General features: G+C 60.5%; 43 protein-coding genes and 2 pseudogenes (1 of these 45 running past the window's edge). 32 read left to right on the top strand and 13 right to left on the bottom strand.

Annotation, left to right across the window (positions count from 1 at the left end):
* The 3 genes from waaF to ACW9HW_RS03460 form a co-directional block, all read right to left on the bottom strand.
* On the bottom strand, window positions 1–811 hold the 5' portion of the coding sequence (gene waaF, locus ACW9HW_RS03470) for a lipopolysaccharide heptosyltransferase II (RefSeq protein ID WP_095192187.1). Its footprint begins 224 nt before the window's first position; 811 of the gene's 1,035 nt are visible here — the first part of the coding sequence; its start codon is at window positions 809–811; the stop codon falls past the left edge of the window.
* Window positions 812–941: 130 nt separating this feature from the next.
* A complete protein-coding gene (glnE, locus tag ACW9HW_RS03465) occupies window positions 942–3,881 on the bottom strand; it encodes a bifunctional [glutamate--ammonia ligase]-adenylyl-L-tyrosine phosphorylase/[glutamate--ammonia-ligase] adenylyltransferase (protein WP_457398378.1) in 2,940 nt (979 codons plus the stop codon).
* Window positions 3,878–4,192 carry a hypothetical protein gene (locus tag ACW9HW_RS03460; protein ID WP_457398376.1) on the bottom strand — a complete coding sequence of 105 codons (315 nt, stop codon included), beginning with the start codon at window positions 4,190–4,192 and terminating at the stop codon, window positions 3,878–3,880. The genes glnE and ACW9HW_RS03460 overlap by 4 nt, the downstream gene beginning before the upstream one ends.
* A 72-nt stretch (window positions 4,193–4,264) precedes the next feature.
* On the opposite strand from ACW9HW_RS03460, the gene aceE reads away from it, so the two are divergent.
* From aceE to msrA, 5 genes are all read left to right on the top strand, one after another.
* A complete protein-coding gene (gene aceE / locus ACW9HW_RS03455; protein WP_095192189.1) occupies window positions 4,265–6,910 on the top strand; it encodes a pyruvate dehydrogenase (acetyl-transferring), homodimeric type in 2,646 nt (881 codons plus the stop codon).
* A gap of 11 nt (window positions 6,911–6,921) precedes the next feature.
* Window positions 6,922–8,553 carry a dihydrolipoyllysine-residue acetyltransferase gene (aceF, locus tag ACW9HW_RS03450; protein ID WP_457398373.1) on the top strand — a complete coding sequence of 544 codons (1,632 nt, stop codon included), beginning with the start codon at window positions 6,922–6,924 and terminating at the stop codon, window positions 8,551–8,553.
* A 276-nt stretch (window positions 8,554–8,829) separates the two neighbouring features.
* A complete protein-coding gene (locus tag ACW9HW_RS03445) occupies window positions 8,830–10,224 on the top strand; it encodes an alkaline phosphatase D family protein (RefSeq protein WP_457398371.1) in 1,395 nt (464 codons plus the stop codon).
* A gap of 263 nt (window positions 10,225–10,487) precedes the next feature.
* Entirely contained in the window at window positions 10,488–13,181 is a 2,694-nt protein-coding gene (locus ACW9HW_RS03440) for a putative bifunctional diguanylate cyclase/phosphodiesterase (RefSeq protein ID WP_457398369.1), read from the top strand.
* A 143-nt stretch (window positions 13,182–13,324) separates the two neighbouring features.
* On the top strand, window positions 13,325–13,972 hold the full coding sequence (msrA, locus tag ACW9HW_RS03435) for a peptide-methionine (S)-S-oxide reductase MsrA (protein ID WP_095192193.1): 648 nt from the start codon (window positions 13,325–13,327) through the stop codon (window positions 13,970–13,972).
* A 111-nt stretch (window positions 13,973–14,083) separates the two neighbouring features.
* On the opposite strand, the gene ACW9HW_RS03430 is transcribed toward msrA, so the two are convergent.
* From ACW9HW_RS03430 to putP, 4 genes are all read right to left on the bottom strand, one after another.
* Window positions 14,084–14,923: a 23S rRNA (adenine(2030)-N(6))-methyltransferase RlmJ gene (locus ACW9HW_RS03430; protein WP_457398366.1), complete on the bottom strand. Its 840-nt coding sequence runs from the start codon at window positions 14,921–14,923 to the stop codon at window positions 14,084–14,086.
* Window positions 14,924–15,024: 101 nt separating this feature from the next.
* Window positions 15,025–15,762: a DUF4123 domain-containing protein gene (locus tag ACW9HW_RS03425; protein ID WP_095192195.1), complete on the bottom strand. Its 738-nt coding sequence runs from the start codon at window positions 15,760–15,762 to the stop codon at window positions 15,025–15,027.
* Complete coding sequence (locus ACW9HW_RS03420; protein ID WP_457398362.1) at window positions 15,752–17,644, bottom strand: type VI secretion system Vgr family protein; 1,893 nt, start codon at window positions 17,642–17,644, stop codon at window positions 15,752–15,754. Before ACW9HW_RS03420 ends, ACW9HW_RS03425 begins: the two co-directional genes overlap by 11 nt.
* Window positions 17,645–18,000: 356 nt before the next feature.
* Window positions 18,001–19,485: a sodium/proline symporter PutP gene (gene putP, locus ACW9HW_RS03415; protein WP_457398359.1), complete on the bottom strand. Its 1,485-nt coding sequence runs from the start codon at window positions 19,483–19,485 to the stop codon at window positions 18,001–18,003.
* A 462-nt stretch (window positions 19,486–19,947) separates the two neighbouring features.
* Between putP and putA the strand changes: the two genes are divergently transcribed.
* Together putA and ACW9HW_RS03405 are read left to right on the top strand one after the other, a co-directional pair.
* Window positions 19,948–23,901, top strand: a complete 3,954-nt coding sequence (gene putA, locus ACW9HW_RS03410; protein ID WP_457398357.1) for a trifunctional transcriptional regulator/proline dehydrogenase/L-glutamate gamma-semialdehyde dehydrogenase — start codon at window positions 19,948–19,950, stop codon at window positions 23,899–23,901.
* Window positions 23,902–24,709: 808 nt separating this feature from the next.
* A complete protein-coding gene (locus ACW9HW_RS03405) occupies window positions 24,710–26,512 on the top strand; it encodes an acyl-CoA dehydrogenase (RefSeq protein WP_457398355.1) in 1,803 nt (600 codons plus the stop codon).
* Window positions 26,513–26,652: 140 nt separating this feature from the next.
* On the opposite strand, the gene ACW9HW_RS03400 is transcribed toward ACW9HW_RS03405, so the two are convergent.
* The 4 genes and pseudogenes from ACW9HW_RS03400 to ACW9HW_RS03385 all read right to left on the bottom strand — a co-directional run bounded on the left by ACW9HW_RS03400 (window position 26,653) and on the right by ACW9HW_RS03385 (window position 29,226).
* The gene (locus ACW9HW_RS03400; RefSeq protein ID WP_457398438.1) at window positions 26,653–27,384 is read right to left on the bottom strand and encodes a methyl-accepting chemotaxis protein; all 732 of its coding nucleotides are present in this window, start codon (window positions 27,382–27,384) and stop codon (window positions 26,653–26,655) included.
* 132 nt (window positions 27,385–27,516) lie between these two features.
* Window positions 27,517–28,542: pseudogene (locus ACW9HW_RS03395) on the bottom strand (HAMP domain-containing protein); the annotation flags it as partial.
* A gap of 145 nt (window positions 28,543–28,687) precedes the next feature.
* Window positions 28,688–28,987: a cell division protein ZapA gene (locus ACW9HW_RS03390; protein ID WP_095192202.1), complete on the bottom strand. Its 300-nt coding sequence runs from the start codon at window positions 28,985–28,987 to the stop codon at window positions 28,688–28,690.
* A complete protein-coding gene (locus ACW9HW_RS03385; RefSeq protein ID WP_207261053.1) occupies window positions 28,984–29,226 on the bottom strand; it encodes a hypothetical protein in 243 nt (80 codons plus the stop codon). The genes ACW9HW_RS03390 and ACW9HW_RS03385 overlap by 4 nt, the downstream gene beginning before the upstream one ends.
* Before the next feature lie 301 nt (window positions 29,227–29,527).
* Here ACW9HW_RS03385 and ACW9HW_RS03380 point away from each other — a divergent pair.
* From ACW9HW_RS03380 to trxC, 6 genes and pseudogenes are all read left to right on the top strand, one after another.
* A pseudogene (locus tag ACW9HW_RS03380) lies at window positions 29,528–30,364 on the top strand (MCP four helix bundle domain-containing protein); the annotation flags it as partial.
* Window positions 30,347–31,219, top strand: a complete 873-nt coding sequence (locus ACW9HW_RS03375) for a methyl-accepting chemotaxis protein (RefSeq protein WP_372242162.1) — start codon at window positions 30,347–30,349, stop codon at window positions 31,217–31,219. The pseudogene ACW9HW_RS03380 and the gene ACW9HW_RS03375, both read left to right, overlap by 18 nt.
* 239 nt (window positions 31,220–31,458) lie before the next feature.
* Complete coding sequence (locus ACW9HW_RS03370) at window positions 31,459–33,201, top strand: potassium/proton antiporter (RefSeq protein WP_095192205.1); 1,743 nt, start codon at window positions 31,459–31,461, stop codon at window positions 33,199–33,201.
* A gap of 34 nt (window positions 33,202–33,235) precedes the next feature.
* Window positions 33,236–36,586, top strand: a complete 3,351-nt coding sequence (gene mscK, locus ACW9HW_RS03365; protein ID WP_457398350.1) for a mechanosensitive channel MscK — start codon at window positions 33,236–33,238, stop codon at window positions 36,584–36,586.
* A gap of 48 nt (window positions 36,587–36,634) precedes the next feature.
* Window positions 36,635–38,098, top strand: a complete 1,464-nt coding sequence (gene selO, locus ACW9HW_RS03360; RefSeq protein WP_457398348.1) for a protein adenylyltransferase SelO — start codon at window positions 36,635–36,637, stop codon at window positions 38,096–38,098.
* 73 nt (window positions 38,099–38,171) lie between these two features.
* Complete coding sequence (trxC, locus tag ACW9HW_RS03355) at window positions 38,172–38,606, top strand: thioredoxin TrxC (RefSeq protein WP_457398345.1); 435 nt, start codon at window positions 38,172–38,174, stop codon at window positions 38,604–38,606.
* A 141-nt stretch (window positions 38,607–38,747) separates the two neighbouring features.
* Here trxC and ACW9HW_RS03350 read toward each other — a convergent pair whose 3' ends face one another.
* Window positions 38,748–39,518, bottom strand: coding sequence for a ParA family protein (locus ACW9HW_RS03350; protein ID WP_095192209.1), 771 nt, complete (start codon window positions 39,516–39,518; stop codon window positions 38,748–38,750).
* A gap of 356 nt (window positions 39,519–39,874) precedes the next feature.
* Between ACW9HW_RS03350 and ACW9HW_RS03345 the strand changes: the two genes are divergently transcribed.
* The 19 genes from ACW9HW_RS03345 to ACW9HW_RS03255 all read left to right on the top strand — a co-directional run bounded on the left by ACW9HW_RS03345 (window position 39,875) and on the right by ACW9HW_RS03255 (window position 57,474).
* Entirely contained in the window at window positions 39,875–40,600 is a 726-nt protein-coding gene (locus ACW9HW_RS03345; RefSeq protein ID WP_095192210.1) for a beta-ketoacyl synthase chain length factor, read from the top strand.
* On the top strand, window positions 40,576–41,385 hold the full coding sequence (locus ACW9HW_RS03340) for a lysophospholipid acyltransferase family protein (RefSeq protein WP_457398340.1): 810 nt from the start codon (window positions 40,576–40,578) through the stop codon (window positions 41,383–41,385). Before ACW9HW_RS03345 ends, ACW9HW_RS03340 begins: the two co-directional genes overlap by 25 nt.
* Complete coding sequence (locus ACW9HW_RS03335) at window positions 41,366–41,626, top strand: phosphopantetheine-binding protein (protein WP_095192212.1); 261 nt, start codon at window positions 41,366–41,368, stop codon at window positions 41,624–41,626. The genes ACW9HW_RS03340 and ACW9HW_RS03335 overlap by 20 nt, the downstream gene beginning before the upstream one ends.
* A 9-nt stretch (window positions 41,627–41,635) precedes the next feature.
* Entirely contained in the window at window positions 41,636–41,890 is a 255-nt protein-coding gene (locus tag ACW9HW_RS03330; RefSeq protein WP_007992314.1) for an acyl carrier protein, read from the top strand.
* Entirely contained in the window at window positions 41,887–42,432 is a 546-nt protein-coding gene (locus tag ACW9HW_RS03325; protein WP_095192213.1) for a COG4648 family protein, read from the top strand. The genes ACW9HW_RS03330 and ACW9HW_RS03325 overlap by 4 nt, the downstream gene beginning before the upstream one ends.
* Window positions 42,429–44,108 carry an AMP-binding protein gene (locus ACW9HW_RS03320; protein ID WP_457398335.1) on the top strand — a complete coding sequence of 560 codons (1,680 nt, stop codon included), beginning with the start codon at window positions 42,429–42,431 and terminating at the stop codon, window positions 44,106–44,108. Before ACW9HW_RS03325 ends, ACW9HW_RS03320 begins: the two co-directional genes overlap by 4 nt.
* Before the next feature lie 131 nt (window positions 44,109–44,239).
* Complete coding sequence (locus tag ACW9HW_RS03315; protein WP_457398332.1) at window positions 44,240–44,974, top strand: glycosyltransferase family 2 protein; 735 nt, start codon at window positions 44,240–44,242, stop codon at window positions 44,972–44,974.
* Window positions 44,971–45,912, top strand: a complete 942-nt coding sequence (locus ACW9HW_RS03310) for an LpxL/LpxP family acyltransferase (protein WP_457398330.1) — start codon at window positions 44,971–44,973, stop codon at window positions 45,910–45,912. Before ACW9HW_RS03315 ends, ACW9HW_RS03310 begins: the two co-directional genes overlap by 4 nt.
* Window positions 45,893–47,437 (top strand): HAL/PAL/TAL family ammonia-lyase, encoded by a 1,545-nt coding sequence (locus ACW9HW_RS03305; protein WP_207261029.1) that lies wholly within the window; start codon window positions 45,893–45,895, stop codon window positions 47,435–47,437. Before ACW9HW_RS03310 ends, ACW9HW_RS03305 begins: the two co-directional genes overlap by 20 nt.
* Window positions 47,430–47,855, top strand: coding sequence for an acyl-CoA thioesterase (locus ACW9HW_RS03300; RefSeq protein WP_457398328.1), 426 nt, complete (start codon window positions 47,430–47,432; stop codon window positions 47,853–47,855). Before ACW9HW_RS03305 ends, ACW9HW_RS03300 begins: the two co-directional genes overlap by 8 nt.
* Window positions 47,852–48,550, top strand: a complete 699-nt coding sequence (locus ACW9HW_RS03295; RefSeq protein ID WP_457398325.1) for an outer membrane lipoprotein carrier protein LolA — start codon at window positions 47,852–47,854, stop codon at window positions 48,548–48,550. The genes ACW9HW_RS03300 and ACW9HW_RS03295 overlap by 4 nt, the downstream gene beginning before the upstream one ends.
* Entirely contained in the window at window positions 48,534–50,873 is a 2,340-nt protein-coding gene (locus ACW9HW_RS03290) for an MMPL family transporter (RefSeq protein ID WP_457398324.1), read from the top strand. The genes ACW9HW_RS03295 and ACW9HW_RS03290 overlap by 17 nt, the downstream gene beginning before the upstream one ends.
* Window positions 50,870–52,030 carry a sodium:proton antiporter gene (locus ACW9HW_RS03285; protein ID WP_457398321.1) on the top strand — a complete coding sequence of 387 codons (1,161 nt, stop codon included), beginning with the start codon at window positions 50,870–50,872 and terminating at the stop codon, window positions 52,028–52,030. The genes ACW9HW_RS03290 and ACW9HW_RS03285 overlap by 4 nt, the downstream gene beginning before the upstream one ends.
* Window positions 52,017–53,264, top strand: a complete 1,248-nt coding sequence (locus ACW9HW_RS03280; protein ID WP_457398319.1) for an NAD(P)/FAD-dependent oxidoreductase — start codon at window positions 52,017–52,019, stop codon at window positions 53,262–53,264. The genes ACW9HW_RS03285 and ACW9HW_RS03280 overlap by 14 nt, the downstream gene beginning before the upstream one ends.
* Window positions 53,265–53,377: 113 nt before the next feature.
* A complete protein-coding gene (locus ACW9HW_RS03275) occupies window positions 53,378–53,860 on the top strand; it encodes a hypothetical protein (RefSeq protein WP_095192473.1) in 483 nt (160 codons plus the stop codon).
* Window positions 53,857–55,053: a beta-ketoacyl-[acyl-carrier-protein] synthase family protein gene (locus ACW9HW_RS03270; RefSeq protein WP_457398316.1), complete on the top strand. Its 1,197-nt coding sequence runs from the start codon at window positions 53,857–53,859 to the stop codon at window positions 55,051–55,053. The genes ACW9HW_RS03275 and ACW9HW_RS03270 overlap by 4 nt, the downstream gene beginning before the upstream one ends.
* On the top strand, window positions 55,050–55,523 hold the full coding sequence (locus ACW9HW_RS03265; protein ID WP_095192224.1) for a hotdog family protein: 474 nt from the start codon (window positions 55,050–55,052) through the stop codon (window positions 55,521–55,523). Before ACW9HW_RS03270 ends, ACW9HW_RS03265 begins: the two co-directional genes overlap by 4 nt.
* Window positions 55,520–56,248 carry a 3-oxoacyl-ACP reductase FabG gene (fabG, locus tag ACW9HW_RS03260; RefSeq protein WP_095192225.1) on the top strand — a complete coding sequence of 243 codons (729 nt, stop codon included), beginning with the start codon at window positions 55,520–55,522 and terminating at the stop codon, window positions 56,246–56,248. The genes ACW9HW_RS03265 and fabG overlap by 4 nt, the downstream gene beginning before the upstream one ends.
* Window positions 56,248–57,474, top strand: coding sequence for a beta-ketoacyl-ACP synthase (locus tag ACW9HW_RS03255; RefSeq protein ID WP_457398313.1), 1,227 nt, complete (start codon window positions 56,248–56,250; stop codon window positions 57,472–57,474). The genes fabG and ACW9HW_RS03255 overlap by 1 nt, the downstream gene beginning before the upstream one ends.
* Here the strand turns inward: ACW9HW_RS03255 and ACW9HW_RS03250 are convergent.
* On the bottom strand, window positions 57,458–57,671 hold a 214-nt coding region (locus tag ACW9HW_RS03250; protein ID WP_457398311.1), incomplete at its 5' end, for a hypothetical protein. The two genes, ACW9HW_RS03255 and ACW9HW_RS03250, sit on opposite strands and share 17 nt — an antisense overlap.

The raw sequence follows: 57,671 nt of genomic DNA, 5'->3' as shown, positions 1-57,671 counted from the left end.
CGGCGACATGCATCAGGCCGGAGTCGTTGGAAACGACCGAGTCGGCGCACGACATCAAATCGATCGCCTCGGCCAGCGAGGTGCCGCCACTGAGGTTCACCGATTCTTCACGCAAGCCGGGAATCAGCCGCGAACGGATGTCTTCGCCCACCGCGTGATCGTTTTTCGAACCGAACAGCCAGACCTGCCAACCCTCGCGAATCTTCGCTTCGGCAACCTTGGCGTAGTGCTCGGACGGCCAGCGCTTGGACTCACCGAACTCTGCACCCGGGCACAGCGCCAGCACCGGACGATCCAGCACCAGACCGAACTTGGCCAGTGCCGCTTCGCGGGTCACCGGGTCGATCCGCAGACTGGGTCGCGGATAGGGTTTGGGCAGTTCAAGGCCGGGCTCGTAAGCCAGCGCCATGAAGCGTTCGATCATCAGCGGGTAACGCTCTTTGTCCAGCGTGCGCACGTCGTTGAGCAGGCCGTAACGGAATTCGCCACGCCAACCGGTGCGCTTGGGGATACCGGCAAAAAACGGTACCAGTGCCGACTTCAGGGAATTGGGCAACAGGATCGCCTGGCTGTACTGGCCGGCCAGGGATTTGCCGATGCGCCGACGCGTCGCCAGTTCCAGTGCACCGTGGCCGAGCGGGAAGCTCAAGGCCTGGCGTACTTCGGGCATGCGCTCAAGTATCGGCCGGCTCCATTCGGGGGCCAGCACGTCGATTTCGCACTGCGGGTGGCGCTGTTTAAGACACTGAAACAGTGTCTGCGCCATCACCATGTCACCGACCCAACTGGGCCCAACGATCAGAATTTTCATGTGGCTTCCAAAAACGAACCGGGGAGGCATACGCCTCCCCGCCTCGATGATTCTACAAAAACTGCAGATCTTCTGTGGGAGCGAGCAGGCTCGCTCCCACATTGGGTACTCGGTGTTTCAAACATCCTGTTCAGCTTAGCCCCAGCTCACGCCAGATCCGCATGACCTGTCGCCGTTCATCCGCGAACTGGTCGCCGGTTATCACCCCGGGATCCTTCTGCAAGGCCTGCCGGTGGGCGGCGGAGCGATAGGCCTTATAGGCTTCACGCAACAGGCTGGCATCTTCGGCGGGCATCAGCCCTTCGTGTTCCAGCTCTTCCAGAATGCGGATATTGTCGGTCCAGCGCAGCAATGGCGGGTGAGTTTCCGACCACGCCAGGGCCGCGTATTGCACCATAAATTCGATATCGACGATACCTCCGGCATCCTGCTTGAGATCAAACGGTGCCGTGGCCTCGAAGGCATTTGCCCCGGTACCGGCAGCAGTGCTCTTGCTGCCCAGGTTATCGCGCATCTTGGCGCGCATCTCGCTCACTTCCTGGCGCAAGGTCGGCAGATCCCGCGTCTTGCCCAGAATCGCTGCGCGGACCTGCTCGAATGCCCGGCCGACATCCTCGCTACCCACCAACACCCGCGCCCGCACCAACGCCTGGTGCTCCCAGGTCCAGGCCTCGCCCTCCTGATAACGGGCAAACGCCCCCAGCGAACTCACCAGCAACCCCGATGCGCCGGATGGCCGCAAGCGCATGTCCACTTCATACAGCTGACCGGAGTTGGTCTGAGCCGTGAGCAAGTGGATGATTCGCTGCCCAAGCCGGGTGAAAAATTGCGCGCCATCGATAGACTTCGGCCCGTCGGTTTCCGCCTGCGGGTCGCCATCGTGGATGAATACCAGGTCCAGATCCGAACCATGCCCCAGCTCCAGGCCACCGACTTTCCCATAACCGACAATGATGAAGCCGGGATCGCACAGGGTGCCATCGGTGCGCAACGGCGTACCGTACTTGGCCACGGTCTGGCGCCAGGCCAGGGCCAGCACCTGCTCAAGAATCGCTTCGGCGAGCCAGGTCAGGTAATCACTGACTTTCATCAATGGCAGGCTACCGGCGATTTCCGAGGCGGCCACCCGCAAGCGGTGCGCCAGTTTGAAATGGCGCAAGGCTTCCATTTGCTGCTCAAGGTCATCCTCGGGAATCCGCGTCAGGCGCTCGCGCAACTCGGCGGCCAGTTCCGGCGCCAGGGGCGGCTTGAACAACCGACCTTCATTGAGCAGTTCGTCGAGCAGCAACGGGAATCGCGTGATCTGCTCGGCGATCCACGGGCTCGCGGCACACAAGGTCAGCAAGCGTCGAAGCGCGCCGGGGTTTTCGGTCAGCAGCACCAGATAAGCGGAGCGACGCGCCACCGCCTCCACCAGGGGTAATACCCGCTCCAGCACCAGATCCGGGTTGGCGTGCTCCACGGCCTGGGCGAGCAAACGCGGAATAAAGGCATCGAGGCGCTCGCGCCCCAGTCGTTGCATGGCCCGCAGTTGCGGACTACTGCGCAGACTGGCCAAGGCTTTCAAGGCTTTGGGGGCATCAGCGAAACCACCCTCCTGCAACTGCCGGCAGGCCGCTTCTTCATCCTGGGCTTCTTCCCACAATGGCAGCCACTCACCGCCCACCACGACTTCGCTTTCGGCGCCCTGCTCCTCATCCGGATCAGCGATCACCTGGCCGAAGTGCCAGGCCACACGACCGCGCCAGTACATAAGCTGCTTGTGGAAAGCCGTCCAATCGGCGAAGCCCAGCATAAAGGCAATGCGCGCCTGATCCTGAGCGCCATCGGGAAGCATCTGGGTCTGACGGTCGGCAATCGCCTGGATCGCGTGTTCGGTGTAGCGCAGGAATTCGTAACCTTCGCGTAATTCATTGATCACTGCTGGCGGCAGGTAGCCCTGGCCTTCCAGTGTGTTCAGCACTTTCAATAGAGGACGTTGTTGCAGGCTCAGGTCACGGCCACCATGGATCAGCTGGAACGCCTGGGCAATAAACTCGACTTCGCGAATGCCGCCAGAGCCAAGCTTGATGTTGTCGGCCATGCCTTTACGCCGGACTTCCTGCTGGATCAGTTGCTTCATGGTGCGCAGGGCTTCGATGGCCGAGAAGTCCAGATAACGCCGGTAAACGAACGGGCGCAGCATCTCTTGCAATTGCGCGCCGGCTACTTGATCGCCGGCCACCACCCGCGACTTGATCATCGCGTAGCGTTCCCAGTCGCGGCCCTGGTCTTGATAGTACTGCTCCAGTGCATTGAAACTCAGGACCAGCGCACCCGACGAACCGTAGGGTCGCAGGCGCATGTCGACACGGAACACAAAGCCGTCGACGGTCATCGGATCCAGTGCCTTGATCAGGCGCTGGCCGAGACGGATGAAAAATTCCTGGTTGTCCAGCGAGCGCTTTACGCCAACGGTTTCGCCGCCCTCGGGGTAGGCGAAAATCAGATCGATGTCCGACGACAGATTGAGTTCCACCGCGCCAAGCTTACCCATGCCGAGGATAACCATCTGCTGCGGTTCGCCGCTGCGTCGACCGGTCGGAACACCAAACTGCTGACAATGTCGCACATACAGCCATTGATAAGCCTGATCGATGCTGGCATCAGCCATGTCAGAGAGATCGCGGCAGGTCTGGACCAGATCGGCCTGGCGGGTCAGGTCACGCCAGATGATCCGCACCTGGTGACGCGCGCGCTGGCGACGCAGCGCCCGGCCGAGCTGGTCGTCGGCTTCAGCGACGCTCACTGCCGCAGCGATCTGCGCGCACAACTCGCCGGGAGCGTAGTGACGGTCCAGTTCGCCGGACTGCACCAGCTCAAGAAGCATCAGTGGGTCACGCACGCTTTGTTCGGTCACGAAGTCGCTGGCAGCCGTCACGCGGGCAAATTGCTCCCAACGCTCAGGCGTCCATTCGGATAAGCCATGGTCGTTATCCAAAGCCGCAACGGCGGCGCGCAACGACTGCTGCGCGCGGGTGACAAACGGCAGCAGAATGGCTGGCAGTTCGACAAGCGAAGGAAGGCTCATGGTCTATCCTTGATCGGCGTGTAGAGGGCTGTATGTAGTGATTTAACGAAACGCACTACCTGATCGACTGTCGAACAAAGGTTAGAAATAGCTGAAATCTCTTTTTTTTTGGCAGCCAGCATCAAGCTCTCACCTTTTTTGGTTAGCAAAATTCCAACCTTAACGATTATTCTCACAACGTAGTCGGAGGCCACAAGCCGCTCTTCTGTAGTTTTACTACTCGTATATACATTCGGATAGCTGAAATGCCGGATGATTTGTAGTAAAACTACACGCCGCCGGAACAACCTATCGGCAATCCAAGAATTCATAACGTCTGCCCACAAGGCCAGTCGCTAACTCAGGCAACCGATTCTGGTAGCCTTTCCGCCCTGGAGCAAGCCATGCAAGACCTCGATCCCGTCGAAACCCAGGAATGGCTGGACGCCCTGGAATCGGTTCTCGACAAAGAAGGCGAAGACCGTGCTCACTATCTGATGACCCGTATGGGCGAACTCGCGACCCGCAGCGGCTCGCAGTTGCCTTACGCCATCACCACGCCTTACCGCAACACCATCCCGGTGACCCACGAAGCACGCATGCCTGGCGACCTGTTCATGGAACGCCGCATTCGCTCGCTGGTACGCTGGAACGCGATGGCCATGGTAATGCGTACGAACCTGAAAGATTCTGACCTGGGTGGTCACATCTCCAGCTTCGCTTCCAGTGCGACCCTGTATGACATCGGCTTCAACTACTTCTTCCAGGCCCCGACCGACGAACACGGCGGCGACCTGATCTACTTCCAGGGCCACACCTCGCCAGGCGTCTACGCCCGTGCGTTCATGGAAGGCCGCATCACCGAAGACCAGATGAACAACTTCCGCCAGGAAGTCGACGGAACAGGTCTGTCGTCCTACCCGCACCCTTGGCTGATGCCTGACTTCTGGCAGTTCCCGACCGTATCCATGGGTCTGGGTCCGATCCAGGCGATCTACCAGGCGCGCTTCATGAAGTACCTGGAAGCCCGCGGCTTCATCCAGCCTGGCAAACAGAAAGTCTGGTGCTTCCTGGGCGACGGCGAGTGCGACGAGCCGGAATCCCTGGGCGCCATCTCGCTGGCTGGCCGCGAGAAGCTCGACAACCTGATCTTCGTCATCAACTGCAACCTGCAGCGCCTCGACGGCCCGGTTCGCGGCAACGGCAAAATCATCCAGGAACTCGAAGGCGTGTTCCGCGGTGCTCAGTGGAACGTGACCAAAGTCATCTGGGGCCGTTTCTGGGACCCACTGCTGGCCAAGGACGTCGACGGCATCCTGCAACGCCGCATGGACGAAGTCATCGACGGCGAGTACCAGAACTACAAAGCCAAAGACGGCGCGTTCGTACGTGAACACTTCTTCAACACGCCAGAACTCAAGGCGATGGTTGCAGACCTGTCCGACGACGAGATCTGGAAACTCAACCGTGGCGGCCACGACCCGTACAAGGTCTACGCGGCATACCACGAAGCGGTCAACCACAAAGAACAGCCTACCGTCATCCTGGCCAAGACCATCAAGGGTTATGGCACCGGTGCCGGCGAAGCGAAAAACACCGCGCACAACACCAAGAAGGTCGATGTCGAGAGCCTGAAGTTGTTCCGCGACCGCTTCGACATTCCGGTAAAAGACGAAGAACTGGAAAACCTGCCATTCTTCAAACCGGAACCGAACAGCGCCGAAGCCCGCTACCTGAGCGAACGCCGCACGGCACTGGGCGGTTTCGTGCCTCAGCGTCGCGCGCAGAGCTTCAACGTTCCGACGCCACCACTGGAAACCCTCAAGGCTATCCTGGACGGCACCGGCGACCGTGAAATTTCCACCACCATGGCCTTCGTGCGGATCCTCGCGCAACTGGTCAAGGACAAGGAAATCGGTCCGCGCATCGTCCCGATCATCCCGGACGAAGCCCGTACCTTCGGTATGGAAGGCATGTTCCGTCAGTTGGGCATCTACTCGTCCGTCGGCCAGCTCTACGAGCCAGTCGATAAAGACCAGGTGATGTTCTACAAAGAGGACAAGAAGGGCCAGATCCTCGAAGAAGGCATCAACGAAGCGGGCGCCATGAGCTCCTTCATCGCTGCCGGCACGTCGTACTCCAGCCACAACCAGCCAATGCTGCCGTTCTACATCTTCTACTCGATGTTCGGCTTCCAGCGTATCGGCGACCTGGCCTGGGCCGCTGGCGACAGCCGTACCCGTGGCTTCCTGATTGGCGGCACCGCCGGCCGTACCACCCTGAACGGTGAAGGCCTGCAGCACGAAGACGGTCACAGCCACATCCTGGCTGCCACCATCCCGAACTGCCGCACCTTTGATCCAACCTACGGCTACGAGCTGGCGGTGATCATTCAGGACGGCATGAAGAAAATGACCGAAGAGCAGCAGGACGTTTTCTACTACATCACCGTGATGAACGAGTCCTACCAGCAACCAGCCATGCCGGCCGGTGTCGAGGAAGGCATCATCAAGGGCATGTACCTGCTCGAAGAAGACAACCGCGAAGCAGCGCACCACGTGCAGCTGATGGGCTCCGGCACCATCCTGCGTGAAGTCCGCGAAGCGGCGAAGATCCTGCGCGAACAGTTCAACGTCGGCGCCGACGTGTGGAGCGTTACCAGCTTCAACGAACTGCGTCGCGACGGCCTGGCCGTAGAACGCACCAACCGCCTGCACCCGGGCCAGAAGCCTAAGCTGAGCTACGTTGAAGAGTGCCTGAACGGCCGTCAAGGTCCAGTCATTGCTTCGACCGACTACATGAAACTGTACGCCGAGCAGATCCGTCAGTGGGTACCGTCCAAGGAATTCAAAGTCCTGGGCACCGACGGTTATGGTCGCAGCGACAGCCGCAAGAAACTGCGTCATTTCTTCGAAGTCGACCGTCATTTCGTGGTGTTGGCAGCCCTGGAAGCACTGGCTGACCGTGGCGATATCGAACCTAAAGTGGTGTCTGAAGCCATCGCCAAGTTCGGTATCAACCCGGAAAAACGCAACCCACTGGACTGCTGAGGAGAGATTCTGTGAGCGAACTCATTCGCGTACCTGACATCGGCAGCGGTGAAGGTGAAGTAATTGAACTGTTTGTGAAGGTCGGCGACCGTATCGAAGCCGACCAGAGCATCCTGACGCTGGAATCGGACAAGGCGAGCATGGAAGTGCCTGCGCCGAAGGCCGGTATCATCAAGAGCCTGAAAGTGAAGCTGGGCGACCGCCTGAAAGAAGGCGACGAACTGCTCGAGCTGGAAGTCGAAGGTGCCGCTGCTGCCCCTGCGGCTGCCGCCGCGCCTGCTGCGAAAGCCGAAGAGAAACCGGCCGCTGCTGCTCCTGTGTCAGCAGCTCCGACCGCTCCTGCGGCTGCGCCAGCAGCCGCTTCGGTTCAGCAAGTGCACGTGCCGGACATCGGTTCGTCGGGCAAGGCCCAGATCATCGAGATCCAGGTCAAGGTCGGCGATTCCGTCGAGGCTGATCAATCGTTGATCACCCTGGAATCCGACAAGGCCAGCATGGAAATCCCATCGCCTGCCGCTGGCGTGGTGGAAAGCGTTTCCATCAAGCTGGATGACGAAGTCGGTACCGGCGACCTGATTCTGAAGTTGAAAGTCAAAGGCGCGGCCCCGGCTGCTGCCCCGGCACCTGCGGCGGCTGCACCGAGCGCTCCTGCGCCTGCCGCCGCGCCGGCTGCTGCATCGGCTCCAGCTGCTGCTCCTGTTGCCGCCCCGGCCAAGCCTGGCGCCAAGGTTCACGCAGGTCCTGCGGTGCGCCAACTGGCCCGTGAGTTTGGCGTCGAGCTGAGCGCTGTCGGCGCCAGCGGCCCGCACGGTCGCATCCTGAAGGAAGACGTGCAGGTTTACGTCAAGGCCATGATGCAGAAGGCCAAGGAAGCGCCGGCCGCTGCCGCCGGCGCAACCGGTGGCGCGGGCATCCCGCCGATCCCGGTCGTGGACTTCAGCCGCTTCGGTGAAATCGAAGAAGTGCCAATGACCCGCCTGATGCAGGTCGGTGCCGCCAACCTGCACCGCAGCTGGCTGAACGTGCCGCACGTGACGCAATTCGACTCGGCGGATATTACCGAGCTGGAAGCGTTCCGTAACGCCCAGAAAGCCGTTGCAGAGAAGGCCGGCGTCAAGCTAACCATCCTGCCGCTGCTGCTCAAGTCCTGCGCGCACTTGCTCAAGGAACTGCCGGACTTCAACAGTTCGCTGGCACCGAGCGGCAAGGCGATCATCCGCAAGAAATACGTGAACATCGGCTTCGCCGTCGACACCCCGGATGGCCTGCTGGTACCGGTCATCAAGAACGTCGACCAGAAGAGCCTGCTGCAACTGGCCGCCGAGGCCGCTTCCCTGGCTGAAAAAGCCCGGACCAAGAAGCTCTCGTCGGACGAAATGCAAGGCGCCTGCTTCACCATTTCCAGCCTCGGCCACATTGGCGGCACCGGCTTCACGCCGATCGTCAACGCGCCGGAAGTGGCGATCCTCGGTGTTTCCAAGGCAACCATCCAGCCTGTCTGGGACGGCAAAGCCTTCCAGCCGAAACTGATGCTGCCTCTGTCGTTGTCCTATGATCACCGTGTGATCAACGGTGCCGCTGCCGCTCGCTTCACCAAGCGTCTGAGCGACCTGCTGGCGGACATCCGCACCATCCTGCTGTAACCCCGACAGGCCCTCCTTCACCGGAGGGCCTGCCGCGTTTCAAGTTTTCCGAGCGCCACGCTCGTACCTCAACCCCGCCAAGTTGGCGGGGCTTTTTTTTGCTTGATGTTTTTATCTGGCAGAGAGCCTTCCTACATTTGTGGCTGATATCGCCCACAACTCAAGTCCATTTCGGCTCGATATTTTTTCGCATTCAATAACTAGCCTTGTTTACAACTGCGCAAAACAGTCGAAAACCCGGCAACTTGAATCATAAACAATCGAATGGACTCGACCATGTTAAAACCAACTGTAGGCCCTATTATTGGCCACACTACAATGAATCAAGCCCGAATATTTTTACGCGGCGAAAGACAGAAAGGCGCTTTGGTATTTGCCGGTATCCGTTATCGACGGATAGGTGATGAGCGCTGGAATCAAGGATTTTTTACGCAACTGACGGCTTCACGCGACATGGCCGACGTAATAGTTCTCCATGATCTTTATGCCGATACCGAATACGAGTATCAGGCCGGATGGCTCAGCCCCATGAACCCGGTGCACACCGTGGAAACCATTCAGGAACTGCCACTGCAATGGCCTCGGGACGTCTATCGCTTTCGCACGCAGTCGAACCAGATCACAACGCCACGGGCCTATGTCGTCGGATCATGTCGCTACTTGAGCATGACGGCCGGCGTGCCATGGGCACCGCATCTGGGTGACCGGATCTTCGCATCCATTTCAAACCTGGCAAAACATGGCTCACCGCCCATCAGCGCCATGTTGATGACAGGCGACCAGGTTTATATCGATGATTTGAACTTCATTGCACCGGATCGTGAATACCACGAAATACTTGCCAAATACCGCATCGCCTTTTCTCAGCCACACATTACAAAGTTGATGTCCGGCACGCCGACTTACATGATCCTCGACGACCACGAAATCGAAGACAACTGGCCAGCCAATAAAGCCAGAGGCGATGAACAGTTATACAAAAACGCCATGGGTGCCTATGAGTTATTTCAAGCCAGTCACAGTCCGGCCCATAAGTTGAATACTGAAGGGCAATTAAACTGGCAGTTCAAACACTATTGGTATCAGTTTACCCATGGCGATATCGAGTGGTTTGTCACCGATAGCCGTACCCGACGCAATCTCGCGGCTAACGACCGGCGCATTTTTGATATCGAACAGGAACAGGCTCTGTGCGACTGGCTGATCCACAGCCCGGCCCGAGTCAAATTCGTGGTCACCAGCGTCATGTTCTACCCAGACCGCAAACGCCCTGCCGGTGACGCCTGGGAGGCTTTCCCCGAACAACGATTACGATTGTTGGAGACCATTCGCCTCCACAAGATCAAGAACGTCATCTTCGTTTCGGGCGATGTCCACGGCTCCTTGACCAGCCGCCTGAGCCACAGCGAGGACCCGGACTTCGAAATTCATGCCATCGTTTCGTCTCCGCTGTGCAACAGCAAACTGCTGCCCTTTGCCAAAGACTCAACCTTTATCCTCGATCAGCCGCTGGCCCGAACCGCCGCAGGCGATTATCGACATGAACTCACCAGCAAGGTCATCAGCCAGGACAACTTTGCACATTTGATTGTCGACGCCGAACAGATTCATGTGCGTTATCACGATCGCAATGGCAACCTGTTGCAATCGACCGATATCCCGTTGCGCTAAGAAAACTAAAGATCGAAGCCTTCCGCCCCCCTGCAGGATGTACGTCGTTTGTATGAGCTGCGCAAGGCTGCGATTTTTACGGAAATAGCATTACTTTTGACCTTAATTGAAGAAATCTTCGCTCCTGCCGACATATTCTTATAGCACTTGGCCTTCATGTCTCTTGTCAGTCGGTGTCGCAATGATGCAACCTTGCCGCAGGCAACAGTAAAGAGGGCGAGAGCCCGGCGCGTTCAGCAAATACGAAGCGAGTTTCCCTCCCTATGAAGAGCCAACCCGATGCCGCCAGCCGTATGGTGGCCGAGGTAGTGACGCAGTTGCCTGTGCCCTCGCGGCTGGGCATGCTGCGTTTCGAACGGCTGAATGAACCTAGCTGGGCGCTGCTGTTTCTCGATCCCAATTGCGAACGACAATTCGGCTTGCCGGCCGTAGAGCTGTGCGCCCTGGTCGGCTCGCCCTACGCCAGCCTGATGGAGCCGGAAGCGCGCTATCAGCTGCATGACGCGATCCAGCAACAGCTGACAGAAGCCACGCATTACCTGATCCGCTACACCCTGCACACCGCCACAGGTTCGCTGAACTTGCTGGAGCTGGGCGAAGCCTATAAACAACACAATCGACACCTGTTGCGCGGTTACCTGCTGGTCATCGACGGTCTCTTCGAAGATGACCCGTTGCTGCCGGCGCTGGACCTGGAAACCCAGAACTCCCGGCTGCAAATCGCCCTGGAGCTCAACCAGCGCGCACAACAGGAACAACTGCAGCATCTGGACCGGGTACGCGCCCAGCAGGACCTGATCCTGTTGTTGACCCGCCAGCGCTACAGCAGCAACAACTCCCTGCAAGAGGCCGCCGAACTGATCACCCGCAGTGCCTGCGAGATCTACGAAATCGACTGCGCCAGCCTGTGGAACCTGGAAGGCTCGATGCTGGTGCCGATTTCGGCCTACTACCGCGCCGACCAGCAATACCTGTTGCCGCTGCCAATCGACGTCAGCGACTTTCCCGACTACCTCGACGCCCTGCACACTGGCCGCGCCATCGACGCCCATAACGCCATGCGCGACCCGCGCACCCGGGAAATGGCCGAGAGCCTGCGCCCGCGTGATGTCAACGCAATGCTCGACGCCAGTGTCCGCGTCGACGGCCAGGTGGTTGGCGTGCTGTGCCTGGAGCAAACCGGCGCTACCCGCGCCTGGCAGTCGGATGAAATCGCCTTCGCCGGCGAGCTGGCGGACCAGTTCGCGCAGGTCATCAGCAACCATAACCGGCGCACCGCCACCAGCGCCCTGCACCTGTTCCAGCGAGCGGTCGAGCAAAGCGCCAACGCCTTCCTGCTGGTCAATTGCGATGGCGTAGTGGAATACGTCAACCCGAGCTTCACCGCGATCACCCAATACAGCACCGAAGAAGTCCACGGCCAGCGCCTGGCGGAACTGCCGGCACTGGAAAACCTCAGCGAGCTGCTGTTCGACGCGCCGTCAGCGCTGGCCAAAAGCAACAGTTGGCAGGGCGAATTCAAGAGCCGCCGCAAAAACCTCGAACCCTACTGGGGCCAGTTGTCGATCTCCAAGGTCTACGGCGATAACCGCGAACTGACTCACTACATCGGCATCTACGAAGACATCACCCAGACCAAGCTCGCCCAGCAACGCATCGAGCGCCTGGCCTACACCGACAACCTGACCAACCTCGGCAACCGCCCGGCATTCATCCGCAATCTCGATGAACGCTTCGCCCGAGACAGCGATACCCCGATCAGCCTGTTGCTGGTGGACATCGACAACTTCAAGCGCATCAACGACAGCCTCGGCCACCAGACCGGCGACAAGCTGCTGATCAGCCTGGCCCGGCGACTGCGTAACAGCCTCAGCCCGAGCGGCAGCCTGGCACGTTTCGCCAGTAACGAATTTGCGGTGCTGCTGGACAATGCCGACCTCCACACCGGACAACTGGTCGCCAACCAGTTGCTGACGACCCTCGACAAGCCGATGTTCGTCGACAACCAGTTGATCAGCGTCACCGGCTCCGTAGGCCTGGCTTGCGCGCCGCTGCACGGGCGCGATCCGCAAACCCTGATGCGTAACGCCGGGCTGGCGCTGCACAAGGCCAAGGCCAACGGCAAGCATCAGGTGCAGGTTTTCACCGAAGCACTGAACGCCGAAGCCAGCTACAAGTTGTTCGTCGAAAACAACCTGCGGCGCGCCCTGACCCAGAACGAGCTGGACGTGTTCTATCAACCCAAGCTCTGCCTGCGCAGCGGTCGCTTGCTGGGCATGGAAGCGTTGCTGCGCTGGGATCACCCGGAAAAAGGCATGATCCGGCCGGACCAGTTCATCAGCGTCGCGGAAGAAACCGGCCTGATCATTCCGATCGGCAAATGGATCGCCCGCCAGGCCTGCCGCAAGAGCAAAGAGCTGACCGCCGCCGGGCTGGGCAATCTTCAGGTGGCGATCAACCTGTCTCCCAAACAGTTTTCCGACCCGGACCTGGTGGCGTCCATCGCCAACATCCTCAAGGAAGAAGCGTTGCCGGCGAACCTGCTGGAGCTTGAGCTGACAGAAGGCCTTCTGCTGGAAGCCACCGAAGACACCCACTTGCAGCTCGACCAGCTCAAGCGCCTGGGCCTGACCCTGGCCATGGACGACTTCGGCACCGGTTACTCGTCGCTCAGCTACTTGAAAAAATTCCCCATCGACATCATTAAGATCGATCGAAGCTTCATTCACGAAATCCCGGACAACCAGGACGACATGGAAATCACCTCCGCGGTGATCGCCATGGCCCACAACCTGAAACTCAAGGTCGTGGCTGAGGGCATCGAAACCGCCGAGCAGTTGGCCTTCCTGCGTCGCCACCGCTGCGATGTCGGCCAGGGCTACCTGTTCGACCGACCGATCCCGGGCGCCGAGCTGATCGAGAAGCTCAAACGCTACCCGCGCGGCCCGATCGCCTGATCTGTAAACTTGTAGGAGCGAGCTTGCTCGCGATGTACGTAAACGATAACGCGCGCTGCCTGGTGCGGCGCGCTGCCCTGAAGTCCATCGCGAGCAAGCTCGCTCCTACAGATCTGACTAATTACCCTGACTGAGGACTGATAATGGTTCTGCGCTCGGAAATTCTGGTGAACAAAAACGTGCTTCCTACAAAAGAACAAGCTCTGCCTGGCCGCGAAACCCCGATCAAGGTTCCGGACGAACACTTCGTCAACGGCAACCCGCTGCTGGGTCCGTTCCCGGGCAATGTGGAATTCGCCATTTTTGGCCTGGGTTGTTTCTGGGGCGCAGAGCGTCGCTTCTGGCAGCGTGAAGGCGTGTTCAGTACGTCCGTCGGCTACGCCGGCGGCTACACGCCGAACCCGACCTATGAAGAAGTCTGCTCGGGCCTGACCGGTCACAGCGAAGTGGTGCTGGTGGTGTACGAACCGGAGAAAGTCAGCTACGAAGAGCTGCTGAAGATGTTCTGGGAACTGCACAACCCGACCCAGGGCATGCGCCAGGGCAACGACATCGGCACCCAGTACCGCTCAGTGATCTACGCCACCAAACCGGAACAACTGGAAGCGGCGAAGAAGAGCGCGCAAGTGTTCCAGGCCGAACTGACCAAGGCCGGCCAAGGGATCATCACCACCGAAATCGACGAAGCCCCGACGTTCTACTATGCCGAGGCGTATCACCAGCAGTACCTGGCCAAGAATCCGGAAGGTTACTGCGGCATTGGCGGCACTGGCGTGACCTGCCCGATCTGACCAGTAACCTGTAGGAGCGAGCTCGCTCGCGAAAAACCCGAGGACGCCGCAGGGCATCCGGTTTTACGCGTAATCGTTCACGACCATCGCGAGCGGGCTCGCTCCTACAGATCAACTCTCGGCGATCAACCAATCCATCTGCCACCCACCCTGGGTCTGCCCAAGCTTCTTGGACAACCACGGCAACAACTCACGCAATTCTTCCTCCAGCCCCCACGGTGGATTGGCAATCGCCAGACCCGAACCGTTCAGGCTGTTGGGCGTGTCCAGCGGATGTACCAGCAACTCCACGCGCAACAGCTTCGGCGCACCGGTGCCGGCCAGGTCCTGATAGAACCGGCGCAATGCGCGCTGATCCTTCACCGGGTACCAGATCGCCGCCACGGTTTGCCGCATCCGGCCAATCGCCTCTTTCAACGACGCCGCGCAGCGCTGCATTTCGTCGAGCTTTTCGAACGGCGGGTCGATCAACATCACCGCACGCTTCTCCGGCACCGGCAGCAAGGCCCGCGCAACATGCCAGCCTTCACCCAGGTGCACCTTCACCCGGCGATCACCGGCCATGTTGTCCTTGAGCAACACGCCGTCTTCCGGGTGTTTCTCGTTGAGCAACACGCGGTCCTGCGGGCGGGTCAGGCGTCGCGCCAACTCCGGCGAACCCGGGTAATAGCGCAACTGGCCATCCGGGTTCATCTCGTGCAGCACCTGCATGTAATCAGCGGTCAGGATCGGTAGATCCGGCTGATCCCACAAACGTGCCATGCCTTCCAGGTACTCGCCGGTACGGCTGGCCTGATCGCCCTGAAGGTCATACAGGCCAATGCCGGCGTGCGTATCGAGATAGGCAAACGGCTGTTCCTTGCGCGACATCAGGGCGATGAGGCGGGTCAAGGTCAGGTGTTTGAACACGTCGGCATGATTGCCGGCATGGAAGGCGTGACGATAATTCATGGCTGCTCCTGCGAAGGCCGGGAAGTTTACCTTCTACCGGCCTGCAAGTCAGGGGCTCGCGGCCGAGCGGCTCGACAAAGAAACCTGAAGGAACAAAGCCATCAGCTCAGCTCCTCCATCAAATACACCAACAACTCTTCTTTCGGCACGGATGGCAAATCAGGCTCCTGGAGAAAATTTGTAACCTTGCTGCGCAATACGCTTTCAGGAAACGCCTCAAAAACACCAGGTTGCTCCTCACTCAACCACTGCAAAAGGTTATTGATCTGCGCTGTGGCATCCTCTTCACCCAGTTGTTGCAACAGTGATTCAGGCACTTCCCACCACGGAAAAGCTACTGATGCCCCCTGCCCGCTTCCGCCGATTTCGACGGCCTGGCCATTGATCAAACACCGCTCGATCCCCGGCAGCAGTTGCGCGCCATTGACCTCGGCATTCTGAAGCATTGGCAGCACATAGCGCCCATCCCAGAAGCGGAAAAACACCGCGCTGCCATTGGGCAGTAAAACCTGCGTGAGACTGCGCAGGTGTTCGACCATTATTTTCTGACTCGCCGAGGAAACCGCCAACCAGCCCCAGTCACGTGACGCCGTGGTCGCCACCCACTGCAGAAACTCACTGTTCGCAGCGACGGTTGCGACAAAGGGCATCACCGCTTCCCACTCGGCGTAAGCGGTTTCGGCCCAGATCGGACTCGGTATCTTTTCGGGGGACGCGCGCCGCCAGGCTTCGAACGGTTCGGCGGAACTGGCGTTGCTGAAGATGGCGAACAGTTGCTCCGACGGTTGCAGCGGCTGAAGCTCGAGCCACGTATGAGGCGACAAAAATTCAGGCAACACAGACACCCTCCCTGCACTGTCCGCATATTTCACAAAAAGGTGCGGCTTTTTTCAGGTTACGCATCTGTGCCGAGCCCAAAGCGGCACTTTGAATCTTTTCGCCCATTTCTCCCGGAGCAGGTGCCGGTACCCCACCGAGCAGAATGGGCACGCTGCTGAAAATCCCGGCAGGGCCAATATTTATCCAGTGCCCGCCTGCCTGAATCGTCGCGTGAGCACCACTGGCGAGCACAACCTGACTACCGGCATTGATGCGAATCTGCCCGCTTGCATTGACGGTTTGGCTACCGACGTGGATATGCTGGCCACCTGTGACGTGCAGGTATTCGTTTTGCCCGACATGAACATGCATGTCGTGCAGCACCTGCTGGCGCCAGTTTCGTTGGGCACGCAATGAAATTTCCTCGGCCCCCTTGCGATCCTCTATGCGCAGTTCGTTGTAGCCGCCGCCATCGGGACTGCTACGGGTGCGAAAAATGCTGCGGGTCTTGTCAGCTGGCAAGTCCAGCGGCACAGGCGTCGAGGCGTTTGGCAGGCACCCCATCACCAACGGTTTGTCAGTATCACCATCGACGAAACCCACCAGCACTTCCATGCCGACACGCGGCGTCAGCACGCTGCCATAGCCATCGTGCGCCCAAGCACTGGCCACACGCAGCCAGCAACTGGAATGCTCATACAACTTACCGCGGCGATCCCACATCATCCTGACCTTGACCCGACCGAACGCGTCGCAATGAATTTCACTGTTCTTCGGCCCAGTGACCACCGCCGATTGATACCCGGCAACATGGGGCTTCTCGATCAACGGCGGACGAAAAAAAACATCCCACGGCGTCGCCAGAAACGTATTGCGATAGCCCTGGAAATCATCCGCATCGTCATTGCCCGCCGATTCTTCGAGCACTTGCGGTTGTCGACCGTGGTGATCGACTTCCGTCAGCAGCCACAAATCATTCCAGGCCTGTCGCGGATGCTCATCAAGCTGAAGAAAATGTCCGCTGGTCAGCGCGGTCTGGTCACTGCCGCCTTGCGCCTGACGGTAATCCGCACGATGACGCTCCAGGGCTCGTCCCGACAGATGATTACCGACTTCGCGGTCATTGAATTGTCCCGGAAAAGCATAATCCTCCAGCACCGGCAGCTGCTTGCTGTCACGATGGCTTTCCAGCTCGATCCGGGGTTGATGGAAGTCGTAATCACGGCGGACCACCGCAGTCGGGCGCGTTTCCAGGCGTACATTGAAGTGATTGATCACCGGGATCGGTGCCGTCATGCCACTGCCCGGCAGGTACAGGGCAGGCTCGGGCAGATGCGGGAAAACGGTCTGGTCATCGCCGAACACCAACAGATGGCCATCGACGCTGTGCTGGAAGTGGTAGTGAATACCGACCTCGGCACACAGTCGCTGTATAAACGCCAGGTCACTTTCTGCGTATTGCACGCAGTATTCGCACTTAGGGTAAACGGTACCGAGCTGAAACTTGAAGGTGTCGCTGAAGATGCCATGCATCTTGAGAATTCGCTTTATGATCGCCGGCACGCTTAGGCGCTGGAAAACCCGCTGATTGATGCGCTGGCTCAGGTAAGCCAGTCGCGGCACCAGACTGATCTGATAACGCGTCAGTCGCGCGCCGGAATCACCCTGGCCAACGCGAAAAATCTGACCATGAACACCTCCGCCCCGCACATCGAAACTCAGAAAGGCCTGACGGTGCAGCAAGCTTTCAAGCTCGATGTCCGGTCGCTCGCTGACCAGCTCCAGATCAAATCGGTATGGCTGGCTGATAGCCTCCTTGCCTGTGAACTCAAGCACCTTGAGCTCACTGGGGACACCGTCGAGGGTCAGCATGAAGCGAGGTTGATTGGCAGAAGCGAACATCCGGCGTGTCTCTGCGGAGGGGAGGCTCGCGATTCTGCATGAGTGACAGTAGGGATGAACGAGGGGCGGGAAAAACAGAAATGCCCTACTTCACTTGTAGTTTTGGCTTTCAGAAAACGACTCTTCTGGCTACAGACAACGCCGCAAAAAAATACAACTCCCCCTGTGGGAGCGAGCCTGCTCGTGAAAGCGATTTGACCGTCGCATTGATGTTGAATGCGCGGCCGCCTTCGCGAGCAGGCTCGCTCCCACAGGGGAATAAATTATTGTCGAAAAATGCACAAAAAAACGGCCCGCCTCCAAAGGAAGCGGGCCGTTCTCATTCAAGCATTGGCTCAGCGCATGCGCTCAACCCATTACTTGTTCAGGCGGAAATCATTCTCGGCCGCGGCAAAGCGTTGAAGCATGCCGGCGGTCGGTGCGCCCATTTTGCTGACGATGTAGATCGCCAGGCTGGCGAAGATGAAACCAGGGATGATTTCGTACAGGCCCAGCAGTTCGAAGTGTTTCCAGACGATCACAGTGATTGCGCCGACCAGGATACCGGCCAGTGCGCCATTGCGGGTCATGTCTTTCCAGATCACCGAGATCAGCACGACCGGACCGAATGCGGCACCGAAACCGGCCCAGGCGTAGCTGACCAGACCCAGCACGCGGTTTTCCGGGTTGGCGGCCATCGCGATGGCGATCAGGGCAACCAGCAGCACCATGGCGCGGCCGACCCAGACCAGTTCCAGTTGGGAAGCCGATTTGCGCAGGAAGGTTTTGTAGAAGTCTTCGGTCAGAGCGCTCGAGCACACCAGCAACTGGCAGCTCAGGGTGCTCATGACGGCAGCCAGAATGGCCGACAGCAACACACCGGCAACCCATGGATTGAAGAGGATTTTCGCCAGCTCGATGAACACACGTTCGTGGTTCTCGCTCACTGGCATGGCCACGGCCGGGTTGGCCGAGAAGTAAGCGATGCCGAAGAAACCGACCGCCACGGTGCCACCCAGGCACAGGATCATCCAGGTCATGGAGATGCGACGGGCATTGGCGATCGATTTCACCGAATCCGCCGCCATGAAGCGCGCCAGGATGTGCGGCTGGCCGAAGTAGCCCAGACCCCAGCCCATCAGCGAGATGATGCCGATGAAGGTGGTGTTTTTCAGCATGTCGAAGTTGGCCGGATCCTGCGCTTCGATGGCCAGGAACGCGGTATCGACGCCGCCGGTCGCCAGCATCACGATGATCGGCGTGAGGATCAGGGCGAAAATCATCAGGGTGGCTTGTACGGTGTCCGTCCAGCTCACCGCCAGGAAACCGCCAACGAAGGTGTAGGCAATGGTCGCCGCGGCACCGGCCCACAGCGCCGTCTCGTAGGACATGCCGAAGGTGCTTTCGAACAGACGGGCACCGGCCACGATGCCGGAGGCGCAGTAGATGGTGAAGAACACCAGGATCACTACGGCGGAGATGATCCGCAGCACACCGCTCTTGTCTTCGAAACGGCTGGAGAAGTAGTCCGGCAGCGTCAGGGCATCGCCGTTGTGCTCGGTCTGCACGCGCAGACGGCCGGCAACGAACAACCAGTTCAGGTACGCACCGACGATCAGGCCGATGGCGATCCAGCTTTCGGAAAGACCGGACATGTAGATGGCGCCCGGCAGGCCCATCAACAACCAGCCGCTCATGTCGGAAGCACCGGCGGACAGTGCGGTGACGACGCTGCCCAGGCTGCGACCGCCCAGAATGTAGTCGGAAAGGTTGTTGGTGGAGCGATAGGCCATGAAGCCGATCAGCACCATTGCAGCGATATAGATCACGAACGTGATCAGGGTTGGATTCGTTACGCTCATTAAGTGACGCCCTGGCTTTGTTTTTATGTAGCGGCGGCTGGTGAACCGCTCGCAAACGATGACGTTTGACAGACGATTCGGGATCCCGCGCATTTATGACTGATGTTTCCCCAGGAAAGCCATCAGCCGGTACACCTGCCTTCTCGACGGGTTGCACCTTGGGGCGCGAATGCTATTCAACAAAGCAAATGAGGTGCAACCCATTTTTCGGGAATTAGTTGCACCTAGTCGGATTTATAACAAAAGCCGTTGTTTTTGCTCCCTTTTGGCGCAGTCCTGAAGCTTTTCTAGAAGTAAAAGCACCAAGCAGGAGCGGCACGTTCGTACCAGAATTTAATTCCTGACGAGGCGCCGATTTTTCCGACAAAAAAAGGGTTGCACCCGGTTGCACCTCTCTCGGCACGCGGCTAATCTTGCCGCCAGCTGATGCCACGCAGTCGTGGCAAACATGAGGATAAAAACATGGCTACCACCACCCTTGGGGTCAAACTTGACGACCCGACCCGCGAACGCCTCAAGGCGGCCGCGACCTCGATTGATCGCACGCCGCACTGGCTGATCAAGCAGGCAATTTTCAATTACCTGGAAAAACTCGAGGGTGGTGCAACCCTGACCGAGCTGAACGGTTTGACCACCAGGGACGCTGACGACGCGGGCGAAGTCCATGTCGATCACGCACATCAGTGCTTCCTTGAATTCGCCGAAAGCATCCTGCCGCAATCGGTGCTGCGCGCATCGATCACCGCCGCTTACCGTCGCCCGGAACCGGAAGTGGTGCCGATGCTGATCGAGCAGGCGCGCCTGCCGGCACCGATGGCCGAAGCCACCAACAAACTCGCCGCCTCGATTGCCGAAAAACTGCGCAATCAGAAGAGTGCCGGCGGTCGCGCAGGCATTGTTCAGGGGCTGCTGCAGGAGTTTTCCCTGTCGTCCCAGGAAGGCGTGGCGCTGATGTGCCTGGCCGAAGCGCTGTTGCGCATCCCGGACAAAGGTACCCGCGACGCACTGATTCGCGACAAGATCAGCACCGGTAACTGGCAGCCACACCTGGGCAACAGCCCGTCGCTGTTCGTCAACGCCGCCACCTGGGGTCTGCTGCTGACTGGCAAGCTGGTCTCCACCCACAACGAAGCCGGCCTGACTTCTTCCCTGAGCCGCATCATCGGTAAGAGCGGCGAACCGATGATCCGCAAGGGCGTCGACATGGCCATGCGCCTGATGGGCGAGCAGTTCGTCACCGGCGAAACCATTGCCGAAGCCCTGGCCAACGCCAGCAAGTTCGAAGCCAAGGGCTTCCGCTATTCCTACGACATGCTCGGTGAAGCCGCACTGACCGAACATGACGCGCAGAAGTACCTGGCCTCGTACGAGCAAGCCATCCACTCGATCGGCAAAGCCTCCCACGGTCGCGGGATTTATGAAGGCCCGGGCATCTCCATCAAGCTGTCGGCACTGCACCCGCGTTACAGCCGCGCGCAGTACGAGCGCGTGATGGACGAGCTGTACCCACGCCTGCTGTCGCTGACCTTGCTGGCCAAGCAGTACGACATCGGCCTGAACATCGACGCCGAAGAAGCCGACCGTCTTGAGCTGTCGCTGGACCTGCTTGAGCGCCTGTGCTTCGAGCCCCAACTGACCGGCTGGAATGGCATCGGTTTTGTGATCCAGGCTTACCAGAAGCGTTGCCCGTACGTGATCGACTACGTGATCGACCTGGCTCGTCGCAGCCGTCATCGCCTGATGATCCGCCTGGTGAAAGGCGCCTACTGGGACAGCGAAATCAAGCGCGCCCAGGTCGAAGGCCTGGAAGGTTATCCGGTCTACACCCGCAAGGTGTACACCGACGTTTCCTACATCGCTTGCGCACGCAAGCTGCTGTCGGTGCCGGAAGTCATCTACCCGCAGTTTGCCACGCACAACGCCCACACCCTGTCGGCTATCTATCACATCGCCGGTCAGAACTATTACCCGGGCCAGTACGAGTTCCAGTGCCTGCACGGCATGGGCGAACCCCTGTACGAACAGGTCGTAGGCAAAGTCTCCGAAGGCAAGCTGAACCGTCCGTGCCGCGTGTACGCACCAGTTGGCACCCACGAAACCCTGCTGGCGTACCTGGTGCGCCGCCTGCTGGAAAACGGCGCGAACACTTCGTTCGTCAACCGTATCGCCGACCAGTCGATCTCGATCCAGGAACTGGTCGCCGATCCGGTGGCGAGCATCGAGCAAATGGCGACGCTGGAAGGCGGTTTCGGCCTGCCGCACCCACGCATCCCGTTGCCGCGTGATCTGTACGGTTCCGAGCGCGCCAACTCCAGCGGCATCGACATGGCCAACGAACATCGTCTGGCCTCGCTCTCCTGTGCCTTGTTGGCCACCGCACACAATCACTGGAAAGCCGCGCCGATGCTCGGTTGCGCTTCCAGCAACGAAGCACCGGCACCGGTCCTGAACCCGTCCGACCTGCGTGACGTGGTCGGTCACGTACAGGAAGCGACCGTCGACGACGTCGACAACGCCATCCAATGTGCCCTGAAAGCCGCACCGATCTGGCAGGCCACCCCGCCAGCCGAACGTGCCGCGATCCTCGAACGTGCCGCCGACTTGATGGAAGGCGAGATCCAGCCGCTGATGGGCCTGCTGGCTCGCGAAGCCGGCAAGACCTACGCCAACGCCATCGCCGAAGTGCGCGAGGCCGTGGACTTCCTGCGTTACTACGCGGTGCAGGCACGCAACGATTTCACCAACGACGCCCATCGCCCATTGGGTCCGGTGGTGTGCATCAGCCCGTGGAACTTCCCGCTGGCGATCTTCAGTGGTCAGGTCGCTGCCGCACTGGCCGCCGGTAACCCGGTGCTGGCCAAGCCTGCCGAACAGACTCCACTGGTCGCGGCTCAGGCTGTGCGCCTGCTGCTCGAAGCCGGGATTCCGGAAGGCGTACTGCAACTGCTGCCGGGCCGTGGCGAAACCGTCGGTGCCGGCCTGGTCGGCGACGATCGCGTCAAGGGTGTGATGTTCACCGGCTCCACCGAAGTTGCGCGCCTGCTGCAGCGCAACATCGCCGGTCGCCTGGATAGCCAGGGCCGTCCGATTCCGCTGATCGCCGAAACCGGCGGCCAAAACGCCATGATCGTCGACTCCTCCGCGCTGACCGAGCAAGTGGTCATCGACGTTGTATCCTCGGCCTTCGACAGCGCCGGTCAACGTTGCTCGGCCTTGCGCGTGCTGTGCTTGCAGGAAGATTCCGCCGACCGCGTCATCGAAATGCTCAAGGGCGCGATGGCTGAAAGCCGTCTCGGCAACCCGGAACGCCTGTCCGTGGACATCGGCCCGGTGATCGACGCTGAAGCCAAGTCTGGCATCGAGAAGCACATCCAGGCCATGCGTGACAAAGGTCGCAGCGTGTATCAGGTGGCCATCGCCGATGCCGAAGAAATCAAACGCGGCACCTTCGTGATGCCGACCCTGATCGAACTGGAAAGCTTCGACGAACTGCAACGGGAGATCTTCGGCCCGGTGCTGCACGTGGTCCGCTACAAGCGCAAGGACATCGATCAACTGATCGGCCAGATCAACGCATCCGGTTACGGTCTGACCCTGGGCGTGCACACCCGCATCGACGAGACCATCGCCAAGGTGATCGACACCGTCAATGCCGGTAACGTCTACGTGAACCGCAACATCGTTGGCGCCGTGGTCGGCGTGCAGCCATTCGGCGGCGAAGGCCTGTCGGGCACCGGTCCGAAGGCGGGTGGCCCGCTGTACTTGTACCGTCTGTTGTCGACCCGTCCTACCGACGCCATCGAACAATCCTTCGCTCGCGGCGACGCCGCCGTGGCACCGGATGTGCGCCTGCGCGACGCCATGAGCAAGCCGCTGACCGCCCTGAAAGCCTGGGCCGACAGCAACAAGTTCACCGACCTGAGCGCGTTGTGCGTGCAGTTCGCCGCGCAATCGCAAAGCGGTATCACCCGTGTACTGGCCGGCCCGACCGGCGAGCGCAACAGCTATGCGATCCTGCCGCGTGAGCACGTGCTGTGCCTGGCGGAAGTCGAAGGCGACCTGCTGACGCAACTGGCTGCTGTATTGGCGGTCGGTGGTTCGGCGGTCTGGCCGGAAACAGAGCTGAGCAAAGCGTTGTTCGCACGCCTGCCGAAGGACATTCAGGCGCGCATCAAGCTGGTGTCCGACTGGAACAAGGACGAGTTGGTATTTGATGCGGTTCTGCATCATGGCCATTCCGATCAGTTGCGCGCAGTGTGTCAGCAAGTGGCCAAGCGTGCCGGTGCCATCGTTGGCGTGCAAGGTCTGTCGCAGGGGGAATCCAACATTGCGTTGGAGCGCCTGGTGATTGAGCGAGCGTTGAGCGTTAACACGGCTGCGGCGGGTGGTAATGCGAGCTTGATGACTATCGGCTGACAGGCAGTAAACCTGGTGCCCGCAATGGGCGCCAGGTATCGCCAGTCAGGGGATGATAAACAGCGTCAGCCGCGACGTCGGTAAAGCCTCGAAAGCGATCACACAGTAAATACTGCAAATCATGGGAGTGCTGCCAAGCAAAGCCTGTTAATACAATGTGTTTTAGCTGGTGCTACTTGGTTCAGGTGATGTGTGTGAATCCGAAACTGCGTTCCGATTCTGGGATTGGGCTGTCGGGGACGTAAATCCCTCTGACTTCATAATTACCCTTTAAGGCAGGGTGAACCTCGAATTGAGCTATCACCCGTACCCCCCGTATCAGAGGCAGGCTACCACTTTGAGCGCCGTTCAAGCCTATGAACCTGAACTGATGCAGTCCAGAGTAGATGCCTCCATTCTCGCCGTTCAGATATACCATCTCGCCTGACTTCAGCTCAGCCGGAACCTCCGGTGCAGGCTCATGTAAAGCTTTTGGATCGTTCATTCCAACACCTCATATATAAATGATCAGAAGAGCCAGCTACTTCAGGTTTGAACTGACCACTTCAGGCTATTACGGCCTTGATCAGCCCATCTACTGTCAGAAATGCCAATGCAGACAAGCGGCAACCTCTTCATCGCGGCGAAAAAACGGTGCGACGCGTTTCATCCCGCATAGAGGTTGGATCTGCCGACCTCTTCGCGAGCAAGCCCGCTCCCAAATTTGATTAGCGCTAGCCGCAATCCACCATCACCCTCATCAATCATCCTGTTCAGCCTCTATTCCCACGCCTAGACTCGGTCCCATTCCAATAAAAGGTAAGCCGCCATGTCCGAGACGCTACTCAGTTCCCGCAATCTGGCTTTCGAGCTGTATGAAGTCCTCGATGCCGAGGGCCTGACCCAGCGTGAGCGTTTCGCCGAGCACAATCGCGAAACCTTCGATGCCGCCATTGGCACCGCCCGCAGCATCGCCGAGAAGTTCTTCGCCCCGCACAACCGCAAGGGTGACGAGAACGAGCCGCGCTATGAGGACGGCCAGGCGATTCTGATTCCGGAAGTGAAACCGGCGGTGGATGCCTTCCTCGAAGCCGGCTTCCTCAACGCCGCGCGCAGTTTCGATGCTGGCGGCATGCAGCTTCCTACACTCTTGTCCCAAGCCTGCTTCGCGCACTTTCAATCGGCCAACGCCGCGTCGACCTCTTATCCGTTCCTGACCATGGGTGCGGCTAACCTGATCGAAAGCTTCGGTACCGAGGAGCAAAAACGGCGCTTTCTGCAACCGATGATCGACGGGCGCTTCTTCGGCACCATGGCCCTCACCGAACCTCACGCCGGTTCATCGCTGTCGGATATTCGCACCCGCGCCGAGCCTTCGTCTGATGGTACTTATCGACTCAAGGGCAACAAGATCTTCATCTCCGGCGGCGATCACCCGTTGTCGGAAAACATCGTGCACATGGTCCTGGCCAAACTGCCGGATGCACCGGCCGGGGTGAAGGGTATTTCGCTGTTTATCGTGCCCAAGTTCCTGGTCAACGATGACGGCAGCCTGGGCAAGCGCAACGATGTGTTGCTGGCTGGCCTGTTTCACAAGATGGGCTGGCGTGGCACCACGTCCACCGCACTGAATTTCGGCGATAACGGCGAGTGTGTCGGTTACCTGGTGGGCAAGCCGCACCATGGCTTGAGCTACATGTTCCAGATGATGAACGAAGCGCGGATCGGCGTCGGCATGGGCGCAGTGATGCTCGGGTATGCCGGTTACCTGTATTCGCTGGAGTACGCACGTTTACGCCCGCAGGGTCGCGTGCCGGACAGTAAAGATCCGAATACCGCACCGGTAGCGATCATCCAGCACGCTGACGTCAAGCGCATGCTGCTGACCCAGAAGGCCTACGTCGAAGGCTCGTTCGACCTGGGACTGTACGCCGCGCGCCTGTTCGATGACACCACAACCCTGGAAAGCGAAGCCGAACGCAAACAGGCCCATGAGCTGCTGGATTTGCTGACACCGATCGTCAAATCCTGGCCGTCGGAATTCTGCCTGAAGGCCAACGAACTGGCGATCCAGATCCTCGGCGGCCACGGTTACACCCGCGAATATCCGGTGGAACAGTACTACCGCGACAACCGCCTGAACCCTATCCACGAAGGCACCCACGGCATCCAGTCACTGGACCTGCTGGGTCGCAAACTGGCGCAAAACAGCGGCGCGGGACTCAAGCAACTGATCCGCCTGATCGCCGACACCGCCGAGCGCGCCCAGGCCCATGAATCGCTGACCGCACTGCGTGAACCGCTGGAGAAACTGGTCGCGCGCCTGCAAACCGTAACCATCGGTCTGCTGACCGACCTGGCCCAGGGCAAGGTCAACAGCAGCCTGGCGAACTCGGCGCTGTACCTGAAAGTGTTTGGCCACACGGTGATTGGCTGGCGCTGGCTGGAACAGGCGATTCGCGCCGAAGAAGGATTGGCCAGGGGCAATGCGGCGGATGTGAACTTTTATAAAGGCAAGTTGCAGGCAGCGCGGTATTTCCTGACCTGGGAAATTCCGGGATGCCACCATGAATTGGCGATTCTTGAGGCGCGGGATGATGTTTGCCTGGGCATGCAGGATGAGTGGTTCTGAGCAAAGCCCTTCGGTGCTGCTGAAAACCAATCGCGGGCAAGCCCGCTCCCACAGTGATCTCAGTTGTTCACAGATAATGTGCTCAACACAAATCCTGTGGGAGCGGGCTTGCCCGCGATGAGGCCATCACTGACAGCACATCAACTCAACCGAAACCCACCCATCTGCCGCGCCAGATCATCCGCCAACCGCTGCAGCGTCTGGCAATCCTCACGACAAGCCCTGACCTCCCCCGCCGTCGCCCGCGCCAGATCGGAAATCCCCTGCACGTTGCGGTTGATTTCTTCGGTCACCGCGGACTGCTCTTCGGTCGCCGTCGCGACCTGGTGGTTCATGTCGCTGATGCGCTCGACCTGCCCGGTAATCGCCGTCAACGACGCTCCAGTCCTTTGACTGGATTCAACACCGGTCCCGGTAGCCGCCTGCCCGCTGTGCATCGACGAAACCGCATTCTCCGCGCCTTGCTTGAGGCTGCCGATCATCTGCTGGATTTCATCGGTGGACGTTTGTGTACGTCGCGCCAACGTGCGCACTTCATCGGCAACCACCGCAAACCCGCGTCCCATGTCCCCGGCCCGCGCCGCTTCGATCGCCGCATTCAAAGCCAGAAGATTGGTCTGCTCGGAAATCCCGCGAATCACCGCCAACACCTGATCGATGGAAGCGACCTGATCGGCCAACTCACCCACGGCGCTGGCAGCGACACCGATTTCATCGGACATGCTTTCGATATGGCGAATCGAGCCGCCCACCACTTCCCGCGCTTGCATCGCCTCATCACGGGCCGTCTGCGAAGCGAGCGCCGCGTTGCCGGCATTCTGCGCGATTTCCTGTACGGTCAGGCCCATTTCGTGGACTGCGGTGGCGACCATATCAGTCATTTCCTGCTGACGGCCGGAACGCTCAGCGGTGTTGTCCACCACCCGCGCCACCTGGCCGACAGCCATGCGCAAGCGTTCGCTGGTGGTCAGAACTTCACCGATCATGTCGCGCTGGCTGTCGAGGAATCGATTGAAACCTCGAGCCAGGTCGCCCAGCTCATCGGCACGACCGGAATCTAACCGGTGGGTCAAATCTCCACCACCGCTACCGATGGCTACCAGTGCCGCTGTTACCTGACGAATCGGTCGCACCAGCCCACGGGCCAGCAACACCACGAGTAACAGGCACACCAGCGCCACCGCCAGGCCAATACCACTGCTCATCCACATCGCGCGTCGAGCTTCGGCGTAGATCTGCGACTGTGGCACTTCGGCCACCAGGGTCCAGCCCAGATCCCGCAGCGGCAGGCTCAATGCGAGGAAATCTTCGCCATCACGATCGAAACCGGTGGCGACCGCTTTTTGACCCATCACCGCTTGCGCGGCAGACGCGCCAATTTGCTCCGTCAACGTGCGTTTACCGCTGAGTTGCGCCTCGGGATGTACCTGGATCAATCCATCGGAACGCACAAGATAGACCTTGCCGCGCTCTCCGAAGGCGAAATTGTGAATCAGCTCGGACAGCTCTTTCATGCTCAACCCAAGCCCGGCGACACCCACGACTTTACCGGCCTGTTCGACCTTGATGTCGATGAACAGCGCCAACTCTCCCGTGGCCGTGTCGTTGTCAATGTTGAGGGTGCGCGGCTGGCTGCTGTCGAGGAACGAATAGAACCAGGCGTCTTTGGGATTGGAACGGCTCAGGGTCCGGTCCAGACCTTTTTCAGTGAAATAGTGGTTTGAGGCTGTGCCGACAATCAACGCGGTAAAAGCCTTGTGTTCGGCGCGGATACCTTCGAGATACTGCACGAACGACGAAGTCCTGGCGGGATTTTCACCCCCGGCCAACCAGTCGCGCACCATGCTGTTACTGGCGATGTCTTTGGCGGCAGTAAGGGGCTGAACGAGGATGCGCTCGATGTCGTTGCGCATCGCTTCGATACTCGAAGGTAGCGCCTGCTCGACCAAATAGCGCTGGGCGAGACGGTTGACCACGAGGGTATAAATGCCAACCACGATCAAAATGCTGACCAGCAGGGCGGTGCCCATGCTGAGGATCAACTGCCATTGAATACTGCGTCGCCAGAACTGCATGGAGCACCCCCAAAGAATAAGAGGCTGAAACACTGCAACAGCCATGCCGATTGTATACAACTAAATCGACAATCTATTCTTTGGTTGTGCGCAAAGCCGATCAGGCCTGATTGATCGTCTTGGTGATCACTTCAACCGTGGCGCTGACTTGCTCTTGGTAACGGTCGAGTTCGAGTTTGTGCTGCTTCTGCATTTCGATCTGTTGCGAGCACAGGTTCATAGCGGCCAGCACCAGCAGTCGGTCACCGATCAGGGTCGGGTACTTCTTTTTGGTCTCGGCCAGGGCAGCCTTCAACATCAACGCAGCATCGAGCAGGGTCTGTTCTTCCCCGGCCGGCGCCTTGATCGAATAGTCCTCCCCCAGGATCGAGACGACTTTTACCCCTGCGCCATAACTCATGCGCTGACTGATTCGACTAGAGGCCCAGCGCTGACGCGCTCAACCAAAGCCTGGATGCGCGCGGCAGTGGCGCCTTGTTTCTCTTCCTGTTCCATCAGGCTCAGTTGCAGGCTTTCGTTTTCATCCTTGGCCTGGGCCAGTTCGGCGCTCAGGGCTTGGTTGGTACCGAGCAGGGTCTGGTTCTGTTGTACCAGGTCGCTGACCAGTTGTTCCAATTGGCTTAGGGATGCTTCCAACATTTTGATTTTCCAGGCATTTTCAAAGGGCGCGTACGATAAAGAAAAGTCACCGGGGATGCCAGGGTTAAACGGGCGCAAAGCCTTGATTTTCCTGACGAGTGACCTGTCTCGCGAACTTTAAAGACTGTGATTGGCCGATCTGGTTCCTGCACTTCGTCGCCCGCCTCATCCTGTAGGAGCGAGCTCGCTCGCGATGGTGACATGAGCACCGCGTGTATTCAGGTGCCCCTCGTCATCGTTGACGCCCATCGCGAGCGAGCTCGCTCCTACAATTAATACAAGGGCTCAAGACTTCGGGCGCATGACCGATAAGTCATTCATACGTCAGCCTCGGCACCGCTCAGGTGCGCTCTTTTCGGTAATCACCATGTCCCTTCGTAATATGAATATCGCGCCGCGAGCGTTCCTCGGTTTTGCCTTGATTGGCGGCTTGATGCTGGTGCTGGGCGTGTTTGCCCTGAACCAGATGAGCAAGATCCGCGGTGCCGCCGAGAACATCACCGTCAGTAGCGTGCCGAGCATCAAGAGCCTCGACGAGTTCACTCAACTGACGCTTCGCCTGCGCGTGCTGTCTTATCGCCTTCTGGTGAACCGCGAGCCGGACGTGCAACAGAAAACCATCGAGCTGCTGGAGTTGCGCAACCAGCAGATTCGCGCCGCCCAGGCCACCTACGAAAAACTGATCGCCAGCCCGCAGGAACGTGCGGCCTACGATCAATACGTACAGCTGCTCGGGCAGTACCGCCAGATCGAAGACCGGATGAAGACCCTGTCGCGCAACAATCAGGTCGACGAACTGCGCAGCCTGCTCAACGCCGATCTGCTGAGCAACTCCGAAGCGATCAACGCTGTGCTGAGCAAGCTGCTGGAGATCAATACCCAGCAGACCCTCGACACCAACCAGCAAGCCGCCGATCAATACGATTCGGCGTTCAATCTGGTCATTACCCTGTTGGTGATCGCCACTGGCCTGACGATTCTGTTCGCCTGGCTGCTGACCAACAGCATCACCAAACCGATCGCCAACGCGCTGAACGCCGCCGAGCAAATCGCCGAGGGCAATCTGACACGCCCGATCACGGTCGACGGCGAGGACGAAGCCGGCCGCTTGCTGCTGGCGATGTCGAAGATGCAGGACAAGCTGCGCGACACCCTGCAGCGAATTTCCGGCTCCGCCACTCAGCTGGCTTCTGCCGCCGAAGAGCTCAACAGTGTCACCGATGAAAGCGCCCGTGGCCTGACCCAACAGAACAACGAGATCGAACAGGCCGCCACGGCAGTCAACGAGATGACCAGCGCCGTGGAAGAAGTCGCGCGCAATGCGGTCAGCACATCCGAAGCATCGAAAAACGCTACGACTTCCGCCGGTGACGGCCGCGATCTGGTGCAGGAAACCGTCAGCGCCATCGAGCGCATGAGCGCCGATGTGCAAAGTACCGCCACCCTGATCGGCGACCTGGCCAATGAATCCCGCGATATCGGCAAAGTGCTGGATGTGATTCGCGGCCTGGCCGACCAGACCAACCTGCTGGCCCTGAACGCTGCCATCGAAGCGGCGCGCGCCGGTGAAGCCGGCCGTGGCTTCGCGGTGGTGGCGGACGAGGTTCGGGCCCTGGCGCACCGCACCCAGCAGTCGACCAGCGAAATCGAACGCATGATCGGCAGCATCCAGAGCGGCACCGAGCACGCGGTGGATTCGATGCGCAACAGCACCGAGCGCGCCGAATCGACCCTGAACATTGCCCGCGGCGCCGGACTGTCGCTGGACACCATCAACAGCGCCATCGTCGAAATCAACGAACGCAACCTGGTCATCGCCAGCGCCGCCGAAGAACAGGCGCAAGTGGCCCGCGAAGTGGACCGCAATCTGGTGAACATTCGTGATCTGTCGGTGCAATCGGCCACCGGCGCCAACCAGACCAGTGCGGCCAGTAGCGAGCTGTCGCGATTGGCAGTGGACCTGAACACGATGGTTGGGCGGTTCAGCCTCTGATCAGGCGGTAACACATTTCCTGTAGGAGCGAGCATGCTCGCGATGGACGTCAACGATAACGTGTGCTGCCTGAATCAACACGTCGTCATTGAGTTCTTCGCGAGCAAGCTCGCTCCTACATGGATGTGCGACAACCAAAAAGCTTTTTGACAGCATCACATTTCAACAGGTTAGAATCGCTGGCACGCAGACTGCATGGTCAGTTTGTGCCCGTCTTTCAGCTTTCCGGAGTACTGCCTTTGAATGCGACGACCATCAACAGCCTGTTCTTGATCGGCGCGTTGCTGGTAGGTGCGAGCATTCTGGTGAGTTCACTTTCCTCGCGCCTCGGCATCCCGATTCTGGTGATCATCCTGGCGGTGGGCATGGCCGCCGGGGTCGATGGCGGCGGCATCATTTTTACTAACTACCCCACGGCTTACCTCGTCGGCAACCTTGCACTGGCCGTGATCCTGCTCGATGGCGGTTTGCGCACCCGGGTGTCGAGTTTCCGCGTGGCGTTATGGCCAGCCTTGTCGCTGGCAACGGTTGGCGTCTTGATCACCACCGGGCTGACTGGCATGGCCGCCGCCTGGTTGTTCGACCTGAACATGATTCAAGGCCTGCTGATCGGCGCCATCGTCGGCTCCACCGACGCCGCCGCGGTGTTTTCCCTGCTGGGTGGCAAAGGCCTGAACGAGCGGGTGACCGCAACCCTGGAGATCGAATCCGGCAGCAACGACCCGATGGCGGTGTTCCTCACCGTGACCCTGATCGACATGCTCGCCAGCGGCCAGACCGGCCTGCACTGGAGCCTGTTGACCCACTTGCTGCGCGAGTTCGGCATCGGCGCCGTCATCGGCCTGGGCGGTGGCTGGCTGATGCTGCAAATGGTCAACCGCATCAACCTGGCCACCGGCCTGTATCCGATTCTGGTCATCGCCGGCGGCCTGGTGGTGTTTGCCCTGACCAACGCCCTGCATGGCAGCGGCTTCCTGGCGGTGTACTTGTGTGGACTGGTGATCGGCAACCGCCCGGTACGCAGCCGCCACGGCATCCTGCACATGCTCGACGGCATGGCCTGGCTGGCGCAGATCGGCATGTTCCTGGTGCTGGGGCTGCTGGTCACGCCCCACGACTTGCTGCCGATTGCGTTGCCGGCACTGGGCCTGGCGCTGTGGATGATTCTATTTGCCCGGCCGCTGTCGGTACTGGTCGGCCTGCTGCCTTTCAAAGCCTTCCATGGCCGCGAAAAAGCGTTCATTTCCTGGGTCGGCTTGCGCGGCGCGGTACCGATCATTCTGGCTGTGTTCCCATTGATGGCGGGCCTGCCCAACGCCCAACTCTATTTCAACCTCGCCTTCTTTATCGTACTGGTGTCGCTGCTGGTGCAGGGCACGAGCCTGCCGTGGATCGCCAAACTGCTGAAGGTGACGGTGCCACCGGAGCCGGCGCCGATCTCCCGTTCGGCCCTCGAAGTTCACGTCACCAGCGAGTGGGAGCTGTTCGTTTATCGCCTCGGCGCCGAAAAATGGTGCATCGGTTCACACCTTCGCGAGCTGAAAATGCCCGAAGGCACCCGTATCGCAGCCCTGTTTCGTGGCGAGCAACTGCTCCATCCGTCGGGTAGTACGGTGCTCGAAGTCGACGATTTATTGTGCGTAATCGGCCATGAACACAATCTTGGAGCCCTCGGAAAACTCTTCAGCCAGGCTCCGCAACGAGGCCTCGATTTGCGCTTTTTCGGCGACTTCGTACTCGAAGGAGATGCCCAGCTGGCCGCGGTTGCTGCCCTGTACGGGCTGAAGGTCGAAGGCATCGATCCGGACATGTCCCTGGGCCACTTCATTGCCCAGAAAGTAGGGGGCGCACCAGTAGTCGGTGACCAGGTGGAATGGAACAACACCATCTGGACCGTTGCGGTCATGGAGGGGAACAAGATCGGTAAAGTGGGCGTCAGATTCCCCGAAGGAAGTCGCCCGGGTCCGGGACTCTTCCTCTAAACTCCACACTTCGTCCTGTTTTTGATCGGTCTTTATGTCAAGCCTGCGCACCTTTTTCGTCCTGGTCCTGTTGGGCCTGAGCCTCTCCGTCGGCACGCTGCAAGCCGCCGAGCCACCCACCCGCGAAACCGTGCAGGCGAGCCTGGACAAGATCGCCGACCGCAAACTGCCGGAGGCCGATCAAAAAGCCCTGCAGTCGGTCCTGCAAGGCACGCTGACACAGCTCAACAACCAGCGTGATTACGAGCAGAAACTCAACGACCTCAAGCAGCAACTGGCCACGGCCCCCAAACAGACCGTCGAGAACCAGCGTGAGCTGACGCGCCTGAAGGCCAGCAACGTGGTGCCAGTTGCGCAACGCTTTACCAAAGAGTCGATTCAGCAGCTTGAGCAGATGCTCACCGAGCGCTCGACCCAGCAAAGCGATCTGCAAAAGGCACTGGCCGAAGCCAACAGCCTGATCATTACCGCCCAGACTCGCCCCGAGCGTGCCCAGGCGGAAATTTCCGCGAGCCAGACGCGCATCCAGCAGATCAACAATATCCTCAAGGCCGGCAAGGACGCCGGCAAGACCTTGAGCGCCGAGCAGCGTGACCAGCTCAATGCTGAACTCTCGGCACTCAACGCCCTGATTCCGCTGCGTCGCCAGGAACTGGCCGGCAACACTCAGCTGCAAGACCTGGGCAATAGTCAGCATGATTTGCTGTCGGAGCGATCCGACCGGCTGGATCGGGAAATCCAGGAGCTGCAAAACCTGATCAACCAGAAGCGCCTGGCTCAATCCCAGGAGACGGTGACGCAGCAGTCCATCGAAGCGCAAAAGGCCGGTGGCAGCAGCCTGCTGGCGACCGAAAGCGCGGCCAACCTGAAGCTCTCGGACTACTTGCTCAAAAGCACTGACCGCCTCAACGAAGTCACCCAGCAGAACCTGCAGACCAAGCAGCAACTGGACAGCGTGACCCAGAGCGATTCGGCCCTGGACGAACAGATCAACGTACTCAAGGGCAGCCTGCTGCTCTCCAAGATTCTCTACAAACAGAAACAGGCCTTGCCGCGTCTGCGGGTCGACCGTGATCTGGCCGACCAGATCGCCGACATTCGTCTGTATCAGTTCGAAGTCAGCCAGCAACGGGAGCTGCTCAGCAACCCGACCACCTACGTCGACAACCTGCTGTCGGCCCAACCGCCCGAGCAAGTCACTCCGCAGCTGCGCAAGAGCCTGCTGGAGCTGGCCACCACCCGGGCGGACCTGCTGGAGCGGCTGAACCGCGAACTGAGCGCCGTGCTCAACGAATCCATCACCCTGCAACTGAACCAGAAGCAACTGCTCAGCACCGCGCAAAGCCTGCGAGCGACGCTCGATGAGCAGATGTTCTGGATACCCAGTAACAAGCCACTCGATCCTGAATGGTTCCGCAGCGTGCCGGACCGCCTGAAACGTCAGATCGATACGCTTCCCCTGGCCTCCAGCCTGAGTGAACTGACCGATGGCCTGACTCAGCGACCGTTGCTGTTCCTGCCTCTGGCGCTGTTGATCGGCGCCTTGCTGTGGCGCCGCGAGAGCCTGTACGCCCGACTGAACAAGGTTCACCAGGACATCGGCCACTTCAAGCGCGACAGCCAGTGGCATACGCCGCAGGCGATTCTGATCAACATTCTGCTGGCGATGCCGGTGTCGCTGGGCCTGGCCTTGTGTGGCCTGGCCCTGCAAATCGACGCTCGCGGGCAAAACGCCAACATGGGTGCAGCGTTGCTGCAAATGGCCCAGGCATGGCTGGTGTTCTACACCGCTTATCGGATCCTCGCGCCGGGCGGCGTGGCGGAACTGCATTTCCGCTGGGAGAAGCCTCAGGTCGAATTCCTGCGCGGCTGGGTCCGCCGGCTCGGCATGGTGGTGATGGCACTGGTCGCTGTGGTCGCAGTTGCCGAACTGCAACCGGCGGCACTGGCCGACGACGTGCTGGGCATGCCGGTGGTACTCATCTGCTACGCCTTGATGACTTGGCTGCTCAGCCGACTGCTATGGAGCAGCCCGACCCACGAGAACGCATCGCTGTTCCGCAAGGCCGTGGCCATCATGTTTACCGCCCTGCCGATCGCCTTGTTCGTGGCGGTGTGCTTCGGTTACTACTACACCGCGCTGAAACTCAGTGACCGGTTGATCAACACCCTGTACCTGCTGATGTTCTGGCTGGTGATCGAAGCCACCTTCGTGCGCGGCCTCAGCGTGGCGGCACGCCGCCTCGCCTACCAGCGCGCCCTGACCAAACGTCAGGCAGCGAAAGAGGCCGGCGACGGTGAAGCGGTGATCGAAGAACCGACCCTGGACATCGAGAAGGTCAACGAACAATCCCTGCGCCTGATCCGCCTGGCACTGCTCGGTGGCTTCATGGCTTTGCTCTACTGGGTCTGGGCCGACCTGATCACGGTGTTCTCGTACCTGGACAACATCACCCTCTACGAATACACCAGCGGCACCGGCGCCAACATGAGCATGGTGCCGATCAGCATCGGCGACATGCTCGGCGCCCTGATCATCATCGGCATCACCTTCGCCCTGGCGCGCAACCTGCCGGGTCTGCTGGAAGTCTTCGTGCTGTCGAAGCTGAACCTGGCACAGGGCAGCGCCTACGCCACCACCACGCTGCTGTCCTACGTGATCGCCGGCGTCGGCTTCGTCTCGACCCTGTCGACCCTCGGCGTCAGCTGGGACAAGTTGCAGTGGCTGGTGGCGGCGCTGTCGGTAGGCCTCGGTTTCGGCATGCAGGAGATCTTCGCCAACTTCATCTCCGGCATCATGATTCTGTTCGAGCGCCCGGTGCGGATCGGCGACACCATCACCATCGGCAACCTGTCGGGCACGGTCAGCAAGATCCGCATCCGCGCCACGACCATCACCGACTTCGACCGCAAGGACATCATTGTCCCGAACAAGACGTTCATCACCGGACAACTGATCAACTGGTCCCTGACCGACACCATCACCCGGGTGACGCTCAAGCTCGGGGTCGATTACGGCTCGGACCTGGACCTGGTGAAGGAACTGCTGCTCAAGGCCGCGCGGGAAAACCCACGTGTGCTCAAGGAACCGGAGCCGCACGTGTACTTCCTGAACTTCGGTGAAAGCACCCTCGATCACGAGCTGCGCATGCATGTGCGTGACCTCGGCGACCGTAACCCGGTACTCGATGAGGTCAACCGCTTCATCAACCGCGAGTTCAAGAAGCAGCACATCAACATCTCGTTCCGGCAGATGGAGGTCTACCTCAAGAACCTCCACGGCCAGGAATACAAGATGGTGCCGATCGAGCCGGAAGCGAAAACCATCGTGCCGATGGTCGATGGCAAGCCGGCGCAAGAGCCGCCTGCCGCCAAACTCGACTAACCGGCAATTCCCCAGCAGAATGCTCGGACATTCTGCTGGAGACGGCCTTTGAAAGCCCTCGACGAACTGACCTTCGATAATCGCTTCGACCGCCTGGGCGATGCGTTTTCCGCCCATGTGCTGCCCGAACCGATCGACAACCCGCGCCTGGTGGTGGCAAGTCCCGCCGCCATGGCGTTGCTGGATCTTGACCCGGTCGTGGCCGAAACCCAGGAATTCGCCGAGTTGTTCAGCGGCCACAAGCTCTGGGCCGACGCGATCCCGAGGGCGATGGTCTATTCAGGGCATCAGTTCGGTTCCTACAACCCGCAGCTGGGCGACGGCCGTGGCCTGTTGCTGGGTGAGGTGTACAACGAAGCCGGCGAGCATTGGGACCTGCACCTCAAGGGTGCCGGGCAGACGCCCTTCTCGCGCATGGGCGACGGACGGGCGGTACTGCGTTCCTCGATCCGCGAATTCCTCGCCTCAGAAGCCCTGCATGCGCTGAACATCCCGACCACTCGTGCACTGTGCGTGATCGGCTCTGACACCCCTGTCTGGCGCGAAAAACAGGAGCGCGCGGCAATGGTGCTGCGAATGGCGCCCAGCCATGTGCGCTTCGGGCACTTCGAATATTTCTACTACACCAAACGCCCCGAAAAGCAGAAAGAGCTTGGCGACCACGTCCTCGCCATGCATTTTCCAGAGTGCCTGGAACAACCTGAACCGTACCTGGCAATGTTCCGCGAGATCGTCGAGCGCAATGCCGAGCTGATTGCCAAGTGGCAAGCCTACGGCTTCTGCCACGGGGTAATGAACACCGACAACATGTCGATCCTCGGTATTACCTTCGACTACGGCCCGTTTGCCTTTCTTGATGACTTCGATGCCAACTTCATCTGCAACCACTCCGATGATCAGGGCCGCTACTCCTTCAGCAACCAGGTACCGATCGGCCAATGGAACCTAAGCGCCCTGGCCCAGGCGCTGACGCCGTTCATCAGCGTCGAGGCCCTGCGCGAAACCCTCGGCCTGTACCTGCCGCTGTTCCAGGCCCATTACCTGGACCTGATGCGCCGCCGCCTGGGTTTCACCACCGCAGAAGAGGAGGACCAGAAGCTGCTGGAACACCTGCTGCAATTGATGCAGAACAGTGGCGTCGATTACAGCCTGTTCTTCCGCCGGCTGGGCAATGATTCACCTGAAACGGCTGTGCGTCGTCTGCGCGATGACTTCGTCGACCTCAAGGGCTTCGACGCCTGGAGCGAGCTCTACGTCGCCCGCGTAATGCGCGAAGGCACGCTTGACCAGGAGCAGCGTCGCCAACGGATGCACGCAGTCAATCCGTTGTACATCCTGCGCAACTACCTGGCGCAAAACGCTATCGATGCGGCAGAAAAGGGCGACTACTCGGAAGTCCGCCGCCTGCACGCTGTGCTGAGCAAACCGTTCGAGGAGCAGCCGGGGATGGAGAGCTATGCAGAGCGACCGCCAGAGTGGGGCAAGCATCTGGAGATCAGTTGTTCGTCGTGATGTAACGCGCATTTGAAAATTCAAGCGGGTGTCTCCAGATAAGGACTACCCGCTTCTCATTGGACCGTCTTTCATGTCAGACACATTCCTCATCCCCTGCCCCCACTGCAACGGCCTTAACCGCATTCCCGCCGAGCGCCTCAACGACCACCCAAAATGCGGTCGTTGCAAGTCCGAGGTGCTACTGAACAAACCCTTCGAACTGAAACAGGGTGACTACGCCAGTCAGATCAAGGGTGATCTGCCTCTGCTGGTGGACGTTTGGGCGGATTGGTGCGGGCCGTGCAAGTCGTTTGCACCGATATTCGAGCAGGCGGCCGGGCAATTGGCGGGCAAGTGTCGACTGGCCAAGCTGGACAGCGAGGCGAATCAGCAGTTGTCGGCGCAATTGGGGATTCGCTCGATTCCGAGCCTGATTCTGTTCAAGAACGGACGGGAAATCGCACGCCAGAGTGGGGCCTTCCCGTTGCCGCAATTGATGATTTGGTTGCGTAGTCAGGGGATTTGACGACGATTTCAGACGCTACCGGATCAAATGTGGGAGCGAGCCTGCTCGCGAATACGGTGCGTCAGTCAACATTGATTTGTCTGTAATACCGATTTCGCGAGCAGGCTCGCTCCCACATGGGTTCTGCATAGACCGCAATGATCAGGCGTTTTCCAGCAGGTTGTGCAGTTCGACGAACTGTTGCGTCAGCTTGTGCCGCGGGTCGAGGTGGATCAACGGTGTGTTGGCCTGGTGGGATTCGCGCATACGCACAGAACTACCCAGGTACACCGGCAGCACCGGCAAACCTTCGGCGATCAATTCGTCGAGAATTTGCTGGGGCAGGCTGGCGCGAGCCTGGAACTGGTTGACCACGATGCCTTCGACTTCCAGGCCTTCGTTATGGTCATCCTTTAATTCGTCAATTTCCGCTAGCAGGCCGTAAAGCGCCTGACGAGAAAAACTGTCGCAATCGAAAGGGATCAGCACACGATCGGCGGCAATCAGCGCCGAAACCGCGTAAAAATTCAGTGCAGGCGGCGTATCAAGGTAGATTCGATCGTAATCTTCGTCGAGTTCTTCCAGTAATTTACGCAGCTTGTTGATCTTGTGCTTGGCCTCAAGCTTGGGCTGCAAGTCCGCGAGCTCAGCCGTCGCGGTGATGACGTGGAGGTTATCGAATGGAGTTTCGTAGATGTCGACCTGGTTTTTCCTGGCGAAAGGCCCGGACGACAGGGTCTGCTTGAAGAAATCGGCAATACCCATCGGAATATCATTGCCAGTGAGTCCCGTCAGGTATTGAGTGGAGTTGGCTTGGGCATCGAGATCCACCAACAGGGTGCGATAGCCCTCGCTGGCGCTGACCGCCGCCAGATTGCAGGCAATGCTGGATTTGCCCACGCCACCTTTCTGATTGAACACCACGCGCCGCATGTGAAAAACCTCCGTGTATCAAAGAATGACCGAGTGTAGTAGCCCACGGCATGGCTTAGCTACCTCGCTGACACAGGGACTACAGGGTCAGGGGCAATCTCCCGCCAAATATGCGGCAAACCCGGGGCATGGGCTTGCGCCAGAGCCGACAGACGGGCCGATAGCGATGTGAATAATTGTCAAATGTGCGGTTTTCGCGAACTAACCGGTACATCTTACTGTTCAAAATGTAACCAGCATTTGCTACACGTTCCCGGCACCGGGATAATGCGCACCACACGGCGCCAGGCGCCACGTAGAGTGAGTCGTGGTCTTCTCCCACTCACCGCGTCAAGAAGCCCGCAGGGGCGGGATGAATGTCTGTGATCAATTTCAACATCGCCCAGTGGCGCGCGTGGGCCCCGGGGCTCGAAAGCGTGGACGATTGGCAGGCCTGGAGCCAACAACCGGTGGTGCTGCCGGTCAGCGATGCCGCTCCCGACGTTTCGTTCCTGCCCGCCATGCAACGCCGGCGCCTCAGCCGTCTGGCGCGGATGGCGTTCAGTGTCGGCTGGCCTTTGGCCGAGGGCCGTCAGGACCTGCCACTGGTATTTGTTTCCCGTCACGGCGAAACCCCCCGCACGTTCGACATTCTCAGCGATCTGGCCGTCGACGAGCCGCTGTCGCCGACCCAATTCAGCCTTTCAGTACATAACGCGATCATTGGCCTATGGTCGATCATGCGCGGCGAAACCAGCGAAATGACCGCCCTCGCCGCTGCCGGTGATGGCCTGGAACACGGCATGCTGGAAGCCGCAGCCCTGCTCAAGGAAGGCGCACCCGCGGTATTGTTGGTAGTGACCGAAGAACAACCGCCCGAGGCTTACTCGACCTGGATCGATGACGTGCCTTTTCCTTATGCCGTAGGCCTGCTGATCACGCCCGGCAATGACTGGCAGTTGTCCCTGAACAGCCCCGCGGATGCGTTGTCCAAACCCCGTTGGCCGCACGCGTTGAATCTGGTGCGTACGTTGCTTGGCCAGCAAACCACTTGCCAACATGCCTGGAAAAATCGTGTATGGACCTGGCAACGCAACCCGTGACCGAAAAAAACCGCGACGCCTATTACTGGCGCCTGCTGGCCACCGCCGCAAGCTTCGCCCTGTTCGGGCTGGGCGGGCTGTGCCTGCGCCTGTTGGTTTTCCCTTTGCTGAGCTGCCTGCCGGGCGATGCTCAGACCCATCGGCTGCGCGCACGGCAAACCGTCAGTCGCTGCTTCTGGTTTTTTGTCCGGTTCATGGCTCGCGTCGGTGTCCTGACCTACGACATCCAGGGCGCGGAAAAACTGGGACGACCCGGGCAGATGATCATCGCCAATCATCCTTCGCTGATCGATGTGGTGTTCCTGATCGGCCTGGTGCGCCACGCCAACTGCGTGGTCAAGCAGAGCCTCTGGGAGAACCCGTTTACCCGCGCCCCCCTGCGCCGTACCGAATACATCAGCAACGACGGCAGCATGGACATGCTCGATGCCGCCGCCGATGCCCTGAAAAACGGCCAGACCCTGATCATCTTTCCCGAAGGCACCCGCACCCGGCCAGGGCAGGCGCCGGCCTTTCATCGGGGGGCCGCGGCAATTGCCGTGCGGGGTGCGAAAATCCTCACCCCGGTGATCATCAAGGTCAGCCCGACCACACTGACCAAGGCCGAGCCCTGGTATCGGATCCCGAAACGCCGCGTGCACTTCAGTTTCCGTGTCGGTGCCGATATAGACCCACAGGTCTTCGCCGCGCTGGGCCCGGCACCTCAGGCCTCGCGCAAGCTCAACGACTATTTGCATTCTTTCTTCATCAAGGAGCTCGCCGAAGATGAGCGATCTGAACCGTGAAATAAAAGATCTGATCATCGAAGCCCTCGGCCTCGAAGACATCAGCGCCGACGACATCGGTGATCAACAGACCCTGTTTGGCGAAGGCCTGGGCCTTGACTCGGTGGACGCCCTGGAACTGGGCCTGGCCATCCAGAAAAAGTACGGCATCAAAATCGATGCCGACGCCAAGGACACTCGCAATCACTTCAGCAACGTGGCGAGCCTTGCGGCGTTCGTCACTGCAAAACAGGCAGCTTGAGACCGGACCATGCAAACTCGTGACGACATTTTCAACACACTGCGCGATGCCTTGGTCGAGCTGTTCGAACTGGACCCCGAGCGCGTGAGCCTCGAATCCAACCTGTACCAGGACCTGGAAATCGACAGCATTGATGCGGTCGACCTGATCGATCACATCAAACGTCAGACCGGCAAGAAAATCGCCGCCGAGGAATTCAAATCGGTGCGTACCGTCAGTGACGTGGTCGAGGCCGTCTACCGTCTGGTTCAACCCGCCGCATGAGCCGACTGATCGGCCTCGGCCTGCTGCTGGCAGGCCTGCTGTACCCCTTCGCGGTGTATTTCGGCATGGAACATTTCGCGCCATGGCAGTTCGGTTTGCTGCTGGGCAGCCTGTGGCTGGCGCGAGCACTGACCGGACGGCGGCGACCGGGCAGTCTGTGGATGGCCGTGGTGGCCATCGTGTTCTGTCTGTTGCTGGCGCTGTTCGATAGCCCGGTATTGCTGCGCTGGTACCCGGTCCTGATCAGCGGTTTCATGCTGGTGCTGTTCGGCGTGAGTCTGATCTACGGCACACCGATGGTTGAACGCCTGGCCCGCCTGCGTGAACCGCATCTACCGGCCAAGGGCATTCGATATACCCGCCAGGTGACCATCGCCTGGAGCGTGTTTTTTCTGTGCAACGGTTTGTGCGCGGCCGCCCTGACGCTTTGGGCGCCGCTGAGCTGGTGGATGTTGTACACCGGCCTGATTTCCTACGGATTGATAGGCCTGATGTTTGCCATTGAATGGCTCATACGACAAAGGGTACGAGGCCACCCATGAATTGGATAAAACTTGAGCACTTGTTGCTCAAGGCTCAGCCGGAGCGTGTCGTAACGGCCGAACCGGCGCTGAATCACGCACAACTGTGCGAACAGGTCCTGAGCCTGGCCGCCGGCCTGCAAGCCAAAGGCGTGCAGCGCATCGCCGTGCACCTTGAGGACGCCGTCGACCTGGCGATTGCCCTGCTCGGCGCGTGGCGTGCCGGGGTCAGCGTTTTGTTGCCGGCCGACCTGCAAGCCCAGACTCGCCAGCGCTGGTCGGGCGAAGTCGACCTGTGGCTCACCGATCAACCCGATGACGCCCGTCTGGACGATTTCCAGTACCCGCCACTGGCCGCTGCGGCACTGGATCTGGATCGCTGTTCCCTGAGCCTGTGCACCTCCGGCTCCAGCGGCGAACCCAAGCGCATCGAGAAAAACCTGCGCCAACTGATCAATGAAGTCCAAGCCCTGGAGCAACTGTGGGGCGCCGACCTGGGCCCGGCGTGCATCATTGGCAGCGTCGCCACCCAACACATTTACGGCCTGCTGTTTCGGGTACTTTGGCCGCTCTGCGCCGGGCGCCCGTTCGTGCGCAAGCAATTGGCCTTTCCGGAAGACCTGCAACGCGCCAGCCGTTTGCACCCGGCCTTCGCCTGGGTCGCCAGCCCGGCGCTGCTCAAACGGATGGGTGACAACCTCGACTGGCGGGCCTTGAGCACGGTGCGTCGGGTGTTTTCATCCGGCGGCGCATTGCCAGCCGAGGCCGCACAGAGCCTGCACGAGCGCCTGCATCAATGGCCGACCGAAATTTTCGGCAGTTCGGAGACCGGTGGCATTGCATGGCGTCAGGGGCACGATCTGTGGCAACCCTTCGCCGATGTCGCGCTGAGCCAGGACAAAGACGGCGCTCTGCTCATCACCTCGCCCTACTTGCCCGCCGGCCATGTCGAACACACCGCCGATGCAGCGAAAATCGCCCCTGATGGCCGATTCGAATTGCTCGGGCGGCTGGACCGGATCGTCAAACTGGAAGAAAAACGCATCTCGCTGCCAATGCTGGAGCAGGCGCTGACGGCTCATGATTGGGTCGCCGAAGCGCGGCTGGGTGTCGTTCAGGAAAACCGCGCCTCACTGGGGGCGCTGCTGGTACTCAGCGAAGCGGGGTTGCATGCCCTGCGCAACCAAGGCCGACGCGGCCTCACTGAGACCTTGCGCCAACATCTGAGCCAACACTGCGAAGCCCTGGCCCTGCCACGGCGCTGGCGTTTGCTACGGCAACTGCCGCTGAACGCTCAAGGCAAACTGCCCCAAGCCGATGTCGAAGCCCTGCTGCTGGCGCCGCGCCCCAAGGCGCCACTGGTGCTGGAACAGATCGAAACCGAGGGCGAGTGGAGCCTGCAACTGGCCGTGCCACCGGACCTGGCCTATTTCAGTGGCCACTTCCCCCGAGCGCCGGTGCTGCCGGGCGTGGTGCAAGTGGAGTGGGCATTGAGCCTGGGCCAGCAATTGATGAACCTGCCGGCAAAATTCGCCGGCATGGAAGTGCTGAAGTTCCAGCAACTGGTGCGTCCCGGTGATGAAGTGCAATTGCACCTGCGCTTCGACCCGAGCCGCAACAAACTGTATTTCGCCTATCGCAATGAAACCGCTACCTGCTCCAGTGGGCGGATTCTGCTGGAGACAGTACATGCATAGGTTTGGTGAGTGCTGCGCACTCATTCGCGAGCAGGCTCGCTCCCACAGGGAGACTGCGGTGCTCACCCGTTCAGTGTGGGAGCGAGCCTGCTCGCGAAGCAGACACCTCGGTTTCACAGGTGTACCCCAAAATGCATAACCCCTGCGCCGTCATCCCGGTCTATAACCACGAAACCGCGATCACCACGGTGGTCGAGGCACTGCTCGCCAGCGGTCTGCCCTGCATTCTGGTGGACGACGCCAGCGATAAGCCCTGCGCCACGGTCCTGGATCAACTGGCCCAGCGCGACAAGGTGCACTTGATCCGCCTGGCCGCCAATCAGGGCAAGGGTGGTGCGGTGATGACCGGCCTGCGTGAAGCCTCGCGCCTGGGTTTCAGTCACGCCTTGCAGGTGGACGCTGACGGTCAACACGACCTGCAAGACGTCCAACGTTTCATCGAACACTCCCGCGCTTATCCCGAGGCGGTGATCTGCGGCTATCCGCAGTACGACGCCAGTGTGCCCAAAGGTCGCCTGTACGCCCGCTACCTGACCCACGTCATGGTCTGGATCAATACCCTGTCGCTGCAGATCCGCGACTCCATGTGCGGCTTCCGTGTCTATCCGTTGCCGCCGGTACTGGCGCTGATCGACACCGCGAAGATCGGCAAGCGCATGGATTTCGATTCGGACATCCTGGTGCGCCTGGCCTGGCGCGATCAGCCGATGCAATGGCTGCAAACCCGAGTTCACTACCCTCTGGACGGCGTTTCGCATTTCCGCATGTTCCACGACAACGTGCTGATTTCGAGCATGCACACCCGGTTGTTCTTCGGCATGCTGCTGCGCTCGCCCCTGATTCTCTGGCGGCGGTGGCGAACATGAACGTCGAAAAGCAACATTGGGCCGACCGCGAGGAACGCGGCAGCTTCTGGCTGATGAAATTCACGGCGTTCGCCGCCAAAGTCCTCGGTCGCCGACTGTTGAGCCCGTTGCTGTACGGCATCGTGCTGTACTTTTTCCTGTTCGGTCGCGGCGCCCGTCACAGCGCCTGGCAGTACCAGCAGCGGCTTGCTGACTGGAGCGGCCGCAGCGAATTGCGTCCGACCCATTGGCGGGTATTCGGCCAGTTCATGGCCTTCGCCGACTCCATGCTCGACAAACTCGACGTATGGAACGGCAAGCTGAGCATCGAACAGATTGAGATCATCGACCCGGCGCTGTTGCGCAACCAGTTGCGCGGCACCCGCGGACAGATGCTGGTGGGTGCGCACCTGGGCAACCTGGAAGTCTGCCGAGCGCTGGCGGAGATCGGTGAGAAGGTGACGATGAACGTGCTGGTGCACACCAAGCACGCCGAACAATTCAATCGCTTGCTGGGCGAAGCCGGTGCCACCAATCTGCGCCTGATTCAGGTCAGCGAACTGGACCCGGTGATCATGCTGCAACTGCACGAACGCCTGGAGCGCGGCGAGTGGCTGGCGATTGCCGGCGACCGCGTGCCGCTGCATGGCGGGCGTAGCGTGACCGTGGATTTCCTGGGGCACCCGGCGAAATTTCCGCAAGGGCCGTGGCTGCTGGCCGGCCTGCTGAAATGCCCGGTCAATCTGCTGCTGTGCCTGAAGAAACCCGACGGCGGTTATCGACTGACTCTGGAGCCGTTCGCTGAGGCGATCACCTGGAAACGCGGAGACCGCGAGCAGGTCATTCATCAGTGGGCATCCCGTTATGCCGGGCGCCTGAGTCACTATTGCCTCGAAGCGCCCCAACAATGGTTCAACTTTTACCCTTTCTGGAAGACCGATGACGACGCCAACGCTTGAGCCGGTAACCTTCGGCGAACTCCCTTTGCGCATCGAAGACGTGCTGGCCCTGGCCAACCGCCAGGCCCCCACGCAGCTGCAAAGCGACCCCGCGTACCGCGAGCGCATCGCCAAGGGCGCACGCTTCCTCGATTCCCTGCTGGACAAGGAAGGCGTGATCTATGGCGTGACCACCGGTTACGGCGATTCCTGCGTGGTGGCGGTGCCGCTGCATCACGTCGAGGCGCTGCCGCGTCATCTCTACACCTTCCACGGCTGCGGGCTGGGCAAACTGCTCGACGCCCAGGCGACCCGCGCGGTACTGGCGGCGCGGTTGCAGTCGTTGTGCCACGGTGTTTCCGGGGTGCGCGTGGAGCTGCTGGAGCGCCTGCAAGCGTTCCTTGAACACGACATCCTGCCGCTGATTCCGGAAGAAGGTTCGGTCGGTGCCAGCGGCGATCTGACGCCATTGTCTTATGTCGCCGCGACCCTGTCCGGCGAACGCGAAGTGATGTTCCGTGGCGAACGCCGTCAGGCCGCCGATGTGCATCGCGAACTTGGCTGGCAACCACTGGTGCTGCGTCCGAAGGAAGCCCTGGCGCTGATGAACGGCACGGCGGTGATGACCGGTCTTGCCTGCCTGGCCTACGCCCGCGCCGATTACCTGCTGCAACTGGCGACCCGCATCACCGCGCTGAACGTGGTTGCCCTTCAAGGTAACCCGGAGCACTTCGACGAGCGTCTGTTCGCCACCAAACCCCATCCGGGGCAGATGCAGGTCGCCGCGTGGTTGCGCAAGGACCTGGCGATCGACGCCCCCACCGCGCCGTTGCATCGCCTGCAGGACCGCTACTCCCTGCGATGCGCGCCCCACGTCCTCGGTGTGCTGGCCGACAGCCTGAACTGGCTGCGCTCATTCATCGAGACCGAGCTCAACAGCGCCAACGACAACCCGATCATCGACGCCGAAGCCGAGCGCGTGCTGCACGGCGGGCACTTCTATGGCGGCCACATCGCCTTCGCCATGGACAGCCTGAAAAACCTCGTGGCCAACGTCGCCGACCTGCTCGATCGCCAGCTCGCGCTGCTGGTGGACGAGCGTTACAACCATGGTTTGCCGAGCAACCTGTCCGGTGCCTCCGCCGAGCGGGCCATGCTCAATCACGGCTTCAAGGCGGTGCAGATCGGCGCCAGTGCATGGACCGCCGAAGCGCTGAAAAACACCATGCCGGCCAGCGTGTTCTCGCGTTCCACCGAGTGTCACAACCAGGACAAGGTGAGCATGGGCACCATCGCCGCCCGTGATGCGATTCGCGTGCTGGAACTGACCGAACAGGTCGCCGCCGCCACGCTGCTGGCCGCCAATCAGGGCGTCTGGCTACGTGAACAGTCCGCAGACTCACGCCCGTTGCCGCCAGCGCTGGCCGCCATGCACGAAGAGTTGGCCAAAGACTTCCCGCCGGTCATCGAAGACCGCGCGCTGGAAGGCGAATTGCGCCTGTGCCTGCAACGCATCGCCGAACAACACTGGAGGCTGCATGCGTAGCAAGGGAGTGCTCCACACCGATACGGAAATCCTCGTGCCGTTCTTTGACGTCGACAGCATGAACGTCGTCTGGCACGGCCATTACGTCAAATACCTGGAAATCGCCCGCTGCGCGTTGCTGGACAAGATCGGCCACAACTACAGCGCCATGTCCGAATCGGGCTACGCCTGGCCGGTGATCGACCTGCAACTGCGCTACGTGCGGGGCGCGGTGTTCGGTCAGAAGCTGAACGTGCGCGCCAATCTGGTGGAGTGGGAGAACAGACTGAAGATCAACTACCTGATCAGCGACCTGGAAACCGGCGAACGCTTGACCCGCGCCGTTTCCGTGCAAGTCGCCGTCGACATGGGCAGCCGCGAGATGCAACTGGCTTCGCCGAAGGTCTTTACCGACGCCGTCGAACGGGTGCTCTCATGAATGCCCGCCACTTCCCTGTGGGAGCGAGCCTGCTCGCGATGGTCGATAACGATGATGCTGGGCACCTGACACCCCGTGGCGTTCTCAGGTTTTTCGCGAGCAGGCTCGCTCCCACAGTGTTTTGTGTGTTGCTGGGTATTCCAGGGCTGGCCCATGCCTTCGATCTGCAACAGCTCAGCGATCAGCTGGCCAGACCCGAAGTTATCCACGGCAGCTTCGTCCAGGAGAAACACCTGCGCGCCCTGCCCCAGCCGCTGACCAGCAAGGGCTCCTTCGTCCTGGCAAAAAACCAGGGTTTGTTGTGGCTGTTGAAAACGCCGCTGCAACAGGATTACCGCATCACCACCAAGGGCATCGCACGACGTGATGCCAGCGGTTGGCAGATGCTGCCGGGCAAGAGCGCCGGTGCCGAGCAGAACCGTTTGTTCCTCGCCGTGTTGCAAGGTGACAGCAGCGGGCTGCAACGGGATTTCGAGCTGTCACTGAGTGGTGACCCACAGAACTGGAAACTGACACTGGTGCCACGCTCAATGCTGCTCAAGCAGGTGTTCAACCAGATCAACATCACCGGCGGTGAACTGGTGCACAGCATCGAATTGCTGGAAACCCAGGGTGACAGCACCCTGTTGCGCATGCAGGACAGCACCAGCGCACAACCGTTGAGCGACGCGGAGCAACATGACTTTGCCGAGTGAACGGATGCTTCCGCGGTTATTCCTGATCCTGTTGCTGGCAGTGCTGGCGCTCGCGGGCTGGCAATGGCGCGACGGCGCCCCGTTGTCGGCCAACCTGATGGAACTGGTACCCGGCACCGCGCCGGACGCCCTGGAGCTGCGCGCCGAACAACGCATGCAAGAACCGCTGAACCGCGAAATGCTGGTGCTGGTCGGCCATGAACATCGTGAACAAGCCATCAACATGGCGCAGAAACTGGGGGATCAGTGGCAGGTCAGCGGCCTGTTCGAAAAGGTCCAGTGGAACCTGCAAGCCGATTTGCCGGCGCTGCGCACGCAGCTGCTGCAAGGCCGATTGGCGATGCTGTCGGCGCCAGATCGCCAGCAACTGATCGAGCATCCCGACGCCTTCATTCAGCAACGGGTGCAGGCACTGTTCGACCCCTTCACCGGTTTCAGCCTGGTGCCGAGCCAGGACGACTGGCTGGGCCTGACCGGGCGCATCCAGAACAGCCAGCCGCAACACGGCGCGGTGCAGCTGGACATCGGCAGCGGCGCCTTGATTGCCGAGGCCGACGGCAAACATTGGGTACTGCTGCGCGCGCGGACCACCGGCAACGCCTTCGACATGAACCTGCCGCTGCAAGTGGCCGACCTGCTCCAGCACAGCCGCGAAGAAGCTGCCGAGTCCGGCGTGCAGCTGCTGGCGGCCAGCGGCCTGCTGTATGCCGCCAACGGTCAGAAGCAGGCCTCCCGCGAAATGACCTGGGTCGGCGGCGGTGCCACGGTCGGGATTCTGTTGCTGCTGTTGTTGGCCTTCCGTTGCTGGCGCGTGCTGCTGGCCTTCGTCCCGGTGCTGGTGGGCATGCTGTTCGGCGCGGTGGCTTGCGTGGCGCTGTTCGGCCGCATGCATGTGATGACCCTGGTGCTGGGTTCAAGCCTGATCGGCGTCGCCGTCGATTACCCGTTGCATTACCTGTCCAAGAGCTGGAGCCTGAAGCCCTGGCACAGCTGGCCGGCCCTGCGCCTGACCTTGCCGGGCCTGACCCTGAGCCTGATCACCAGCGCCATTGGCTACCTGGCCCTGGCCTGGACGCCATTCCCCGCACTGACCCAGATCGCGGTGTTCTCCGCCGCCGGCCTGTTGGGTGCCTATTTGTCTGCCGTGTGCCTGCTGCCGGCATTGCTCAAGGGTGTGGAACTGCGTCCGGCACAGTGGCCGCTACGCATTTCGGAGTCGTTGCTGAGCTGTCGGGAAGCACTGCTCAAGCGCCTGCATACGCCGGTGTTGCTGGCGCTGCTGATTGCCTTCTGCATCGGTGGTCTGGTGCAACTGGAAACGAAAAATGACATCCGCCAATGGGTCGGCGCACCGCAGCAATTGACTGACGAGGCGCAAACCATTGCGCGGATTACCGGTTATCAACCCACCAGCCAGTTCTTCCTGGTGCAGGCGACCGATCAACAGCAATTGCTTGAACGTCAGTCCGCCTTGAGCGAACGCCTGGATCAACTGGTCAACCTGGAAAAACTCCAGGGTTTCCTGTCGCTCAATCAACTGGTCAATCAGCCGAGCGAACAGCAGCAGGTGCGCGAAGCGCTGGGCAAACTGCCGAAGTTCTGGCAGCCGTTGCTCGATGTCGGCGTGCCGGTCGAGGCACTGCAGGCGGAACTGAAGACGTTGCAGGCACTGCCCATCGAAGACATCGACGCCGCGCTGGCCGGCCCCCTGGCCGAGCCTTATCGCCTGTTGTGGCTGGGACCGACCGCGGATGGCGTGGCGGCGATGGTCAGCCTGCAAGGCCTGAACAACCCTGCCCTGCTGCGGGTCCAGGCCGAAGACTTGCCGGGCGTGCAGTTGGTGGATCGGCTGGGTGAATTGAACAAAGTGTTCGCTGACACGCAAATCAGTGCCGCCGAACTGAAACTCGCGTCCTGCGTACTCATTGTGCTGGTGCTGATCCTGCCGTTCGGCTTCGGCGGGGCGTTGCGCATCGTCTCCCTGCCATTGCTGGCTGCATTGTGCAGCCTCGCCAGCCTCGGTTGGCTGGGGCAACCGTTGACCCTGTTCAGCCTGTTCGGCCTGCTGCTGGTGACGGCGATCAGCGTCGACTATGCGATCCTCATGCGTGAACAGGTGGGCGGCGCGGCCGTGAGCCTGCTGGGCACCTTGCTGGCGGCTTTGACCACCTGGCTGTCGTTCGGCCTGCTGGCGGTGTCGAGCACGCCGGCGGTGAGTAACTTCGGCCTGTCAGTCAGCCTGGGCCTGGTGTTCAGCTTCATGCTGGCCCCCTGGGCCGGTCGCCAGGTGCATGCAGCCACGGTCGCGGAGCCGACAGCATGATGATCGCCCTGTTTTGGGTAATGGCCCTGACCCTGTTTGCCGTAGCGACACGAGTCGGTCGCCACTTCGGCCTGATCCCGATCGTCAGCCAGCTGCTGTTGGCGACCGTCGGCCTGCCGCTGCTGATGTATTTCTGGATCGAACCGCAATGGCAGTTGAGCGGCGCGGCGCTGGTGTCGCCGCTCTGGCTGAAGAACCTCTACAGCTTGAGTTTCGCGCTGTTGCTGGGTTACATCCTCAGCGACGTGATCGACCTGCACCTGGACCGCCAGAGCCTGAAAATCGCCCTGCCGAGCTTCTGCATTCCGTTCGCCTGCGGCCTTGCCACGGCGATCTGGCTGTTGCCGCCGCAGCCCTGGATCAGCTCCCTGGCGGTAGGCTTGCTGTTCGCCATTACCGCGATCCCGGTGCTGTACCTGTACCTGCGGCATATCGATTATCCGCCCGCCGCCACTCGGCGGCTGGTGCAGACCGCGATCCTCATCGACCTCACTTGCTGGAGCCTGTTCGCCGTCGCCCAAGGCACCCTGCATCTGAGCAGCCTGTTGCTACCATTGGCCGGCGCCTGTCTTCCGGTGCTGCTGAGACTGCTGGGCCTGCGCCAACTGTGGCTGTACAGCCTGGGCTTTTTCGCCCTGCTGGTGGTGGCCGAACACTACAAGCTCAATGCGCTGATTTTCGGCATCGGTTATGTGCTGATCATGGCCGCACTGAAAGCACCGCTGGTACTGCCGCTGCCGGCGATCTGGATGAGCCGCTTGCAGACCTACATGGCCATTCCGTTGATCCTCACCTTCGGCATCGTGCAAATCAACGTGCACAGCGCCATGGACAGCCTCGGCTGGGTGCAATTGGCGGCGCTGCTGCTGTTGCCGATTGCCAGCAAACTGCTGGGCAACTGGCTCGGCCTGGGCTGGGCCGGCGCCTCGTTCCAGGGCGCCAGTCGCTGGCGGGAAAGTGTGCTGCTGAACATTCGCGGCTTGAGCGAGATCGTCTTTCTCAACCTGCTGCTGCAACAACAGCTCATCAGCCCGGCGCTGTACTTTGCGCTGATGCTGATGGGCCTGATCGCCACATTGCTGCCGGCACTGGCCGGCATGCACCGTATTCCCCTGAAAGCTGCCGTCCCGGCAAGGAGCCCTCATGCCAACCGTTGAAATGGAACATCGCCGGATCGTGGTCATCGGCGCAGGCCCTTCGGGTGCCATCGCCGCCGCGCTGCTCAAACGCAAGGGACACGATGTGCTGGTCATCGAGCGTCAGCATTTCCCACGCTTTTCCATCGGTGAAAGCCTGTTGTCCCATTGCCTGGATTTCGTCGAAGAAGCGGGCATGCTCGACGCTGTCAACGCCGCCGGTTTTCAGCTCAAGACCGGCGCCGCGTTTGCCTGGGGCGAGCGGTACAGCGCCTTCGATTTCGGCGACACCTTCACCCACGGCAAGCCGGCGACCTTCCAGGTCCAGCGCGCCGATTTTGACCAGTTGCTGGCCGATCAAGCGGCACTGCAAGGCGTGGAGATCCGTTACGGCGAAGCCATCGTCAGCGTCGATTTCGAACACGCCAAACCGCGACTTGGCGTGCGTCGCGAAGATGGCAGCGAATATCGTGTCGAGGCCGATTTCATGCTCGACGCCAGCGGTTACGGTCGCGTGCTGCCACGCCTGCTCGACCTCGAAGCACCGTCGAACTTCCCGGTGCGCCAGGCGGTGTTCACCCACGTCGAAGACCATATCGACCAGCCGAATTTCGACCGCACCAAGATCCTCATCACCACCCATCCGATCCACCGCGATATCTGGTTCTGGACCATCCCGTTCAGCAATGGGAGATGCTCAGTAGGTGTGGTCGCGGCAAAAGAACACTTCGAGGGCCGTAGCGACGATCTGGACGACTGCCTGCGCGGTTTCATTGCCGAGACGCCAAGCCTGGCCGGCGTACTGGACAATGCCGTGTGGGATACACCAGCGCGCACCATCGGCGGTTACTCAGCCAACGTTAAAACCCTGCACGGGCCGGGTTTTGCGCTGCTGGGCAACGCCGCGGAATTCCTCGATCCGGTGTTCTCCTCCGGCGTCACCATCGCCATGCGTTCGGCGAGCATGGCCGCCGGGGTGCTGCACCGCCAGTTGCAAGGCGAAGCCGTCGACTGGCAAAAAGAGTTCGCCGAACCACTCAAGCGCGGCGTCGACACCTTCCGTTGCTACGTCGAAGGCTGGTACGCCGGGACCTTCCAGGACGTGATTTACCATGAGGGCGGCTCGCCGGATATCCGTCGCATGATCAGCTCGATCCTGGCCGGCTACGCCTGGGACGAACGCAACCCGTTCGTCAGCGAGGCCAGGCGTCGCTTGAAAATGATCTCGGAACTCTGTGCAAGGGATGCCACATGAGCTATTCAACCTGTGGGAGCGGGCTTGCTCGCGAAAGCGGTGCATCCTTCAACAGTGATGTTGGATGTGATGCCCTCTTCGCGAGCAGGCTCGCTCCCACAAGGGTTCCGAGTATTCTGCGATTTTTGCTTCTGGGCTGTGTTCTGCTATTGAGCGCCTGCGCCAGCCAGGCACCGCTGCCCGAGCAAACCCCGAGCCTGTCGTTGCCGCTGCAATTGCATATCCAGCGACTGCAAGCCGAACAGCGCCAGGACTGGGTGCTGGTGATCCAGCGTGAAGGCCCGGCCATTCGCTGGTCGATGATGGACCTGCTGGGCATTCCACAGGCGCGTCAGAAACTGGTGGATGGAGCATGGCAGGCTGATGGCCTGCTGCCGCCCAACCCGGAAGCCCGGGAGCTGTTCGCGGCGCTGTTGTTTGCGCTGACCCCGCAGGACGAATTGCCCGGCAACTATCCGCAAGCCTGGCAACACGGCGCACAACGCTCCTTGCCCGCACGCTGGGACGTGCGCTATTTACAACCGATGAGCTTTGAATTGAACTTGCCCGAAGGCCCGAAATACCAAGTCACGCCGCTGAGCGGGGAGGCACCATGACCGCCTACCTGAATGCCCTGGGGATCATCTGCTCCCTGGGCCGTGACAAACAAGAAGTTGCGCGCAACCTGTATGCCGGCGACTGCTCCGGCATGCGTGGCGAAACTGGCTGGGTGGCGCAGCGTTCGCTACCGGTGGGCGCGGTGCGTGGCGAACTGGTGGCGATTCCCGCCGAACTGTCCCGGCAAAACACCCGCAACAATCGGTTGTTGATGGAAGCCGCCCTGCAAATTCGCCCGGACATCGACCAAGCGATCCAGGCCTACGGCCGCGACCGCATCGGCGTCGTTCTGGGCACCAGCACTTCGGGCATCGACGAAGCCAGCCAGGGCCTGTCCCATTACATCCGCGAGCAGCAGTTCCCGCCCGAATATGATTACCAGCAACAGGAACTCGGCGCGCCGGCCAGCTTCCTCGCCGACTGGCTGCAACTGAGCGGTCCGGACTATGTGATTTCCACCGCCTGCACCTCCAGCGCCCGGGCACTGATGAGCGCCCAACGCCTGCTCGACCTCGGTGTATGCGACGTGGTGCTGTGCGGTGGCGTCGACAGCCTGTGCAAATTGACCCTCAATGGCTTCTCGGCGCTGGAAGCGGTGAGCGATCAGCGCTGCAACCCGTTCTCAGTGAATCGCAACGGCATCAACATCGGTGAAGCGGCGGTGCTGTTCCTGATGAGCAAGCAGGCGGGTGGCAATCATCCGATCGCTCTGCTCGGCAGCGGTGCCAGCTCCGATGCGCACCATATTTCCGCGCCGGAACCCTCGGGTCGTGGAGCCCTGCAAGCGATGCGCAAGGCGTTGACCCGAGCCGGGTTGCAACCACAACAAATCAGTTACCTGAACCTGCACGGCACTGCCACCCAGCATAACGACGCCATGGAAAGTCAGGCAGTGGCCGCGTTGTTCCCCGCCGGCGTGCCCTGCTCCTCTACCAAACCCATGACCGGCCACACCCTCGGCGCCGCTGGCGCGCTGGAAGCGGCGTTTTGCTGGTTGAGCCTGAGCGCAGGCAACCGCGAACAGGCTTTGCCGCCGCATGTATGGGACGGCCAACCGGACCCCGAGTTGCCCGCCCTGAAATGGGTGACCCCGGCCGATCGCCTGACGTCCACAGGTCCTCGCTACCTGATGAGCAACTCTTTCGCTTTCGGTGGCAACAACGTCAGCCTGATTATCGGAGACGCCCCATGATTGACTGGCCGCTCGCCGAACTGATCCCTCACGCAGGTGACATGATCCTCATCGACCGGATCCTGGCGTTCGATGAGGAGCAGATTCACACCTGCCTCACCGTCAAACCCGACGGATTGTTCAGCCACCCGGACGGCAGTTTGCCGGCCTGGGTCGGCATCGAACTGATGGCCCAGAGCGTTGCCGCCTTCGCCGGTTGCCATGCACGCCAGCGTGGCGATGCGGTAGAGCTTGGCTTCCTGCTCGGCAGTCGCAAGTTCGAATGCAACGTCGAAAGCTTCCCGGCCGGCACCGAGCTGACCATCCACGGCATTCGCTCGCTGGAAGACGACAACGGCATGGGCGTGTTCGAATGCCACATCAATGCGCCTGGCATTCACGCCAGCGCCCGTCTGAACGTGTATCGCCCGCCCCAGGCGGCTCAGTATCTCCATGAACCCCAAGGTTCTACACAAGGAACACAGCCATGACTGAATCCGTACTGGTCACCGGTTCCAGCCGTGGCATCGGCCGCGCCATTGCCTTGCGCCTGGCCCAGGCTGGACATGACATCGTGCTGCACTGCCGCAGCGGCCTGACAGATGCGATGGCGGTACAGGGCGAAATCGAGGCCTTCGGAAGCAAGGCGCGCATCCTGCAATTCGACGTGTCCGACCGTGCCGCCTGCAAAGCCATTCTGGAGGCTGACGTGGAAACCCACGGCGCCTATTACGGCGTGGTACTCAACGCCGGTCTGACCCGTGACGGTGCTTTTCCGGCGCTGAGCGAGGATGATTGGGATGTGGTGATGCGCACCAACCTCGACGGTTTCTACAACGTGCTGCACCCGGTGATGATGCCGATGATCCGTCGTCGCGCCGCCGGGCGGATTGTCTGCATCACCTCGGTGTCCGGCCTGATCGGCAACCGTGGCCAGGTCAACTACAGCGCCTCCAAGGCCGGGCTGATCGGCGCAGCGAAGGCGTTGGCGATCGAACTGGGCAAGCGCAAAATCACCGTCAACTGTGTCGCGCCCGGCCTGATCGACACCGCGATGCTCGATGAAAACGTGCCGGTGGAAGAACTGATGAAAATGATCCCTGCGCAGCGCATGGGCACCCCGCAAGAGGTGGCCGGCGCGGTGAATTTCCTGATGTCGGCGGAAGCCTCGTACATCACCCGGCAGGTACTGGCCGTCAATGGAGGCCTGTGTTGATGAAACGCGTCGTCGTCACCGGCATGGCCGGCATCACATCGCTGGGCAGCGACTGGGACACCATCGCCGGCAACTTCGCGGCCAACCGCAGCGGCATCCGCCGGATGGATGAGTGGGATCGTTTCACCGAACTCAACACGCGCCTGGCTGGCCCCATCGATGACTTCAAGGTGCCGAGCCACTGGACCCGCAAGCAACTGCGCAGCATGGGCCGGGTCTCACGGCTTGCCGTGGGTGCGGCAGAGATGGCGCTGGCCGACGCCGGCCTGTTGGGCGACGAGTCGATCAAGGACGGGCGCATGGGCGTTGCTTGTGGCTCGTCCACCGGCAGCACCGACGAGATCAAGGCGTTCGGCAACATGCTGCTCAACTCGGTGGCCGAAGGCCTGAACGCCAACTCCTACGTGCGCATGATGCCGCACACCACGGCGGCCAATATCAGCATCTTCTTCGGCCTTACCGGCCGGCTGATCCCCACCTCCAGCGCCTGCACCAGCGGCAGCCAGGGTATCGGCTATGCCTACGAAGCCATCAAGTTCGGGCGCCTGCCGTTGATGCTCGCCGGTGGCGCCGAAGAGCTGTGCCCGACCGAGGCCATGGTCTTCGATGCGCTCTATGCCACCAGCCTGAAAAACGATGCCCCGCAAAACAGTCCGCGCCCGTATGACAAGGGTCGCGATGGCCTGGTGATCGGTGAAGGCGGCGGCATGCTGGTGCTCGAAGAGCTGGAACACGCCCTGGCCCGAGGCGCGCGCATCCATGCCGAGATCGTCGGTTTCGGCAGCAACGCCGACGGCCAGCACACCACCCGTCCGGAGCAAGTCACCATGCGCCGGGCCATGGAACTGGCGCTGGAAGACGCCGGGCTCAAACCGTCGGACATCGGCTACGTGAATGGCCACGGCACCGCCACCGAACAAGGCGACATCGCCGAAACCCTGGCCACCAGCAGCCTGTTCGGCGAACACATGCCGATCAGCTCGCAGAAAAGCTTCCTCGGCCACACCCTCGGTGCCTGCGGTGCGCTGGAATCCTGGTTCAGCATCGAAATGCTCAACCGCGACCTCTACGCCCACACCCTCAACCTCGACGAAGTCGACCCGCACTGCGGCAAACTCGACTACCTGCGCGGCGAGTTCCGGCAGATAAGCAATCAGTTTGCGATGAACAATAACTTTGCGTTTGGCGGGGTGAATACGTCGTTGATCTTCAAGCGCTGGATGTAAAAAACACTTCCCCCGAGGGATGTATATCCCTTGTGGGATGTATATCCCTTGTGGGATGTATATCCCTTGTGGGATGTATATCCCTTGTGGGATGTATATCCCTTGTGGGATGTATATCCCTTGTGGGATGTATATCCCTTGTGGGATGTATATCCCTTGTGGGATGTATATCCCTTGTGGGATGTATATCCCTTGTG

The sequence above is a fragment of the Pseudomonas sp. SDO5532_S415 genome (assembly GCF_054071155.1).
This window is presented reverse-complemented; position numbering and strand designations above follow the sequence as displayed.

Bases quoted from the DNA above. Each gene is read 5' to 3' on its own strand.
- glnE (WP_457398378.1), bottom strand. From the start codon at position 3,881: ATGAGCCTTCCTTCGCTTGTCGAACTGCCAGCCATTCTGCTGCCGTTT.
- ACW9HW_RS03460 (WP_457398376.1), bottom strand. From the start codon at position 4,192: ATGAATTCTTGGATTGCCGATAGGTTGTTCCGGCGGCGTGTAGTTTTA.
- aceE (WP_095192189.1), top strand. From the start codon at position 4,265: ATGCAAGACCTCGATCCCGTCGAAACCCAGGAATGGCTGGACGCCCTG.
- ACW9HW_RS03445 (WP_457398371.1), top strand. From the start codon at position 8,830: ATGTTAAAACCAACTGTAGGCCCTATTATTGGCCACACTACAATGAAT.
- ACW9HW_RS03440 (WP_457398369.1), top strand. From the start codon at position 10,488: ATGAAGAGCCAACCCGATGCCGCCAGCCGTATGGTGGCCGAGGTAGTG.
- msrA (WP_095192193.1), top strand. From the start codon at position 13,325: ATGGTTCTGCGCTCGGAAATTCTGGTGAACAAAAACGTGCTTCCTACA.
- ACW9HW_RS03430 (WP_457398366.1), bottom strand. From the start codon at position 14,923: ATGAATTATCGTCACGCCTTCCATGCCGGCAATCATGCCGACGTGTTC.
- ACW9HW_RS03420 (WP_457398362.1), bottom strand. From the start codon at position 17,644: ATGTTCGCTTCTGCCAATCAACCTCGCTTCATGCTGACCCTCGACGGT.
- putP (WP_457398359.1), bottom strand. From the start codon at position 19,485: ATGAGCGTAACGAATCCAACCCTGATCACGTTCGTGATCTATATCGCT.
- putA (WP_457398357.1), top strand. From the start codon at position 19,948: ATGGCTACCACCACCCTTGGGGTCAAACTTGACGACCCGACCCGCGAA.
- ACW9HW_RS03405 (WP_457398355.1), top strand. From the start codon at position 24,710: ATGTCCGAGACGCTACTCAGTTCCCGCAATCTGGCTTTCGAGCTGTAT.
- ACW9HW_RS03400 (WP_457398438.1), bottom strand. From the start codon at position 27,384: ATGGTCGCCACCGCAGTCCACGAAATGGGCCTGACCGTACAGGAAATC.
- ACW9HW_RS03390 (WP_095192202.1), bottom strand. From the start codon at position 28,987: ATGAGTTATGGCGCAGGGGTAAAAGTCGTCTCGATCCTGGGGGAGGAC.
- ACW9HW_RS03385 (WP_207261053.1), bottom strand. From the start codon at position 29,226: ATGTTGGAAGCATCCCTAAGCCAATTGGAACAACTGGTCAGCGACCTG.
- ACW9HW_RS03375 (WP_372242162.1), top strand. From the start codon at position 30,347: ATGTCGAAGATGCAGGACAAGCTGCGCGACACCCTGCAGCGAATTTCC.
- mscK (WP_457398350.1), top strand. From the start codon at position 33,236: ATGTCAAGCCTGCGCACCTTTTTCGTCCTGGTCCTGTTGGGCCTGAGC.
- trxC (WP_457398345.1), top strand. From the start codon at position 38,172: ATGTCAGACACATTCCTCATCCCCTGCCCCCACTGCAACGGCCTTAAC.
- ACW9HW_RS03350 (WP_095192209.1), bottom strand. From the start codon at position 39,518: ATGCGGCGCGTGGTGTTCAATCAGAAAGGTGGCGTGGGCAAATCCAGC.
- ACW9HW_RS03345 (WP_095192210.1), top strand. From the start codon at position 39,875: ATGTCTGTGATCAATTTCAACATCGCCCAGTGGCGCGCGTGGGCCCCG.
- ACW9HW_RS03340 (WP_457398340.1), top strand. From the start codon at position 40,576: ATGGACCTGGCAACGCAACCCGTGACCGAAAAAAACCGCGACGCCTAT.
- ACW9HW_RS03335 (WP_095192212.1), top strand. From the start codon at position 41,366: ATGAGCGATCTGAACCGTGAAATAAAAGATCTGATCATCGAAGCCCTC.
- ACW9HW_RS03330 (WP_007992314.1), top strand. From the start codon at position 41,636: ATGCAAACTCGTGACGACATTTTCAACACACTGCGCGATGCCTTGGTC.
- ACW9HW_RS03325 (WP_095192213.1), top strand. From the start codon at position 41,887: ATGAGCCGACTGATCGGCCTCGGCCTGCTGCTGGCAGGCCTGCTGTAC.
- ACW9HW_RS03320 (WP_457398335.1), top strand. From the start codon at position 42,429: ATGAATTGGATAAAACTTGAGCACTTGTTGCTCAAGGCTCAGCCGGAG.
- ACW9HW_RS03315 (WP_457398332.1), top strand. From the start codon at position 44,240: ATGCATAACCCCTGCGCCGTCATCCCGGTCTATAACCACGAAACCGCG.
- ACW9HW_RS03310 (WP_457398330.1), top strand. From the start codon at position 44,971: ATGAACGTCGAAAAGCAACATTGGGCCGACCGCGAGGAACGCGGCAGC.
- ACW9HW_RS03305 (WP_207261029.1), top strand. From the start codon at position 45,893: ATGACGACGCCAACGCTTGAGCCGGTAACCTTCGGCGAACTCCCTTTG.
- ACW9HW_RS03300 (WP_457398328.1), top strand. From the start codon at position 47,430: ATGCGTAGCAAGGGAGTGCTCCACACCGATACGGAAATCCTCGTGCCG.
- ACW9HW_RS03295 (WP_457398325.1), top strand. From the start codon at position 47,852: ATGAATGCCCGCCACTTCCCTGTGGGAGCGAGCCTGCTCGCGATGGTC.
- ACW9HW_RS03290 (WP_457398324.1), top strand. From the start codon at position 48,534: ATGACTTTGCCGAGTGAACGGATGCTTCCGCGGTTATTCCTGATCCTG.
- ACW9HW_RS03285 (WP_457398321.1), top strand. From the start codon at position 50,870: ATGATGATCGCCCTGTTTTGGGTAATGGCCCTGACCCTGTTTGCCGTA.
- ACW9HW_RS03280 (WP_457398319.1), top strand. From the start codon at position 52,017: ATGCCAACCGTTGAAATGGAACATCGCCGGATCGTGGTCATCGGCGCA.
- ACW9HW_RS03270 (WP_457398316.1), top strand. From the start codon at position 53,857: ATGACCGCCTACCTGAATGCCCTGGGGATCATCTGCTCCCTGGGCCGT.
- ACW9HW_RS03265 (WP_095192224.1), top strand. From the start codon at position 55,050: ATGATTGACTGGCCGCTCGCCGAACTGATCCCTCACGCAGGTGACATG.
- fabG (WP_095192225.1), top strand. From the start codon at position 55,520: ATGACTGAATCCGTACTGGTCACCGGTTCCAGCCGTGGCATCGGCCGC.
- ACW9HW_RS03255 (WP_457398313.1), top strand. From the start codon at position 56,248: ATGAAACGCGTCGTCGTCACCGGCATGGCCGGCATCACATCGCTGGGC.